The organism is Microbacterium sp. NPDC058342 (genome assembly GCF_042723935.1).
Classification (GTDB): domain Bacteria; phylum Actinomycetota; class Actinomycetes; order Actinomycetales; family Microbacteriaceae; genus Microbacterium.
The window spans coordinates 56286-113268 of record NZ_JBHXID010000003.1; the positions used below are offsets into that span (position 1 = coordinate 56286).

A 56983-nucleotide genomic window follows, 5' to 3' on the forward strand; every position below is an offset into this window, starting at 1 on the left:
CTCTCGGGATCGATCGTCGCCGAAGTGATGATCACCTTCAGGTCGGGCCGCTCCGGCAGGATGCGGCGCAGGTAGCCGAGCAGGAAGTCCACATTCAGTGAGCGCTCGTGCGCCTCGTCGATGATGATCGTGTCGTAGCGGCGCAGCAGTCGGTCACGGTGGATCTCGTTGAGGAGGATCCCGTCGGTCATCAGCGCGATGCGGGTGGCATCCGACACCTGATCGGTGAAGCGCACCTTGTAGCCGACCAGATCGCCCAGCTCGACGTGCAGCTCCTCGGCGACGCGCTCGGCGATCGTGCGGGCGGCCAGCCGGCGCGGCTGGGTGTGCGCGATGCGCTCACGGCCCAGTTCCAAGCAGATCTTCGGCAGCTGAGTGGTCTTGCCCGACCCGGTCGCTCCGGCCACGATCACGACCTGATGATCGCGGATCGCGTCGGCGATCTCCTCGCGGGCGGCGCTGACCGGCAGCAGCGGAGGATAGGTGATGACGGGCGAGGACATGACCCTCCATCGTACGACGTGCGAGATGGCGGGACGTCCGCCGCCTCTCGCTGCTCGCCGGGCACCGCCGCATAGAATCTGGGAGTGACGCTCCCGGAACACCACGCCGCGCCCGTCGTCCGACGCATCGACGTCAGGGCATGGTGGACCGGGTTCGGTCGTCCGCCGCGGATCATGGGTCTCGACGTCGCGCGCAGTCTGGCCGTGCTCGGGATGATGGCCGCGCACATGCTCTCCACCCCCGAGCTGTCGCTGCTCGAGCCGCACACATGGGGAGCGCTGGTGCACGGACGCTCATCGATCCTCTTCGCCGTGCTCGCCGGCGTTTCGATCTCGCTCATGACGGGTCGCGGCGAGACTCCCGGTCCCGAGCGCGCTGCCGTGTTGCGCGTGGGCCTGATCGCCCGGGGCGGCGTCGTCTTCCTCATCGGCCTGATGCTCGAACTGCTCGGCACGCCCATCGCCGTGATCCTCACCGTGTACGGCGCCCTGTACATCGCGGCGACCGCGTTCATCCGCTGGCGGACGGCATCCCTGCTGATCGGATCAGCGGTGCTGGCGCTGGCGGGCCCGCCGGTGCTGGCTCTCATGCAGGTGATCACCCTCGGCACCGGCGGGGCCGGAGTCGACCTCGTGCTCTTCGGCACCTACCCGGTGACGGTCTGGCTCGCGCTGATACTGGGCGGGATGGCGATCGGGCGGATGCGCCTCGACGGCGTCCGCGAGAAGGCGAGTCTGCTCACCGTGGGACTCGTGCTCGCGGCGGTCGGGTACGGGGTCGGCGCGCTCGCGGGCACGGCCGCGTCGGAGCAGGGATCGCCCTCGTCTTCGGTCACGGACTCGAGCGTCGATTCGAGCAGCGACCCGGGATCCGTCGCACTGCCGACCGGCGTCGACCCGGAGGAGATCGACTTCGCCGGCGCCCTCTGCGACGACTACGGCGACGGTTACATCAGCTGCTACCCCGAGGACGACCCGAGCCTGGAAGACGACGTCGGGTTCGAAGAGACGTCGGACACGACAGCGTGGGCGGACCACTTCACGCAGGTCGCCGAGCAGGATCCGTGGCGAAGCGCTGTCGGAGCGCTCACGGCGGTGGATCCGCACTCGGGTGGCGCTGACGAGATCGTCGGCTCGGGCGGCTTCGCCGTCATGGTGATCGCGCTGTGCCTGCTGGCCTGCGGCCACTGCGCATGCTGCTGATCCCACTGGCGGCACTGGGCTCCATGCCCCTCACGGCATACAGTGCGCATGTCGTGTCCTACCCGCTGATCGCCGGCCCGGGCAGCAGCATCGACTCGATCGCGGTCTGGGCGTGGACCGCCGGCGCGATGATGGTCACGGCGACACTGTGGTCGATCGGTCATCGCCGCGGGCCGCTGGAGGCGCTCACGGCGCGGGTCTCCGACGCGGCGACGTCTCCCTTGCGACTGCCGATCGCCGGTATGGCATCGCGGCCATGATGACGACTGATGTTCGCGGATCGCGTCGGCGAACTCCTCGCGTGCTGCGCTGACCGCAAGAGTGCTCTGCGATGGCCCGACGCCGTCGCAGAGCACTCCGAGCTGTCAGGCTCGCGCTCCGAGCTCGCGCAACGGCGCGAGCAGATCGTCACGGAACTGGTGCAGGAAGCGGGTCTGGTCGTGCCCAGGGCCGTGGAAGACGAGGTGGTTGAACCCAGCCTCCACGTAGGGGGCGACCTGTTCGACGACCTGCTCAGGGGTGGAGGCGACGATCCAGCGCTTCGTCACCTGTTCCAGCGGCAGCTCATCGGCGGCGCGCTCCATCTCGATCGGGTCGTCGATGCTGTGCTTCTGCTCCGGGGTGAGCGAGAGCGGCGCCCAGAAGCGGGTGTTCTCTCGGGCGGTCTCGGGGTCGCGATCATACGACAGCTTGATCTCGATGAGACGGTCGACCTCACGCTCCGGGTTCCCGGACTGCGCGCGACCCTCCTCGACCGCAGGCATCAGCTTGTCGTTGTAGAGATCCATGCCCTTGCCCGAAGTGCAGATGAAGCCGTCGCCGTGGCGTCCCGCGTACCGCGCGACGAAGGGACCCCCGGCGGCGATGTAGATCGGGATCTGCGTCGCCGGGACGTCATAGATCGAGGCGCCCACCGTTCGGTAGTACGTGCCTTCGTGGTCGATGCGTTCACCGCTCCAGAGCTTGCGCATGAGGTCGATGGACTCGCGCAGGCGCCCGAAGCGCTCCTTGAACTCCGGCCATTCGCCGATGTAGCCGGTGGCGATCTCGTTGAGGGCCTCGCCGGTGCCGACGCCGAGGATGACGCGTCCGGGGAAGAGGCAGCCGAACGTCGCGAAGGCCTGCGCCACGACGGCCGGGTTGTATCGGAATGTGGGGGTGAGCACGCTGGTGCCGAGGACGATGCGCTCGGTCCGCTCACCCGCCGCAGCGAGCCAAGCGAGGGAGAACGGTGCGTGACCGCCGTTGTAGCGCCAGGGCTGGAAGTGATCGCTGACCATGGCCGAGTCGAGTCCGATCTCCTCGGCGAGAACGGTGTAGTCGACCAGCTCGCGCGGGCCGAACTGCTCGGCTGAGGCCTTGTAGCCGAGGCGGAATGAGGTGCTGCCCATTTGCATTGAGTCCTTTCTCACGTAACATGCTACATGTTACACATAAACAGCCGTCGGATCGAGAGGGAATCCGCGGCAACGGCGAAGAGGAGCGATGATGACCACCTTCTACACACTCACCGATGTCGTCCAGGAGCAGCTGACCCCGTCGGCCGCCCCGCCGATCATTCTCGAGGGCGACCCCCAGGCGACCAAGCGCGTTCTGCACCGCGACGGCGATACCGAGATCGGGATCTGGGAGTGCACTCCCGGCGTTTTCCGCTCCGAGAAGAAGGGCATTTCGGAGTTCATGCACTTCGTGACCGGCGCCGGTCGTATCGAGCACGCCGACGGCACCACGACGATCATCGAGCCCGGTGCCGTGCTGCACGTGCACAGCGGATACGTGGGCACCTGGTACGTCGAGGAGCCGGTCCGCAAGGTGTACACGGCGATCGAGAAGCCGGACGAGGCGTGAGCGGGGCGCCGTCGATGTCCCGAACAGCCAGGCATCCGAGGCGGGAGGCATCACGTGTCCGGTTCCGCCGTGGCTGAGTTCGGCAGTTTCATCGCTGGCGAGTGGACGACAGCTGCCGAGTATCGGGAGAACATCAACCCCTCCGATCGCTCGGATGTCATCGGCCGGTTTGCGCTGGCCGGCCCGGCCGACCTCGACCGTGCAGTAGAAGCTGCCCGAGGCGCCTTCGCGACCTGGTCTGGGACGTCGCCCGCGCACCGCGCGGACCTGCTGGAGCGCGTCGCCTCGCGCATCCTCGCCGATGTCGAGGCGCTCGCGGAGCTCCTCGCCCGTGAAGAGGGCAAGACCCGCGCGGAGGCACGCGGGGAGGTCATTCGGGCGGCGCACATCTTCCGCTTCTTCGCAGGCGAGGCGCTGCGCCTGACCGGCGAGCAACAGGCCTCCGTACGTCCAGGAGTGACCGTCACGGTTCATCGCGAGCCGCTCGGTGTGATCGGCGTCATCACACCGTGGAACTTCCCGATCGCCATTCCTGCCTGGAAATGCGCCCCCGCTCTCGCCTACGGAAACACGGTCGTGCTCAAACCGGCCGCTCTCGTGCCGGCGAGCGCGCACGCTCTCGCCCGCATCATCGAGGATTCGGGCTTCCCACCCGGCGTCTTCAATCTGGTGACCGGCTCGGGGTCCGTGATCGGCGGTGCTCTCGCGGCGCACGAGGGCATCGACGCGATCACCTTCACCGGGTCGGAGGAGGTCGGCATCGGCATCGCCCGCGAGGGCGCCGCCGCGCTGCGCCCGGTCCAGCTCGAGCTCGGCGGCAAGAACGCCCTGATCGTGGCGGACGACGCTGATCTCGACATCGCCGTGTCGTGCGCGATCGACGGCGCGTTCTTCGCCACGGGCCAGCGCTGCACCGCATCGAGCAGGATCATCGTGATGGAAGCGATCCACGATCGCTTCACCGCAGCATTCCGGGAACGCGCCCTCGCACTGCGGGTCGGGCACGCACTGCAAGAGGGCACCGAGATCGGCCCCGTCGTCGACGAGGCGCAGCTGCGCTCCGATGTCGCGTACATCGAGGGCGCCAAAGACACCCCCGGTGCGGTTGTACACGGCGGTGAGCTGCTCGAGCTCTCCACGAGAGGCAACTTCCTCCGTCCGGCCGTCGTGGAAGGGCTCGACGCGACCGCACCGCTGAACCGCGAGGAGGTCTTCGGCCCGGTCGCCGGCGTGCTCCGCGCGGACGATTACGATCACGCCGTGCACCTCGCCAACGACACCCCGTACGGACTGGTCGCCGGCATATGCACGACCTCGCTCGCTCGTGCAGCCGACTTCCAGCGGCGCTCCGACACCGGGATGGTCATGGTGAACCTCCCGACCGCCGGCGTCGACCCGCACGTGCCGTTCGGAGGCAGGAAGCGATCGAGCCACGGTCCGAAGGAGCAGGGCACCCACGCCAGGGAGTTCTTCACCCAGCTCAAGACCGCGTACGTGAGGCCATGACGGCCGACCTCGACGCGGCCGACCTCGCGCATGCGCTGCAGCGTCAGGTCGCGGGCGAAGTCTGGGCCTCGTCGGCGAGGCGCGCGCAATACTCGTCGGATGCTTCCAACTATCGAGTTCCGCCCCAGGTGGTGGTCGCACCGCGCGACGTCGACGACGTTCTCGCGATCGTCGACGTCGCGCGAAGGCGAGGCGCGCCGCTGACGATGCGCGGCGCCGGCACGTCGGTGGCGGGAAACGCGATCGGGACCGGGATAGTCGTCGACACGTCAGTACATCTCAATCGGGTGCGCGAGATCGACCCCGAAGGTGCGACGGCGCTCGTCGAGCCGGGGGCGGTGCTCGCCCGGATCAACGACGCCGCGCGTGCGCACGGTCTGCGCTTCGGGCCCGATCCGTCCACGCACGCGCGAGCGACGATCGGCGGCGTCCTCGGCAACAACGCCTGCGGCGCACACGCCCTCGCGTACGGACGCGCCGCGGACAACGTGATCGAGCTCGACGTCGTCGATGGGCGCGGCAGTCGATACGTCGCAGCCGACAAGCTGGATCCCGTACCGGGACTCGAGCGACTGGTGCGCGACAATCTGAGCATCCTGCGGACGGAGCTCGGCCGTTTCGGGCGTCAGGTCAGTGGGTACTCGCTGGAGCACCTCCTTCCGGAGAACGGCTCTTCGCTGGCCAGGGCGCTCGTGGGAACGGAGGGGACGGCCGCCATCACTCTCGGCGCGCGCGTCCGGCTCGTCCCGCTTGCACCCGCGCCGGCGCTCGTCGTGCTCGGCTACCCCGACATGGCGGCCGCCGCGGATGCCGTGCCGGCAGTGCTTGCGCATCGTCCCCTGGCGATCGAGGGACTCGACGCCCGGCTCGTGGACGTGATCCGACGCCATCAGGGCGTCGATTCCGTGCCTGAGCTTCCCCGCGGTGGCGGCTGGCTTCTCATCGAGGTCGGCGGCCAGAACCAGGAGATCTCGTTGGCGGCCGCGAGAGCTCTCGTGCGTGACGCCGGCGCGCTCGACTCTCGCCTGCTACCGGCCGGCCCCGACGCCGCGCGACTCTGGCGAATCCGCGAAGACGGCGCCGGGCTCGCGGGACGCACGCCGTCTGGAGCGCAGGCGTGGCCGGGCTGGGAGGATGCGGCGGTCCCGCCAGAGCGGCTGGGAGCATACTTGCGCGACTTCGAGTCGCTCATGGCCGAGCACGGCGTCGAGGGTCTGCCCTACGGGCATTTCGGCGACGGATGTGTCCATGTACGGCTGGACCTGCCATTGGACCCCGACCAGGGTGGACTGCGACGGTTCATGACCGACGCGGCGCAGCTGGTCATCTCACATGGCGGCTCGCTCTCCGGCGAGCACGGTGATGGACGCGCCCGGGGCGAGTTGCTCTCGCTCATGTACTCGCCGGAAGCTGTAGAGCTGTTCGGCCGCTTCAAAGCCTTGTTCGATCCCGACGACGTGATGAACCCGGGGATCATCGTCAGACCGGCGCCGGTCGACGCGGACCTGCGTCGACCCGCCGCGCTACCGATGCTGCGCGCAGGCGGATTCGCCTTCGCCGACGACGGGGGAGACTTCACCAAGGCCGTGCACCGCTGCGTGGGCGTGGGCAAGTGCCGCGCGACGGAGGGCGGATTCATGTGTCCGTCGTTCCGCGCCACCTCGGACGAGAACGATGTCACCCGCGGGCGGGCGCGCACGCTTCAGGAGATGGTGAACGGCACGCTGGTGACGGACGGGTGGAGGTCGTCCGAAGTGCACGAGGCGCTTGACCTCTGTCTCAGCTGCAAGGCATGCGCAAGCGAGTGCCCTGCCGGCGTCGACATGGCGCAGTACAAGTCCGAGGTTCTGTACCGCAGCTATCGCGGCCGGCTGCGGCCGCGCGCGCACTATGTCCTCGGCTGGCTACCCCGCTGGGCCCGGCTGGCGTCGATAGCGCCGGGACTGGCCAACGCCGCCATGCGGATCGCGCCCGTGCGCCGTCTCCTTCTGCGCGCCGGTGGGATGGATCCCCGACGGAGCGTTCCCGCGTTCGCTTCCCGCGCGTCGCGCCGCATCCTGCCTCGCCCGGCCAGCGGCGCGGGTGGCGAGCGCCGCGTCGTTCTGTGGGGGGACTCGTTCAGTGCCGCCTTCCGCCCCCCAGCCGTGGCGGCGATGCGTCGCGTGCTGGAGAGCGCGGGATACACGGTGATCATCCCCGAGGCTCAACTGTGCTGCGGACTCACGTGGATCAGCACGGGTCAGCTGGACGGCGCGCGCCGCCGGCTGCGCCAGCTCGTCGAAGGTCTCACGACCTATGCCAGGGAGGGTGTCCCGATCGTGGGCGTCGAGCCATCCTGCACCGCGGTGCTGCGCAGCGATCTGAAGGAGCTTCTCCCGGACGATCCGCGTGCACACCAGGTGGCCGCGGCAACGGTGACACTGGCGGAACTGCTGGATCGCACCCCGCAGTGGTCGCCGCCGGACTTGAGCGATGTCACCCTGATCGTGCAGCCGCACTGTCACCAGCACGCCGTCATGGGCTTCGACGCGGATCGCCGACTGCTCGCCCGCAGCGGCGCGAGCGTGCAGGAGCTGCAAGGGTGCTGCGGGCTCGCTGGGAACTTCGGGATGGAGGCGGGACACTACGAGACCTCGGTGGCCGTGGCCGAGCTCGCATTGCTGCCGGCGTTGCGATCGCGTGGCGAACGAACCGTCTTGCTCGCCGACGGGTTCTCGTGCCGGACGCAGGCGGAGCAGCTTGGCGATGTGCAGGGGATGACCCTTCCGGAGCTGTTGGCTTCATCGCTCCCGGAGTGAGCGGATTGTTCTCCGAGGACTTCCGCTCGCCGCAGCTTACATGTAACATGTTAGATGTCACCGAGGCAGGTGAGGCGGTCGGATCGAACAGGATTCCCGACTGCGAGCTCAAGGAAGAGAGGCACGATCAGTGGCATTCGTACGCGTCGACATCGCAAGTCGGAGTCAGGAACAGCGGGAGGCGATCATCGCCGGCATCACGGATGTGATGGTGGACAACGGCGCCCGACTGGAGAACGTTCAGGTTCTCCTGGTGGAGCACAGCCCGAAGATGTGGGGCACCCATGGGACCACCTTCCACAAGCATCTGGGCCTGCCGGACGACTGAGCCGCATCCGACCCGCTTCCCGGGCCGGTGACCAAGACGACTCCGCGGCGCACAAGGCGCGGCGGAATGACCAGAAAGGACGAGAAATGGCTGGAGAGAGTGTCGAGGAGATCCTCAAGAAGCTGAGGGTGTACCTCTTCCCGTGGGGCGCAGACGGCCCCAGCATCGATTCCATGGTGGAGTTCGCACAGAAGGCCGAGGAGCTCGGTTTCGAGGCGATCCACGTGCCATGGCACTTCACGATGCCCAAGACGGCCAGCTTCGCGGCGTTCGGCACCCGGTACCTGTTCGACCCGCTGGTGCTGATGCCGATCATCGCGCGTGAGACCAAGCGCATCAAGGTCGCGTTCGAGTTCGTCGCGCCGACGCTGCACCCCTTCGTGTGGGCGCAGTACTTCTCCACGCTCGACAACGCGTCCAACGGCCGCGCCGTCGCCGTCCCCGTGCTCGGCTGGTGGGACGAGGACTTCTCGGTCGGTATGGTCAAGACCACTGAGCGCGGCCGCCGGATGGACGAGGCGATGTCGACCTTCCGTCACCTGTGGAACGGCGAGGAGATCACCGAGGCGGGTCGCATCTGGGACTCCACCGGTCTCGAAATCACGCCGCGCCCCGTGCAGGAGCGCCTTCCGATGTGGGTCGGGGGCGGGGAGAAGTCCCTCAACCGCACCGCGAAGTGGGCGGACGCGTTCTACCCGCTGTTCCCGACTCCGGACGAGATCCGCAACGAGCTGCTCCCCACGCTCCGTGGGAAGGACGAGGAGTTCGGCCGTACTACTCCGCTTGAGCTGGCCGCCGTCAACTACGGCATGATCAGCGACGACGAGAACTGGATCAAGGAGTGGGCTCTGCCGCGCCTCCTGGCCCGCATCAACGGCATCACCTTCGAGGAGGCGCTCACCCGTATCGACGACAAGACGCTCAACCGTCCGGAAGAGCGCCTGATGATCGGCTCGGCAGAGCAGGCTGCTCAGCGACTGCGCGAGAACCTCGATGCAGGCGTAGACCACCTCGTCCTCGATTTCTACCTCCACGGCTGGGAGGATTCGAAGTTCGGCATCGAGCACATGACGCGCTTCGCGAAGGAAGTCGTCCCGCTCGCTGCAGCGAAGTGAGCACTGACTCACCCCCGAAGGTTCTGGTCGCGCTCCGCCCCACCGGGGCGGAGCCGCCGGGCCTGCGGGAGAAGGTGGACGGACTGGCCGATCTACGCTTCGTCGTGGACGCGGGCCAGATCGCCGCGGAGTCCGAGGACGTCGAAGCGGTGTTCGTCTGGAACTTCCGCTCCACCGTCGTGCCGGATGCCGTTCACCGGCTTCCCAAACTGAACTGGGTCCACGTCGCCGCGGTCGGCGTGGATGCATCCCTCTCCGATGAGGTGCGAAGTCGTGGCATCCGCTTCACGAACTCTCGCGGAGTGACAGCGGAGTCGATGGCCGAGTTCGCGCTGTCGTTCCTCCTCGCCTTCGCGAAGGATCTGCCGCGGTTCACGGCAGACAAGCAGGCGCGGGTGTGGAACCCGGTGGAGACCCGGATGCTGTCGGGCTCCGATCTGGTGGTCGTGGGCATGGGCGCCGTCAGCCGCGAGCTGGCGCGCCGCGCGCAGGCGCTGGGTATGACCGTCACCGGCGTAGGCCGACGCCCGCGCACGGAGCCGGTCGAGCACTTCGACAGCGTGGTCACACAGGACGAGCTGCGCGAGGTCCTCGGCAACGCCGACTACGTCGTGCTCGCCACGCCCCTCACTGCGAAGACCGAGGGGATGTTCGGTCCCGAGGAGTTCGCCGCGATGTCGTCCGAAGCGGTGCTGGTGAACATCGGCAGGGGACCGGTCGTGCAGGAGGAAGCACTCCTTCAGGCGCTGCGCTCCGGCGGCATCCGAGGAGCGGCACTCGATGTCGTCCCGCGCGAGCCGCTCGCACCCGACCACGAGCTGTGGAGTATGCAGAACGTCATTCTGACTCCGCACATCTCCGCCGACTTCCGCGGCTGGGAGGCGGCGATGGTCGACCTCTTCATCGACAACCTTCGCCGCTGGATCGACAGCCGACCGCTTCGCAACGTCGTCGACCTCGAGATGGGCTACGCGCCCCTGGACACCTGACGGTCCTTCGGACCTCGCGAACACAGCGCTGCGATGACGCAGACAGACAGAGAGGAACCTCAGTTCCGATGACTATGACCGTAGGCCAGATCATCGTCGAGGCGATCTGCGCGGAGGGCGTGGACCACGTCTTCTGCGTGCCGGGCGAGAGCTACCTGCCTGTGCTCGACGCTTTCAACGACGTGCCCGGGATCACACTGGTGACCACCCATCACGAGGAGGGCGCCGGCTTCATGGCTGACGCGTGGTCCCGCACACGCGGGCTTCCCGGCGTGTTCATGGTGACCCGCGGGCCCGGTGTCACGCACGCGGCGATCGCGCTGCATGCCGCACGGCAGGATTCGACGCCGCTGGTCCTGCTGGTCGGTCAGGTGCCGAAGGACGACGAGGGTCGCGAGAGCTTCCAGGAGATGGATCTGCTCGCCCTCGGCGACCTCATCGGCAAGGGGTCCGTGAAGATCACCGAGGGTGATCGGGCTGCGGAGCAGATCCAGCGCGCGTTCTACCTGGCCCGTGCGGGCCGCCCGGGACCGGTCGTGGTCAGCCTGCCCGAGGACGTCGGGTACGAGACGACCGAGATCGTCAAGGTCGCAAAGCAGCGGGTGCCGCTTCCGGCGGCGTCGGAGAGCGACATCGGGTCGGTGACCCGGCTGCTCCGCGATGCGGCTTCGGTGGCCTTCGTGATCGGGGGCGGCTGCGCCGATGAGACGATCCGCGACGATCTCGTCGCGCTCGCCGAGGCGAGCGGAGCGGTCGTCTACTGCGGATGGCGCCGCTTCGATACATTCCCGAACGGGCACGACCATTTCGCCGGGAACCTCCCGTGGCTGCCCGAGCACCTGCTGGTGCCGCTGCGGGAGGCGGACCTCATCGTGGGCATCGGGACGAGGATGGGTGACTTCTCCAGCATCAGCTACTCCGTCCCCGGGACGGCTCAGAAGTTCGTGCAGATCGACTTGAGCGCGGAGGCGATGTCGCCGGTGCGCAACCCCGATGTGCCCATCGTGGGTGACGCGGGTGACACGGTGACTCGGCTGCTCGAAGCTCTGAGCACGGATCCGATCTCGCCCGCACGTCGCGCCGAGCGCGCCGCCGGCGCCCGGCGCGCCCACGACGCGTACATCGCATCGTCCGTGCCCGAGGAGTCCACCGACGACTTCTTCGACATCCCCCGTGCGATGGTGGAGCTGCGCGAGGAGCTGCCGGACGACGCCGTGGTCACCTCCGATGCCGGCTCCTTCGCCAGCTATCTCAACCGCTACTACCGGTGGGAACGCGCCAGGACGTTCTTCGGCACGACCTCCGGATCGATGGGATACGCCGTCCCGTCGGCGGTGGGTGCGAAATTCGCTGCTCCGGAGCGCACGGTGATCGCCGTCGCCGGTGACGGAGGGTTCGCGATGACCATGAGCGAGGTGCACACCGCGGTACGGCTCGGCCTGAAAGGCCTGGTCTTCCTCGTCTTCGACAACGGGACGTACGGCACGATCCGGGCCCACCAGACCCGCGTCTTCCCCGGCCGGGAGATCGGCGTCGACCAGGCGAGCATGGATCTCGTCGCCGTTGCCGAGGGGATGGGCGCATCCGCCCATCGCGTGCGCACCAACGACGAGTTCCTGCCTGCGTTGCGAGCTGCCGTCGACGCAGGGCGGCCTGCCATCATCCAGGTGCACACGTCACCCGTCCAGATCGGGGCCTGGTGATGAGCACACCTCCGCAGGTCGGGCCGCGCACGGTCCTCGTCACCTGGGTCGACTTCCCGGGTGACGATTCGCCGCAGGTGCACCGGCTCCGTGAGGTGGGCCTGGAGCTGCGTCGTGCTCCACGACTGGGCGAGCGCAGTGTCGAGGAGATGATCCGGCTTGCGCGCGGTTGTGAGGCAGCGATCGTCAGCACGGACCCCTTCCCCCGGGAGTTCTTCGAGGCGGTGCCGGAGATGCGCGTCATCAGCCGCGTCGGGGTCGGCAGCGATGCGATCGATCTGCTGGCCGCTGAGCAGCACGGCGTCGCCGTGACCATCGCGCGGGGCACCAACGAGGAGGCGGTCGCCGATCATACGATCGGACTCATGCTGTCGGTGCTGCGCAAGATCCCCGCGATGGATGCCTCCGTCCGTCACGAGGAGTGGCACCGGGTCGACCCGTGGCTCGGCAACGACCTGCACGGCAAGACCGTCGGCCTTCTCGGACTCGGCCGCATCGCACGACTCGTCATCGATCGTCTCCGCGGTTTCGGCGTGGAGACGATCGGCTACGACCCGTACTCCTCGCCGCCCCCGGGAGTGCGCGCCGCCGACCTGCATGAGGTCATCAGCGGCGCTGACATCCTGTCGCTGCACCTTCCCCTCACGCCGGAGACCCGCGGGTGCATCGGGCGCGACGAGATCGCCCTGATGCGTCCCGGCGCCGTCCTCATCAACACTGCACGCGGGGGCGTCGTCGACGAGGATGCTCTCGCTGAGGCTCTGCGCGAAGGACGCATCGCCGGCGCCGGTCTCGATGTGTTCGGCGTGGAGCCGCCGGTGCGCAGCCCGCTGCTCGGTCTGACGCGGTCCACGGTCCTCACCCCGCACATCGGCGGTCTGTCCCGTGAGGCGATCGTCGACATGGTGGCCCACGCCACCGACGCCGTCGTCGACGTGATGAGCGGTCGCAAGCCGCGCGACGTCGTCAACAATCCCCACCCCGCTCCCTGGGAGGCAGGCGTTCTGTCGCCCGCCGAATCGGGCGCGTACTCAGAAAGGAACGAACGATGAGCAAGACACTCAGCGGCGTCCGCGTCGCCATCCTCGCGGAGGACCTGTACGAGGATTCGGAGCTGTGGTACCCGTACTACCGGCTTCTCGAGGAAGGTGCTGATGTCACCATCGTCGGCAGCGGTCGCCAGGAGACTTTCAAGGGCAAGCTGGGGATGCCGGTCAAGGCCGACGTCTCGATCGACGACGTGAGCTCCGACCAGTTCGACGGCGTCATCGTCCCCGGCGGCTTCTCGCCGGACTACATGCGTCGCAAGCCGCCGATGATCGACTTCATCCGCGAGATCGGCGAGGCGGGCAAGCCCGTCGGCGCCATCTGCCACGGCGCCTGGGCGCTGACCTCGGCTCAGCTCGTGCGCGGGCGCAACATCGCGTGCTACTTCTCCATCCGCGACGACGTCGAGGGCGCCGGCGGTACGTTCGTCGACGAGGCGGTCGTGGTGGACGGCAACGTGATCACCTCGCGGATCCCCGACGACCTCCCGGCCTTCATGCCTCCGATCATCGAGGCGCTCGCCCGGGCGAAGTCCTCTTGAGGCCGCGGCTTCGTCAGACTCCGGAAAGGGGAAGTGCATGAACGGCTCGTCGTCCGGCGCCGACGTCATCATCGTCGGTGCCGGGATCGTCGGCGTCACGGCGGCATACGATCTCGCCGGGGAGGGGCACTCCGTGCTTCTGCTCGACAAAGGTCCGATCTCGGATCTGCAGTCCAGCAGGAACTGGGGCTTCATCCGCAGGCAGGGCTGCGATGCGTCGGAGATCCCGCTGGCCGGAATGTCGTCGCGCATCTGGGACGAACTGCGTGACGATATCGGTGAGGCCTCTACCGTCGTGAAGTCCGGCCTGGTGTACCTCAGCCCCGACGCCGAGAACCTCGCGAAGTACCGCGCATGGATGGAGCAGACGCGCGCAGACGAGGTGTTCGGCACGCAACTGCTGTCGCCGGAGGACGTGCGCGGCCTTCTCCCCACCATCACGGGTGACTGGGCCGGTGGTCTCATGACGCCGACAGACGGCCACGCCGACCCTGGCGTCGCCACCCGCGAGATCGCCGCTGCCGCTGCACGGCGGGGCGCGAAGATCGAGACTGGAGTAACGGTCACGGGCATCCGAGTCTCCGGCGGCCGCGTGACCGGGGTCGACACGACCGCGGGGATCCGGCACGCCTCTCGCGTCATCGTGGCGGCTGGTGCGTGGTCGGGCCGGCTGACCCGTCCGCTCGGCGTGAGGATCCCTGTCCGATGGATCCGTGCCACGGCGGCACGGACCAACCGGGTGTCCCGGGTGACCGACCTGGCCGTGCACGTGCCGTCCGTCGGATTCAGTCAGACGCCGGACGGTTCGGTGATCTTCGGCAGTGCGGCGTGGAGCGACTACGACATCGCCATCGACACACTGGGCGATCTGCGGCTGTTCCTGCCGAACTTCGTCCGCAACCGGAAGATGATCCAGCTCCACCTGAATGAGGTGGCCTTCCAGGATCTCGGGCGCCGCGTCACCGGCGCGACCAAGGGAGCGGCGCTGTTCGACTGGCGTCGCGTGGACGACCCGCCGGCGAACCGCAAGAAGATCGAGATGGCTCATCGCAATCTCATGTCGCTGGTGCCGGAGTGGAAGGGCTCGCACATCGCTCGCATGTGGGGTGGCACGGTCGATGTCACTCCGGACGCACTGCCGGTCATCTCGTCGGCGCCGGACATCGAGGGACTTGTGCTGGCCACGGGTCTGAGCAGTCACGGCTTCGGTATCGGCCCCGCCGTCGCCCGTGCCGCAGTGGAGCTCGCCACGGACAAGGCTCCGTCGATCGATCTGGGAGACTTCCGCGTGTCGAGATTCACCGAGGGGCCTGTGCAGGCGCACGCGCACCTGTGAACTCCCGAACCGGATGAGTGAAGGGCTGGAGGGATGCTCCGCCTTCCGGCCCTTCGCTCATCCTCTGTGTCCAGCGCTCAGTCTTGGTCTGCGCGGCCCTCCGCGAGACCCCGTGCGTGGCCCTCAGCCTCGGCTTCGGCCGTACCCAGGCGGAACAGATCATCGTCCGATGCGCGCACGATACTGCGTGCGCCCGGCAGGTCGAGCGGACCGACGATGTCGGGGAGGCCGCGTACGACGGCGACCGGGCACCCGCTCGTCTTGCCCTTCACCAGGTCCGCGGCTCCGCACAACTCGTCTGCGAGGCACGGCAGCGTCACGAGGAGGTGCTTGCCCGCGGTATCCGTCGTCCCCCTGATGTCGTGGAAGACATGTACGCCGGCCGCGCCGATCGCGATATCCGTCTGTCCCTCGCGCCACGGCCGGCCCAGCGTGTCACTCAGCAGCACCCCGACAGCAGGGCCCCGCCGGCGGATGCCCTCGGCCAGCGCCTTCGCCGAGGCGTCGGGATCAAGCGGCAGCAGCAGCACCGTGCCCTCGTCGACGTTGCTCGCGTCGACGCCGGCGGCGGCGCCGACGATGCCGAGGCGGTTCTCCACGATGCGCGTGACGGTGCCATCCGCGCGGGGCCTGGTCGCCACTATGCGCACGGTCTCGGCCGTGATCGCATCCTCCCGGTCATCGGCGGCGACGATGCGTCCCTCCGCCTTCGAGACGATCTTGGAGGTGACGACGAGAATGTCCCCATCCCGCAGGGAATCGCCGGCCGCGGCGAGGACGAGCTCGACGAGATCGTCGCCGGGCCGGACTTCGGGGATGCCGTGCAGCGGCCATACGCTCATCATGAGCGCGAGCCGATCTGGGGGAGGATGTGTGTGGCGTACATCTGGATGAACTCCGATTGGTTGCGGCCGACGTTGTGGACGTAGACGTGATCGAATCCGAGGTCGACGTACCGCTGAATGTGCGCGCGGTGCTCATCCGGTTCCGCGGAGATGAGCATGCGGTCGGTGAGATCGTCGTCACTCACATGCCTCGTCATCAGGGCGATGTCGTAGGGGGAGCGGATGTCGGCGGTGGGGAAGCGCAGCCCGCCGTGCGCCCACTCGTCCCGGGCGTTGCGGAGTGCCTGCTCACGCGTGGGCGCCCAGGAGACGTGCAGCTGGATCATGCGTCGCCGGGGGCCGGATGACTGCGACTCCGTCACGCCGGCCTCGAAGCGCTCGAGCATCAGCTGCAGCCGGTCGGGTGTGCTCTGAACGGTGATGATGCCATCGGCGACCCGTCCCGCTCGGCGCGCGGCGACCGGGCCGGAGGTTGCGACGACGACCGGCGGCGGCTCGTCGGGCAGCGTCCACAGACGCGCCGCTTCGAACCGGAAGTGGTCGCCGTCGTGCCGCACGTCGCGTCGACTGGATCCGAGCAGTTTGCGGACGAGATCGACGGCCTCGAACAGCCGCTCAACCCGCTCGCTCGCTGGTGGCCAGTACTCCGCGACGATGTGCTCGTTCACGGACTGCCCGGCTCCGAGGCCGAGCTGGAACCGGCCGGGGTACAGCGCGGCGATCGTCGCAGCCGCCTGAGCGGTCACCGCAGGGTGGCTGCGGTACCCGGGCGTCGTGACGCCCAGCAGCGGCACCGAGACGCGCTGGCCAAGCGCGCCCATCACGCTCCACATGAATGAGGCGTTGCCCTGCTGGGGTAGCCAAGGCTGGAAGTGGTCGCTCAGGACCACGCCGCCGAAGCCGACCTCTGCTGCTTCGACGCAGTGCCGGATCGCGTCATCGGGATGGAACTGCTGGAGCATCGGCGCATAGCCGATGGTGACCTCAGCGCGGCTGGGCACGAGCAGCGTCGTCATACAGCCACGTGACGTGGGCGCCGGCGGCCTCGGCGCGTGCGGACGCCACCGCGATGGGCAGATCGCCGTGGGCGCGGGCCCGATCGAGCGCGTCGCGCTTACCGGCGCCGGTGGCGAAGACGAGCACCTCTCCGGCGTGGTCGAGGGCTGTGAGCGTGAGCGTGATGCGCTCCGCGGGGGGCTTGGGCGACCGATCCACCGAGGTGACCAGCGCGGGGGCATTCCAGATGTGCTCCTGGTCGGGGAACAGCGAGAGCGTGTGACCGTCCTCGCCCACCCCGAGCCAGATGACGTCGAAGTGCACCGGCTCGCCGTCCTGAACGATCCGCTCCGTGTAGGCTGCGGCCGCGGCGGCGGGAGCGAGCGATGTGTCGGGCGCGAGCTCGCGGATGGCGCGGACGCGGTCGTCCGCCGTGAGGAGAGGGATCAGCTGACCCCAGTTGGAATCGGCATGGTCGTGCGGGACCATGCGCTCGTCGCCCATGACGACGCTCACGCGGGACCAGTCCACTGCGCCGGCGTGTTCCGCCGCGATGATCCGGTACGCCGCAGCGGGGGAGGAGCCCCCGGCCAGCACCCATGTTGCTCTGCCGTGCGCGGCGATGGCCCGTCGCAGTGCATCCACGGTCCTCGTCGCGGCGGCCGCGGCGACCGCCGCGGAATCGGTCAATTCGACGTACTGGGGCATGGGTCCTCCTGGTCGGGCCGGGCGTCAGCGCTCGGCGTCGGCTTCCTGCGAGATGAGGTTCTCGGCGGTGTTCTGCAGGTGTGCGCGCATGGCCTCGGCGGCGCGCTCCGGATCGCGGGAGCCGATCCCGTCGAGGATCACTCGGTGCTCATCGGTGATCTGGGTGAGCGACCGGGTGCGCCCGGCGCTCGTCGCGCCGGGCACGAGGATCGACTCGCGTAGCATCCCGATGATGTTCGTCAGGCGCTCGTTGCCCGCGGCCTGGAGGATCATCTGGTGAAATGCGCGATCGGCCGCCCAATAGCTGCGGTCGTCCTGGGCGGCGCCGGCTTTCTCGAGCTTGTCGAACTCCGTCTGCAGGCGCGCCCGGGCGGCGTCGTTCATCCTGGTCGCGGCGATGCGGGTTGCGTGAACCTCCAACAGGCTGCGCAACTCGAAGATCTCACGAAGGTCGTCAGCAGTGGAGCGGAGGATGCGCACTCCTCGGTTGCGCTCGAAGCGGATGATCCCGCGTGATGCGAGGTCGATGAGCGCCTCACGGACGGGCGTGCGTGAAACGCCGAATGTCTCGGCGAGCTCCGCGGCCGAATGCAGGCTCCCGGGTGCGAGGTCGCGCCGCGCGATGGCGAGCTGCAGTGCCTCGAACACCTCCTGCGTCCGCGACGGACGCTGCCCGATCGCATGCAGCCCGGCATCGGGCTGGGCCGCATCGCTGAACTGATCCGTCTGTTCCATCGTTCGTCCCCCACGTAGTCTCGTGCGCTCTCAGGGCCTCGGGGATTTCCCGTGCGGCCAGGTCGTGCTCGTCAGTATCCCCTGTTGCGCGGCAGATGCCGAGCATCACCTCGTCTCCTTGCGCAAACAGCCGGTTTCTTCACTGGGGCCTTGACTCGACCTACTACATGCTACATGCTACATGTCACAGACGATTATTCACCCGATTGAGTCCGATGCGATCCGAGCTGTCCGCACGATGGGTGCCGCTGAAGGGAGCCTGAGCTGTCCGAGGTAACAACTGCGTCCAAACCTCAAGTGAAGGGGTGACGAAACATGCTCTTGGCGATTCTGCGCCGCGTCCTGTACGTCGTCCCTCTCCTCTGGGGTGTCGTCACGCTCACCTTCATCCTTGTCTCACTCGCGCCGGGCGACATCGTCAGCGCGACCATCGGCGACTACCCTGCTTCCGAGGAGTATCTGGCGGCCCGACGTGCTGAACTCGGCATCGACCAGCCGTTCATCGTCCAGTACCTGAACTACCTGTGGAGCGTCGCCCGCGGCGACCTCGGATTCTCCTTCGCCAACCGCGAGGCGGTCCTCCCTCTCGTCATCGATCATCTCGGAGCCACCGTGATCCTCGTGGTCGCGGCGAGCATCCTCTCGCTCACCATCGGCCTGCCGCTCGGCCTGTGGGCGGCCACCTCCCGGAAGCGCTTCGTCGACACGGCGATCAATGTCCTCGCCCTCGTCGCGTTCAGCATCCCGACGTTCTGGCTGGCACTTCTCGGTGTGATGGTGTTCGCAATCAGCCTCGGGTGGCTCCCCACGCAGGGCATGACGACGATCGGGTATGAGGGGACGCCCTTCGAGCAGGCATTGGACGTGCTGTGGCACCTCTTGCTCCCCGCCGCGGCGATGGCGGTTCCTGAAACGGCGCTGATGATCCGCATGACCCGCGCCAGCGCGGGCGGGGTTCTCAACTCGGGCTATGTGCTCACGGCGGTCTCCAAGGGCATGGTGCGCTCGCGCATCGTGCAGCGGCACGTCGTCCGCAACTCGCTGTTGCCCGTCGTGACCGTGTTCGGCTACACATTCGGCACCATGATCGGCGGCTCCGTGCTCGTCGAGAAAGTCTTCGGCTGGCCCGGGATGGGAACGCTGCTCTACGACTCCGTCAGCAGGCGCGACACAGCCGTCGTGCTCGGCGTCGTCGTGGTCGTCGCCGTGGTCACCCTCGTCGTCAACGTCCTCACCGACATCGTGTACGGCGTCATCGATCCGAAAGTCAGGGAGGCGACGTCGCTATGACCGAGGCCATCGTCGTTCAGCGGGCTGCCCGCAAGGTGCGCAGGAACAGGCTCAACGCCCTCACCATCGGTGCCATCGTCATCGTCGCCGTCTTCGCGCTCGCCGCGCTGTTCGCTCCGCTCATCGCCCCCTTCGACCCGTTCGCCATCTCTAACGACATCCTGGAAGAGCCGTCCTCCGTCCACTGGCTGGGCACCGACGACGTGGGCAAGGACCTGTTCTCGCAGATCGTGCACGGCGCGCGCGTGTCGCTCTTCATCGGCGTCGCGGCCGGACTCGGGTCTCTACTCGTGGGCCTTCTCGTCGGCGGGATAGCGGGATACGTGGGCGGCGCGGTGGACAACATCCTCATGCGCATCGCCGAGGTGTTCCAGATCATGCCCGCGATGCTCATCGCCCTGGTGATCGTCGCCGTCATCGGCAGGGACTCGACCCTCACAGCCGTCGCCGTCATCCTCGCGATCTGGCCGCAGTCCGCGCGCATCGTGCGAGGACAGTTCCTCGCGCTGCGCTCGTCCGAGTTCGTCGACGCGGCGCGGCTCGCCGCCACGCCGGCCTGGAGGATCATCCTGTTCGAGATCTTCCCGCTCGTCATTCCTGCCGCTGCCGTCCAGGCGGCGCTCGATGTCGGACGCGGGATGCTGCTCGAAGCCGGTCTGAGCTTCCTCGGTCTCGGTGACCCGACCACCGCAAGCTGGGGTGCCGTGCTGCGCCGGGCGCAGCCGTATCTGGCCGACGCATGGTGGTTCAGCATCCCCGCCGGTATCTGCATCGCGCTCATGGTGCTGTGCTTCAACGTGATCGGCGACGCCGCGGGCAGCCGTGGCAGCGCAGGAAGGAGGGCGCTGTGAACACGGACGAGAACACCGGGCACGACGAGATCGTGCTCGCTGTCGATTCGCTCGACGTCAGCATCAACCCCTTCGGGGTCGGACGTGTGGAGACCGTGCGCGACGCGTCTCTCAGGCTCCGTCGCGGAGAGGTCGTCGGCCTCGTCGGCGAATCCGGCTCGGGGAAGACGATGCTCACCCGCGCGGTGGCCGGCCTACTCGCTCCCGGGCTGCGGCCCGAGGTAGCCGGAAGCGTCAAGGTCATGGGCCGTGAGCTGGTGGGCGCGGATGCCGCGACTCGCCGCCGAGCCCTTCGCTCGGACGTCTCCTACGTGTTTCAGGACCCCACCGCGCACCTCAACCCGACGATGCGCATCGGTGAGCAGATCGAGGAGGCCATCATCGATGGCGCCCGCAACGTCTTCGAGCTGCTCGAATCGGTGGGCCTTCCGGGCACGAAGGATTTCAGTCGGCTGTATCCGCATCAGCTCAGCGGCGGGATGAAGCAGCGCGTCATCATCGCCTGCGCGTTGGCCAAGAATCCCGGGCTGATCATCGCCGATGAGCCGACGACGGCGCTCGATGTGACGATCCAGGACCAGGTGCTGAGGCTGCTCAAGCGGCTCGCGCACGAGGAGAACGTCGCCGTGCTGCTCGTCTCGCACGACCTCGCCGCGATCGGACAATTCTGCAGCCGGATGTACGTGATGTACCGCGGCGATCTGGTCGAAGACGGGGAGACCGAGGACATTCTGTGGCGTCCGCAGCACGAGTACACCCGCTCGCTCATGCGCGCAATGCGGGCGATCTACGACGCGCCGATCGCCTCGGAGGGACAGCGATGACGACGACCGAGAAACAGCATGACGCCTCCGGTTCCGACCGGCTCGACCTGAAAGAGGTTCGTGTCGAGTTCAAGACCGGCCGAGGCGGACGCAACCGTGTCATCGCCGCGAACGACGTCTCCCTGAGCATCGCACGGGGGGAGATCGTCGGTCTTGTCGGCGAGAGCGGCAGCGGCAAGAGCACACTCGGACGCGTGATGGCCGGCCTGCAGAAGCTCGATTCCGGGGAGGTCCACGTCGGCGGAGTGATCCGGTCCGGTCACAGGCGGCTCCGGCCCGGGTTCGGACGGACCGTGCAGATGGTCTTCCAGAGCCCGGCCGCTTCCCTCAACCCGAAGATGACCGTCGGCTCGATACTCGGCTACGCCGCACGGCAGGCGGGCGCGAGCAGACCCGTGTCGCGACAGAGAGCTGCCGAGGCGCTCGACGAGGTCGGCATCTCGCCGGCGGCGGACTACCTTCGCAGGTATCCGCACGAGCTCAGCGGTGGGCAGCAGCAGCGCGTCGCGATCGCTCGCGCGCTGCTTTACGAACCGAAGTTCCTCGTCGCCGACGAGCCCACGTCGGCGCTCGATGTTTCGGTGCGGGTGCAGATCATCGAACTGATCCGGAACCTGCAACGGACGCGCCAGATGGGCATCCTGTTCATCACACACGACCTCTCGGTCGTCCGGGCCCTCGCCGACCGTGCCGTCGTCATGTTCCGCGGCGACATCGTCGAGTCGGGCAGCGTGAGCGACATCTTCCTGAACCCCCGGAACGAGTACACGCAGACGCTGCTGACGTCCACGCCGAAACTCGAGCCGCCGGCTTGGTTCGTCGATGACGCACAGCCTGTCGACGGCGCTGAGAGCGGCGACACGGGACTCTGACTCACGGTCCCGCGGCACGGTGACCCGTGCATCAAGACCGAACACCACGCACCAAGAAGAACAAACCAGAAAGGCGACCACAATGAAAAGGACAGGACGGCTGCGGCAGCGACTGCTGCTCGCCGGAGCCAGCGCGGTCATCGCCGCGCTGGCGATCACCGGCTGCTCGCCGAACGGCGCAGCGAACCGAGGAGATGCCAAGGACAGCACCTTCGTGGTGGGGATGAGTGCAGAGCCGCCTCACCTCATGCGACTGTTCCTCGGCGACGTACAGGTCGGACTCGTCGGCCTTGCGATGGAGGAGTCCCTCGTCACGGTGAATCGTGACCGCGAACTCGAACCCCAGCTCGCCGAATCGTGGGAGCTGCTCGACGACGTCACCCACCGGTTTCATCTCCGTGAAGGGGTGAAGTGGCACGACGGCGAACCCTTCGCCGCGGACGACGTCGTCTTCAGCCTCACCGAGGGTCTCGGCGTGAACGCGCAGACGGCGGCGCTCAAAGACATGATCAAGGAGGTCCGTGAGGTCGACGAGCTCACCGTCGACGTGGAGTTGAACTCGCCGGCCGGCGCCTTCCTGGCGATGCTGAACTCGATGTCCTTCACCGTGCTGCCCAAGCACATCTACGAAGGAACCGACCTTCTCGAGAACCCGGCGAACCGCGCACCGATCGGCACGGGTCCGTTCAAGTTCAAGTCCTGGGACAGCAACCGCATCACGCTGGAGCGCAACGACGAGTACTGGGGCGACAAGCCCGGCTACAAGAACGTCGTGTTCACGGTCATGGGTGAGCCCTCGGCGCGCGCTCTCGCGCTGAAGAAGGGCGACATCCAGTACATCAACTCCTACGACGTGACCTACGAGTCGATCCTCCAACTCGAGGACGACGACAAGATCCTTCTGGATGTGGGCCGAGCGTCGACATCGATGAAGATGTTCCCGTTCAACACGAGAAACGAGGTGCTCTCGAAGCCGGAGGTCCGCCGGGCGCTCTTCCAGGCGATCGACCGCGACTTCATCTCGAAGAGCGTCTACGGCGGCTATTTCCCTCCCGGACGCGCTCCGCTGCCCGACGGCCATTGGGCGAACTCGGGCGAGGTCGACTACGAGAAGGAGCTGCCGTTCGACCCTGAGGCGGCCGAGAAGGCGCTCGACGCCGCGGGCTATCCCCGCAACGCCGACGGCATCCGCTTCTCGCTGACGCATCGCTACGAGACCGCGGAGCCGGGCGGCGACAAGGTGGCCGAGGTCATCGCCGACAACTGGAAGGCGATTGGCATCGACGTGAAGGTCCTTGCTGACGACCCGGAGGTCTTCCGCAAAGAGGTCTTCGCTGAGCACAACTTCGATACCTACACGATCAACATCTCCTCGGGTGCCGACCCGGCGATCGGGCTCTACCGTCGCTACACCTGCGACAACGACCAGAACGCGGTGTTCGGAAACGCGACGGGGTACTGCAACGAGAAGCTCGACACGGTGTTCCGCGACGCAGCGGCGGCCAACGAGCAGTCCGAGCGCACACCGTTCTACACCGAGGCGCAGCGGATCATCGCCGATGACCTGCCCACGGCCACGCTCGTCCAGGTGAAGTACACCGATGCGCTCCGGGCCGACCTCAGCGGTCTCGACGGGTTCCTGCACCCCGGCGAGGTCGTCATCCTCGATTGGAGCAAGATCGGGCCGCCCGCGTCCTGATCCTGGTCGAAAGAAGAAAGAAGAGCGTCATGCTTCATCCTCCCGGAGTGGTGGGCCGCAAGGCCGTCGCATTCGGTGACTCCGCAATGGTGTCGACCCAGCATCCGCTGGTCACCGATGCCGCAGTGGACGTCCTCCGGGAGGGTGGCAACGCCATCGACGCACTCATCGTCGCCTGCATGGTGCAGGCGACAGTGTCTCAGGAGCTCACCAACCACGCCGGAACGGTGACGGTGCTCCACTACGAACGTCGTTCCGGAACGGTTCGCCAGCTCAACAGCCCCGGCCGGATCGTTCCTGGGCTGGCTCCGTTCCGGCCCGTTCCCATCGTTCCCGCCACCTACTCCGCGCATCCACCGGGAGCCAACGCCGTCGTCCCCGGATTCATGCCGGCGATGAAGACCTGCTGGGAACAGGGCGCGACACTGCCGTGGGCCCGGCTGGTCGAACCTGCGATCGCCCTCGCCGAGGACGGTCATCGCGTCACCTCGTTCGAGCACTACGTGATGGCCACCACTCTGTCGTACTTCCAACACTCGCCATCGGGGAGAGCTCACTTCACCCCCGATGGTCGCCTTCCCCAGGTGGGGGAGTTGTGGCGGCAACTCGAGCTCGCCCGCACACTGTCGGCGCTCGCCGTGGAGGGCCCCGAGCATTTCCTCACCGGCGGGTGGGCGCGTGACTTCGTCGCCAGAGGCAATTCCATGGGCTGGCCGGTCCGCCTGGACGATCTCAGCGCGCACGCCCCGCAGTGGTCGCGGGCGCGACTGTTCCAGCACCGAGCGCACACGATCGCATCCCTCGCCGCGCCGCAGATCCAGGCCGTCTCGCTATCGTTCGTCCTCGGGGTGCTCGACCGTCTCGGCATCCGCGACCTCGGTCATTACAGCGAGGATCCTCTCGCCTGCTACTACCTCGGACACGTTCTGCGTCGGGCGCGGATCGAGCTGGGGCACCTCAACGACCCGCGTTGCTTCGAGGACCCGAGCGACACCATCATGGACGGTGACTTCCACGCCCACGTGGCACGCATCATTGCGGCATCCCGTCCGCGGGTAGATCTTTCCGAGCACGTCGAACTGACCGGCCGTCATCGCCGGCATCCGGAGACCCCCATCCCTCCGGGTACGGACAGCTGCGAGATCAGCATCGTCGACGCGAACGGCGACTGGGTGCAGGCCATGACGACCCTCTCCGGCAGCGGTATACCCGGCGAGGTCGTGGGCGGAGTGCCCATGACGGGGTCTCTCACGGACACCAGTCTCAACCCGATCCAGAACATCAGCGGCTGGTACGCCGGTGGTGGGGATGTGCGCACGGTGATGGGCAACACGATGGTGTTGCGCGACGGTGAGCCGTGGCTGGCGATCGGCACGCCGGGCAAGGTGGAGGCCACCGTGCCTCAAGTCCTGTCGAGCATCCTCGACTTCGGCCTCGAGCCCGACGAAGCCGAGGCGCGTCCGCTCATGATGCCGATGGACGACCAGTACACGATGGCCATGGAGAGCCGCGTCTCGGACGAGTTCGTCTCCGGCCTCTCGGCGCTCGGCGTGCGGATGCGGCCGCTCGGAGCATCCGACTGGCACATGGGGTCGTTCGAGATGTGCTGGCGCGGAACCGACGGGCGCCTGCGCGGCGCCTCCGGCTCCCGCAGGGAAGGCAAGTCGGCCGGTCTGTGAGCGGCCTGATCAGCGGCACACCGCGTGCCGAACAGAGGAGAGAAGATGACCACACGGCAAGAGCGCTATCGAAGCCTGCTTGATCTCGCCAGCACCCTCCGCGGCGGAAGGATCTCGCCTATCTGGAGCTCGGGGCGGGTCGCCTTCGAGGCGGACGGAGTCGTGCACATCGTGGACGGGGCGACCGGCGAGCGCACACGGGCCTCCCGGCTGCCGCAGAGCGACGTGCCCCAGGGGCGACACCTGCGCTCGGCGTTCAAGATCGGGCGCCCTCCCGTGTCAGAGGTTCCTGAGCCCCGTGGCCGCTACTTCGCAACCGAGGTCGGCGACGACCTCGCGCTGCGCTGGTCGATCGACGATCGGATCAGTCCGCTCACCGACGACGGCACCCCGGACCACCGCTGGGAGGTCAAGGGCTCGAAGTGGTCGCCCGACGGCCTGCAGCTGCTGACCAGGCGTGTCGACACGCGGGAGATGGAGAGGTTTCCCGTCGTGCACTGGCTCAAGCCCAATGAGGAGGTCGAGTTCTTCCCCGCGGGGCGCGTCGGCGGGGCCGTGGAGTCCACGAGCCTGCACATCGTGCGCCGCATCAGCCGGCGCGTCGTCGCCATCGACAGCGGTCCTGAACCCGAGCAGGACCTCCGGCCCCTCGGGTGGAGCCCTGACGGTCGCGAGGCGTACTTCATCAAGACGAACCGTTTCAAGAAGCCGTTCACGCTCATGGCCGCCGATCCCGAGAGCGGGGCGACCCGCGTGGTGTACGAGCAGCACGTGAACACGTGGGTCTCCTACTGGGAGAAGGGCATGGGGTGCACGCTCCTGCCGAGCGGCAGCGGGCACATCTGGCTGGCCGAACGCGATGGCTGGGCACATCTGCACCTCCACGACATGGACGGAGCCGCACGCGCGCAGATCACCTCGGGGGACTACGCCGTGACCAGGCTGGTCGCGATCGATGAGCCGGCGGGCTGGGTGTACTTCGAAGCGCACTCGGACCGCTCTCGTCCCTACGACACCCACGTGTGCCGTGCACGGCTGGACGGGTCCGGTGGTTTCGAGCAGCTCACGACCGAACCCGGCACGCACCGTGCCCAGTTCTCGCCCGACGCGTCGCTGTTCGTGGACACTCACGCGAGCATGGACCGCGTTCCGGCCTCCGACCTTCGCCGCGCCGATGGCACCACGGTCGCACGTCTCGACGAGGCTGACCCGGCCGTGCTCGACGTCTGGACTGCGCCCGAAGAGTTCACCGTCCTCGCGGATGACGGCGAGACCGTGCTCCACGGTCAGCTGTACCTTCCCGCCGACTTCGACCGGACCAGCACCTACCCGGTGATCGAGTCGATCTACGCGGGCCCCAACAGCGCCTTCGTACCGACCATGATCGACGACGACAACGCCATCGTCTCGCACGCGCTCGCCCAGCTGGGCTTCGCGGTCGTCATGGTCGACGGGCGCGGCACGCCGGAGCGCTCGAAGGAATTCCACGACTGGGCGTACGGCAACTTCGCAGACACCGTTATTCCCGACCACGTGGCGGCCCTGCGCGGGCTTGCGGCGGAGCGGCCGTACCTGGATCTGAGCAGAGTGGGCGTGTACGGTCGCTCGTACGGCGGGTATTACACCGCCCGCGCGCTGCTCGAGGCACCGGAGACCTATCACGTCGGCGTGGCAGTGAACGGCGTCTACGAGATGCGGGAGGGAAACGGTCCCGGTCCCATCGAATGCGTGATGGGACCGCTCGAGGACAACATCGAGGGCTACGACCGACTCGACCTGCACGCGATGGTCGATCGCCTTCAGGGCAAGCTGCTGATCGTTCACGGCACCTCCGACGTCAACGTCCCGTTCTCCGCGTCGCTGCAGTTCACAGAGGCACTGGTGCGCGCCGGAAAGCCGTTCGACTTCCTCCCGGTGAACGAGCAGCCGCACCACTTCACCGGGGAGCACGGCGTGTACCTCGGCATGGCGAAGGGACGGTACTTCACCGAGCACCTTGGCGTCGATGCGCTGTGAACCTCGCCGAATCGCTCAAGCTGCTGATCGAGGAGCCGCCGTACCGAGACTCGGACGAGACCAGGCTGCCCAAGGAGTGGAGCCAGGCACGGGCCGCCGCGCTGCTGGACGAACTCGCCCCGAGCGGGGTGCGCTCTGTGCTGCTGACCGACCCGTGGAACATCGTGTACTACACCGGGCTGTGGGCGGCGACGACGGAGCGTCCGCTCTACGCACTGCTCAGCGCCGGTGAAGATGCGCCGTTCTGGTTCTATCCGACGCTGGACCGTGACCTCGTCCATGAGTGGTGGTTCGGCGACGGCTTAGAGTACTTCGACTTCCCGCACGTGGCGGACCAGTTCCCCTACCGTGGGCTGGCGTCCAATGGGGCCGCAGTCGACTTGTGGGAGATGGCCGTCGAGGGCATCCGTCGCTCCGGACGCGTGGGCGAGCATCCGATGGGGATCGACAGGCTTCCCTCGGATGCCCGCCGATCCGCCGCCGAGAACCTGCTCGGCACCTCCGTCGTGGACATCTCTCACGTGTGCATGGGAATGCGCATGCGCAAGACACCGGAGGAGCTCGCACTGATCCGGCGCGCGTACACGTACTTCGACGAGGTGCACGCGTTCGCGCGACAGACACTGCTCGAGCGCGGGCGGGCGCTCACGGACTTCGACCTGCGGATGTCGATGATCGACTTCGCGACCAAGCGAATCGTGCCCGATCTCGACCTCGACGGCCGGCCGCATCGCGGCGTAGGAGTCGTGGTCGATCTGGGCTGGGTTCGCGCGGGCGCTGTGACAGGGTATCCGCACCCCAACCAGTTCCGGTACGCGCCGATCACCGCGGACACGGCGCTGCAGGTCTCTGGCGTCATCCAGATCGGCGGCTACGGAGGCGAGTGCTACCGGCCGTATCTCTTCCAGCAGCGCACGGCGCGCATGGAGCGCGTCTGGCGGGTCGTGAGGGATTCCTGCCTCCTTCAGCAGGATGCGCTCCGCGCCGGTGCCGTGTGCGGGGATGTCGCCGCGCGCATTCATCGCTTCCAGATCGACGAGGGCATGGCGGACCTGATCTACCACCGCCCCGCCCACGGACAGGGGCCGGAGCGTCACCAGCCCCCGTGGCTCGCCCTCGGGGATCAGACCGTGCTCGAACCGGGAATGTGCTTCTCCGTCGAGCCGGGTCTGTACGACCCGACGGCCGGGTTCAGCGTCAACTTCTCGGACACCTTCGTCGTGCAGGAGTCCGGGCCGGCCGTAGCGATGTCCCGGGTGCCGTGGACGGAGGAGTGGTCCTGGATCGACATCTGACAGCGGTGCGGCGTCTGCGGCGCCCCCGGCGTCATCGCCCGACGGAGGCGCCCTCGAGCGACAGGGCGAGCACGGTGCGGCCTGTCGTCGGGTTGGTGAGCACATCCGCATGAACCCCCCATATCTCGCGCAGCAGTGCGGGGGTGAGCACGTCGGCTGGCGCGCCCTGGGCGAACACGCCTCCATCCGCCATGACGACCACGTGGTCGGCGTGGGCGGCGGCGAGTCCGAGGTCGTGCAGCGCGGCCACGACCGTCGTGCCGTCATGAGCCAGCCGGCGCAGCAGCGCGAGCGTGCGGAGCTGGGCACGGATGTCCAGATGGTTCGTCGGCTCGTCGAGCAGCAAGAGCCGCGGCTCCTGCGCGATGGCCCTCGCGAGCTGCACACGCTGCTTCTCGCCGCCGGACAGCGAAGCGTAGGTGCGCTCGGCAAGCTCGTTCGCCTCGGTGAGGCGGATGCCACGCTGCACAGCGGGGTGATCGTCGCCGCTGGCGGCCCACATCCCGTCGTGGGGGAGCCTGCCGAGCGTGACCAGTTCCCGCACCCGGATGCTGTCCGGGGTCGCAGGCTCCTGCTCGACGAAAGCGACGACCTGTGCACGCGATCGTCGCGGCATGCGGAGCAGGTCGCCGTCGCCGTGCGTGAGCGTGGTGAACGACGCGGGGGATGTCCCCGCGATCGCGTGCAGCAGTGTGCTCTTGCCCGCGCCATTGGGGCCGAGGAGCGCTGTGATGCGCGCGCGGGGCGCGGAGAGGTCGGCGCCATCGATGATGAGGGAGCCGCCTCTGCTTGCGCGCACGCCGCGCACGGTCAGACCGTTCTTGCGCGTCGATCCACTCGCTTCGTCAGGCGCGGTATCGCGGGAGGTGTGCATCATGCCCTCCTCCTGGCGAGCAGGTAGGCGAAGACCGGTCCGCCGATGAGCGCCGTCACGATGCCGACGGGGAGCTCTCGCGGGTCGAGCACGGTGCGCGCGAGGGTGTCGGCCCACATGAGGAAGAGCGCTCCGGCGAGCGCGGCGAGCGGAAGCAGCCGGCGATGCATCCCTCCCACGACCAGCCGGACCGCGTGCGGAAGGATCAACCCGACGAAGCCGATCGATCCACTGACGGACACGAGCGCTCCGGTAAGCACGGCGGTGGTGAGCAGGAGCAGCGTACGCATCCGCGCCACGGGCACTCCGAGTGCGGACGCGCCGGCATCGCCCAGCGTGAAGGCGTCGAGCACTCGGCCGCTCGCGAGCAGCGGTCCTCCGGCCACGACCAGTGCGACCATCGCGATCGTCACCGAGCTCCACGACGACCCGGCGAGCGAGCCCAACAGCCAGTTCAGGATCTCGCGGTAGCTGTCGCCGGTCGCGTGCAGGAGGATGAAGAGGCTGGTGAGTGCGCTGCCGATCGCCGACACGGCGAGGCCGGCCAGCACGGTCGTCGAAGGAGAGAGCGCGCCGCCCAATCGAGCGAGTGCGAGGGTCGCGCCGAGCGCGGCAAGCGCTCCGAGAAACGCAGCAACCGGCAGATGGATGCCGATGCCGAGCACGAGCACGAGCACAGCTCCCACGGAGGCTCCCGAGGAGAGTCCCAGCAGATATGGATCCGCGAGCGGGTTCCGCGTGAGCGCTTGCATCACCACACCGCACAGGGCGAGTCCGGCCCCCACTGCGGCGGCCGTAACGATGCGCGGGAAGCGCAACTGCCAGATGATGCCCTCCTGAAGAGGCGTCAGGCCGCTCTGTCCGATGCCCACGCGAGCCAACACGCTGCGGAGCACGTCGTGTGGCGCGATGTCCGCCGTTCCGATCGTGCTCGCGGCGACAACGGAGAGCACGATGGCAGCGACGAGCACGGCGGCCACCGCCGGTACTCTGCCTCGAGTCCTCGGCTGCTCCCAGGCGACGCGTCGCGGGAGTGCAACCGTCATGACGACGCCAGCTGGTCGAGCAGTGAGGCGACCGCAGACACGTTGCGCACTCCGGCCTCGGTGGCGGGGAAGTCGACGACGAGGAAGCGATTCTCGCGCACCGCTCGGAGCTGCGACGTCACGGGACCGCTGCGAAGCAGCTCGATCTTGGAGTCCGCGGTGTTCCAGGCGGAGTCGACGAGCACGAGGACATCGGGATCTTGGTCGGCGACGGCCTCCCAGGACGCAGAGGTCCAGCTCTCGGTCACGTCTCCGAAGATGTTCTCGAGTCCGGCTGCGGACATGATCATCTGAGGTGCACCGGTGCCCGCGCCGACGAACGGCGTGTCCCGGCCCGAGGAGTACCAGACCGCGGTGAGGCCGCGTTCGTCCGGGGCCAGCTCGGCGAGCTCGCTGCGCTGCTCGTCCACGAGCGCGCTCGCGGCATCCGCGACATCGAAGATCCGTCCGGCCTCGGCGATTCCGTCGAAGACGTCGTCGAAGGTGAGGGGATTTGGTGCGTAGCCCTTCTCGGTGCATGCCGCTGGGGCGACGTATGTGCCGACTCCCAGCGAGTCCAACATGCTTCGCTCACCGGCCCCCTCCGCGGTGAGGTTCGATTCCCATCCGGCGAAGACGAGGTCGGGCTCGAGCGAGAGCACGGCTTCCTGAGAAGGCACCTTCTCGGACAGCATCTCGATGCTCTCCGCTTCGGTGCGGAGCTCATCCGGAACCGGGCCGTCCGAGAAGGCCTGCGCGACGATCCGATCGCCGAGGCCGAGCGAGAGGAGCAGTTCGGTAGTCGAGGACTTGATCGTGACGACGCGCTCCGGCGCCTTATCGAAGGTCGTCTCGAAGCCGCAGTTGTCGAGGGTCAGCGGGTAAGCGTCGGCGGATGGCTCCGCGGTGGCGGGGGCCGACGTGCAACCTGTGACGAATGCTGCGGCGACCGCGGTCAAGATGAGAGGAAGGGAAACGCGACGAAGGCGCATGAGAAGACTCCGGAGGGACGACTGACAACGGATACGGCAGAGCTGCCGCGTGGCGTCGAACCCAGATCCAGGCTCTCGTGCCGGCTAGACGAACCGGCGATACCCCATCGTAAACAGGTGCAGAGGTTCATGACAAGCGCGGGATCACCGCCGCGAGAACGCTCGCGGCGGATGACCCCACCCGACGACCTCAACTGATCGCGGCGGAGCCGGCCGGCTCGTGACCCATCCGGAGCCGGCCCGCCCCCGCTACGACGTCACGAGGTCTTGAGCTCGAACCACTCCATGCGCAGGCGCTTGCCCGTCGTGCCGACGGTGAACCCGCCGATGCCCTTGCCGACGCCGATGGTCTTGTCGCCGACGTTCTGGATGTGCACGGTGGCCGTCATCCCATAGGTGTTGCCGGGCCGTGTGAGGGTGACGGCTTCGATCGCGAGGTCTCGTCCCGTCGTCCCGACGGTGATCGTGGTGCCCTTGCCGCTCGTGCACCGCTTTCCCTGCCAGCCGATGTTCGCCACGTGGGCGTTGAGGCAGATCACCTTGTGCTGCAGCTGGGTGACGCGGATCGCCTCGAGTCGCAGGCCTGCGCCACGGGTTCCCGGCGTCGACGTCCAGCCCTTGTTCTGAACGTGCGTGAGCACGCGGAAGTCGTGGGCGGAGTTCGTGTAGTAGGCCTGCGCCGGCGCTGCCACGACGCCGACGCCGACGGCGGTCAGCACCGCGACGGCGAGGGCCGCGGCACGTGCCCGCCAGCCGGCACGGCTCCGGATGCGACGTCCTGTTGAACGCTCGTTCATTTCTGTCTCCCTTCGCGCGCCGGCCGTGGCGCGCCTGGTCAGTCTGTCGACATCGGCGAATGCGTGTCAAAAGGGAGAGGCCCGCACGCGCTCGGCGTCGCGTCGCATGACGCCCCGTGTCGTCTCCTATGACGCGGGGCGCCCCGCTCAGTACCGTCGAAGGCATGACTGCCCCCTATCGTGTGGTGGCCGTGTCGGGATCCCTGCACGAGCCGAGCAAGACCACGGCGCTGTTGCGTGCCATCTCCGCGGCGGTTGCGGAGCGGGTCGATGTCGATGTGCACCTGATCGAGCTCACCCGCATCGGTCCCGGACTCGCCGGTGCCCTGCGCCGCGAGGACCTGCTCTCCGGTGTGGAGGAAGAGCTGCGCGCGATCGAGGACGCCGATCTGCTCGTCGTCGGCAGTCCGGTGTACCGCGCGTCGTTCACGGGTCTGTTCAAGCACCTGTTCGACTTCATCGGCCAGTACTCGCTCGCAGGCAAGCCGGTGCTGCTGGCGGCGACGGGCGGTGGCGAGCGGCACGCCCTGATCATCGAGCACCAGCTGCGCCCGCTCTTCGGGTTCTTCCAGGCCCTCACCCTGCCGATCGGCGTCTACGCCAGCGACACGGATTTCGACGGCTACGAGATCTCGTCGGAAGCGCTGCGGGAGCGCATCGCGCTTGCCGCGGAGCGAGCCCTCCCTCTCATCGGCTATGCGGCGGTGGCCGACCCGCGTGCGGTCGCCGCGTTCTGAGGTCCGCCGGCGACGGGCGGCGTAGCGTGGGGCCATGACCAACCGGCTCGTCGACACCCTCAGCCCCTACCTGCGCGCGCACGCCGCCAATCCGGTCGACTGGCATCCGTGGAGCGCCGAGGCGTTCGACGAGGCACGTGAGCGCGACGTTCCCCTGCTGATCTCGATCGGGTACTCGACGTGCCACTGGTGCCATGTGATGGCACGGGAATCGTTCTCCGATCCGGCGACCGCGGCGCAGATGAACGAGGGCTTCGTCTCGGTGAAGATCGACCGCGAGGAGCATCCGGACGTCGACGCCGCCTTCATGGCCGCGGCATCCGCCTTCACGCAGAACCTCGGCTGGCCGCTGACCGTCTTCGCGACGCCTGGAGGGCGCACCTTCTACGCCGGAACGTACTGGCCGCCGACGGCGCGGGGCGGCATGCCCGCGTTCCGCGAGGTGCTCACGGCGGTGCGCGAGGCATGGACCGAGCGGCGGGAGGAGGTCGTGGAGTCGGCGGATGCCGTCGCCGACGCTCTGCGCCGAACCGCCGCGTCCACTCCGTCGACACTGCCCACCGAGCACGAGCTGCTCTCGGCCGCCGCCCGAGTCGCCGAGCGCGAGGATCGGCTGTTCGGCGGCTTCGGCGGCGCGCCGAAGTTCCCGATGGCCACCACGCTGCGGTTCCTGCAGCATCCGCTGGCCGGCCAGTCCGACGCCGCGGAGCGCGCCCTCGATGCGATGGCCGCCTCCGAGCTGCGGGATCGCGTCGACGGGGGCTTCTTCCGCTACGCCACCCAGCGCGACTGGACCGTGCCGCACTACGAGCGGATGCTGATCGACAACGCCCAGCTGCTGGACGTGGCGGTCGCGGCCGGGCGGGCAGACGTGGTGCACGGCATCGCAGGGTTCCTGCTGGGCGTCCTGCGCACGGACGGCGGGGGATTCGCCGCGGCCCAGGACTCGGAATCCTGGATCGGGGGCGAACGCAGCGAGGGCGGCTGGTATCGGAGGGATGCGGCGGAGCGGGAGGCACTCGAGCCACCCGCCGTCGACGGCAAGGTGCTCACCGGCTGGAACGGACTCGCCATCGGGGCGCTCGCCCGCGCGGGCTCGGCACTCGGTGTGCAGGCATGGGTGGACGCTGCGGCCGCCGCGGCCGAGCATGTGCTCCGCGTGAACCGCGCCGCCTCCGGTGAGCTCGTGCGCTCGTCGCTGGACGGCGTCGCCGCGGTGGCCGTCGCGACGTCGGCGGATGTCGGGCTGCTCGCCGACGGAATGTTCTCCCTGTCCGTCGCCACGGGGAACGCCGCCTGGGCTGAGCGGGCGCGGAGCGTCCTCGACGCCGTCGTGGCGTCGGACCCGGTGCTGGCCGCGTACGACATCGCGACCGCGGGAGACGAGAGCGACGGCGATCTGCCCTCCGGTCCTGCCGCGCTGGCCTCCGCGCATCTCACCGCCTGGTGGCTGGGCGCGGGAGATGTGCACCGGGAGCGCGCGCAGGAACTGGTCGCCGGCGTGGTCGGCCGAGCGCTGCAGCATCCGATCGCCTACGGAGCGCTGCTGCGGGTCGCGGGCGGTCTCGTGCGCCCGCCGCGCCAGGTGGTCGCCGTCGTCGGATCACGCGACGGTGCGCTGGCCGATGCCGCGACTCGGACGGACGCCGAGGTCGCCGCCGTGGTGACGCCGGCGCAGGCGAAGGCGTTCGCGGATGCCGGATTCGCACTGTTCGAAGGCAAGGATGCGACCGACGGCGTGGTCTACGACTGCCGAGACTTCGTGTGCCGCCTGCCGACCACCGATGCTCGTGCGCTGGCGCGCACTCGCTGACGCGGGAACAGGAGCTTCGGCGGCGACAGGACGGATGCCGCGAAACTTCTCCTGTGCCCGTGCGATCTCCTGCGTCCGAGCGCTTCGATGCGCGGCGCGGGCGACTCTCCGCTTTGCATTCTGATCACTCAGGCCGGATAGTGCTTTACCGCGGCGCGCAAGGTGCATCCTCTTCGTCGCGCACTTTGCACCGGAGCGGGACGGCGTTCTAGGGTTGCGCTTCGGAGCGGCCGCGCACTCCGGCGCGGCGGCCCGAACGGACGAGGAGGTCCGCCCCATGTCGGAGGCGCCCGCGATCACGACCACGACGCCTGGCCTGCACCCCGGCCTGACCCGCAGGCAGATCTCGATGATGGGCCTGGGCGGAGCGATCGGCGCAGGGCTGTTCGTCGGCTCGGGCCAGGCGATCAGCATCGCCGGGCCCGCGGTGCTGGTCTCGTATCTGGTCGCGGGCACCATCGTGATCCTCGTGATGTCGATGCTGGCCGAGATGGTCGCGGCGCGACCGAGCTCCGGGGCGTTCAGCTCGTTCGCGCAGCGGGCGATGGGCCGCAGCGCGGGTAGCGCCGTGGGGTGGCTCTACTGGATCCAGCTCGTGGTGGTGATCGCAGCCGAGGCGACGGGCGCGGCGGGCATCGTGTCGGGATGGATCCCCGGGATACCGGCCTGGGCCTGGGTGCTGGTGTTCGTCGCGGCACTCACCGCGGTGAACCTCTTCGGCGTGCGCAACTACGGCCGGTTCGAGTTCTGGTTCGCCGCGGTCAAGGTCTTCGCGATCGTGGCGTTTCTGGTGGTCGGCGCGCTGGCGATCGTCGGGCTCATACCCGGTGTGCCCGCCACCGGCATCGGCAACCTCGTCGACCAGGGCGGGTTCGCCCCGCACGGGGTGACGGGGATCGCCGCGGCGCTGCTGATCGTCGTCTTCGCGTTCGGTGGCACGGAGGTCGTGGCGATCGCCGCGGCCGAGTCGGACGACCCGGCGAACAACATCCGCCGCATCGTGCGCGAGGTGATGGTGCGCATCCTGATCTTCTACATGGGCTCGATCTTCGTGATCGTCACGGTGCTCCCCTGGAATGCCGAGGAGGTCGTCGAAGGCCCGTTCTCCGCCGTCCTCGCGACGCTGCGCCTGCCGGGCGTCGACCTGCTGATGTCCGCGATCGTCGTGCTCGCGCTGCTTTCGGCGATGAACGCGAACATCTACGGCGCCTCGCGCATGGCGTACTCGCTGGGTGAGCGCGGTCTGGCTCCGCTGGCCGCCGTCCGCACCAGCGACAAGGGCGTGCCGTTCGTGGCGGTGCTGGCCTCGGTGGCCTTCGGGTTCGTCACGGTCGGACTCAACTGGGCCTTCCCCGAGGTGGTGCTCGGCCTGCTGCTGAACATCGTCGGCTCCACGGTGATCGTCATCTGGACGGCGACGGCGATCGCGCAGATCATCCTGCGTCGCCGCGCCGACCGCGACGGGGAGCGGATGCCGATGCGCATGTGGGGCTTCCCCTGGCTGTCTTGGGCCTGCCTCGTCCTGCTCGCCGGGATCGTCGCCCTGGCGATGATCGATGCGACCGCGCGCACGCAGCTTCTGCTCACCCTCGGACTCACCGCCGTGCTCCTCGCGGTGGCGCGCCTGACCCGCGGACGGTCGCGCCCGGGAGTGCCGAAGACGCCGGCTCCGTAGCATCCGGCCGTCGATCCAGTAGCGTTACGTGTCGAACCGGCGAGACACGCCGGCCGCACACGATCCCTGGGGGACCGCATGTCCGTTGGCCTGCTCGCCGTCGTCGATGACATCCTGACCGCTGCGCTGAAGGCGTCCGCGAAGGCGGCGGGCGTCGTCATCGACGACGCGGCGGTCACGCCGCAGTACGTGCAGGGGCTGACGCCGGCGCGGGAGCTGCCCGTCGTCGGCAAGATCGCGCTCGGTTCCATCGCGAACAAATTCCTCATCATCATCCCGATCGCGCTGGTGCTCACCGCCTTCGCGCCGTGGGTGCTTCCCTACCTGCTCATCATCGGTGGCACCTATCTGTGCTTCGAGGGCGCCGAGAAGGTGCTGGAGTGGTTCGGATTCGGTCATGGGCACGGCGAGGAGGGAGCGCGTGACGAGAAGCGCCTGGTGTGGGGTGCGATCCGCACCGATCTGATCCTCTCCACCGAGATCATGCTCATCTCCCTCGCCAACCTCGACCCGCAGCTGGGCATCTGGCAGACCCTCGGCGTCCTCGCCGTGATCGCGGTGCTCATGACAGGCGTGGTCTACGGCGCCGTGGCGCTGCTGGTCAAGATCGACGACGTCGGACTGAAGATGGCCAAGAACCCGGTGCGGCGGGTGCGGCACACCGGAACGCGCATCGTGCGCTCGATGCCGGCGGTCTTCCGTGTGATCAGCGTCATCGGCACCGTCGCGATGCTCTGGGTGGGCGGCCACCTCGTGATCGTGAACCTGGGCGAGGTGGGCCTGTCGTGGCTGGCGGATCTGCTGCACAGCATCGAGGAGCTGCTGGCGCCGCTCGGCGGGTTCGTGGTCTGGCTCGGTGACACCGCCGTGTCGGCCGTGGTCGGGATGCTCGTCGGCCTCGTGGTGGTCGGTGTGGTCCTGGGCATCGGGCGGATGCTGGGCAAGCGGCCGAGCTTCGAGGAGGGCCACGCGCCCACTGGGACTGTGCCCGTCCAGCATTGAGCGCTCAGCGCCCGTCCCGCGAGCGAGTCAGATCCAGCCCGGTAGCCAGTTGTGGACGAGCCAGAACGGGTAGGGAACGCTCACCCCAGTCCACACGGGGTAGTAGAACGCCGAGATGACGACCACGGCGCACAGGTACACGGCCACCGTGCGCTGTCCGGCCTGGCGCCGGTGCAGCGGGGCGTCGACGGAACCGGCCAGCTCGCGCAGCGCGACGGCCAGTGCCAGCACGAGGAAGGGCATCATCACGATCGTGTAGAACTGGAAGATCGTGCGGTTGCCGACGAGCAGCCACGGCACATAGGTGGCGACCAGGCCCACGAGTGGGAAGGTGAGCACCGGCCCGACGGGGGTCCGCTCGATCAGCCCGCGCACGAAGCGGTACATCAGGTACACCGCCGCAGCGACGCCGGCGTACCAGATCAGCGGGTTCGGCACCGAGGAGATCACGGCGATGCAGTGGTCCGTGCCGCAGGGAGCGGGCTCGTCGGCCACCCAGATCGCCGTCGGACGCAGCAGCAGCGGCCACTGCCATGCCGGACTCGCGTACGGGTGCGGGGTCGCCAGGCCCACGTGGAAGTTCAGGATCGACTCGTGGTACTTCCACAGGGCGATCAGCGGGTTGGCATCCGCCTGCCTGTCGTAGCCGCCGGCTGTGATCAGCCAGCCGGTCCAGGAGACGAGATAGGTCACCAGGGCAGGGCCGACCGACAGGATGAACGACACCGGACCCTGACGGAACACGGCATCCGTCGGCCACAGCGCCACGCCGGCGCGCCGCCGCGCGAGCGCATCCGTGACGACGACGTACAGACCGAATGCGGCGAGCGCGTACAGTCCCGACCATTTCACCGCGGCGGATGCGCCGAAGGTGATCCCCGCGGCGATGAGCCAGGGGCGTGCCCAGAGCACGGGGCCGGTCATCCGAGCCGGCGCGTCGTCCGCGTCGGTGCCGGGACCGCCGCGGGGGCGGACCGCGGCCAGGCGCGCCATCGTGCGCCCGCGGTCCAGGAGCACGAACAGCGCTCCGAGCAGGAGGAAGAAGGTCAGGATGCCATCGAGCAGGGCGATCCGGCTCATCACGATCCCCAGGCCGTCGATCGCCAGCAGTCCGCTCGCGATCGCGGCGACGGCCTGCGACCGGGTCAGCTGCAGGGCGACCAGATGCACGAGCAGCACCGTCAGGGCCCCCAGCAGCGCGGTTGTCACCCGCCACCCGAAGCTGGAGCCCGGCCCGCTCGCGGCCATGCCCAGGGCGATGATCCATTTGCCCAGTGGAGGATGGACCACGAACGAGCCCTCGGCCTGCAGCGCCGCGGCGTCGCCGTTCTGCAGCCGCGCATCGGCCCCCTCATCCCACTTCGCCTCGTAGCCGAGGTTCCACAGCGACCAGGCGTCCTTGACGTAGTACGTCTCGTCGAACATGATCTCGTGCGGATGGGCGAGGTTCACGAGGCGCAGGACGGCGGCGAGCAGAGTGCTCAGAGCGGGGCTCAGCCAGCTCAGCATCCGGGAGGCCCGCGGAGTGCTCGTCGCCCGGGCCCGAAGCCGCTCCCACAGGGTCGCACGGGCGTGCAGCGGCGGCAGCAGGGGTGCGGGCGATGTCACCTGCTCAGCCTAGGCAATGCGTCGGAGCCTGCCGCATAAGCTGGAGCGGTGATCATCCTCGCGGCGACCCCGATCGGAAACCTCGGCGATGCGTCCCGGCGGCTGATCGAGGTGCTCGAGAACGCGGAGGTCGTCGCCGCAGAGGACACCCGCACCACGCAGCGGCTGCTGCAGGCGCTGAAGATCACCAACCGCCCGCGCCTGATCGCGCTGCACGATCACAACGAGAAGCACAAGTCGGCGGAGCTGGCAGCGCTCGCCGCCGAGCAGGACATCGTGGTCGTCAGCGACGCGGGCATGCCCGCCGTCAGCGATCCCGGGTACGGACTCGTCGCCGCTGCCGTCGATGCCGGGGTCACCGTCACCGCGATCCCGGGGCCCAGCGCCGTGCTGATGGCCCTGGCCATCTCGGGCCTGCCCACCGACCGCTTCACCTTCGAGGGGTTCCTGCCGCGCAAGCCGGGGGAGCGGCGTCAGGCGCTCGGCAGGCTCGCATCCGAACCCCGCACCATGGTGTTCTTCGAGTCGCCGTCGCGCCTGGCCTCCTCGCTCGCGGACATGGGCGCCGCCTTCGGCGCCGACCGGCGCATCGCGGTGTGCCGTGAGCTGACCAAGCTCTACGAGGAGGTGCGGCGCGGCACCGCATCCGAGCTCGCGGAGTGGGCCGAGCAGGGCGTGAAGGGCGAGATCGTCGTTGTCGTGTCGGGCGCGTCACCCATCGCCATCTCCGCCGAGGACGCCCTCGCTCAGGTGCAGGCGCTGGTGGCATCCGGCACCCGCCTCAAGGACGCCTGCACCGAGGTTGCGGCAGCGACGGGCCTGAGCTCCCGCGACCTCTATCAGGCCGCCCTCGCCGCCCGATGAGCGACGTCATCGGGGGCGCGTACGATGCGCGGGCAGCCGAGTACATCGCGCTCGTCGGCGAGGTCGATCAGCTCGCGGCGCAGGATCGAGAAGAGATCGGCGCCTGGGCGGATGCCACGACCGGGCGCATCCTGGATGCCGGCTGCGGACCAGGCCTGTGGACCGCGTTCCTGCACGAAGCCGGGCGCGACGTTGTCGGCATCGACCTGTCCGCGCAGTTCATCGCGCATGCGCGCAGCACGTACCCCGAGCTCGCGTTCCTGCACGGCAGCTTCGCGGCGCTCCCGCTCCCCGACGCGTCGCTCGGCGGCATCCTCGCCTGGTACTCGCTGATCCATACGCCGCCCACCGACATCCCCGCCGTCCTCGCCGAGTTCGCCCGCGTGCTCGCGCCGGGCGGCAGCATCCTGATCGGCTTCTTCGACGGCACCCCGCGCGAGCCCTTCGCCCACGCCGTCACGACGGCGTACTTCTGGAGCCCGGATGCTCTCGCCGAGCTGCTCGAACCGGCGGGTTTTATGGTGACCGCATGCGAGTCCCGTCCGCGGGTCGCCGGCGAGGTCAGCTCCCGCCCGCACGCCTCGGTGATCGCGGTGCGAGTCTGACGACGTCCGCCGCGGGGTCACGGAGCAGATCCGCGCCCGCTTCCCGCCTAGAATCGATCCCATGCCCGCAGGCGAATCCTTCTACATCACCACGCCGATCTACTATCCCAGCGACGTGCCGCACATCGGCCACGGCTACACGTCCGTCGCCGTGGACACGCTGGCGCGCTGGCACCGCCAGGCGGGCGATGACGCCTGGATGCTGACCGGCACCGACGAGCACGGGCAGAAGATGCTCCGTGCGGCAGCCGCCAACGACGTCACCCCGCAGGAATGGGTGGACAAGCTCGTCGGTGAGAGCTGGTTCCCGCTGCTGAGGACCTTGGACGTCGCGAACGACGACTTCATCCGCACCACGCAGGAGCGGCACGAGAAGAACGTGCAGGTGTTCTTCCAGAAGCTCTACGACGCGGGGTACATCTACGCCGGTGAGTACGAGGCGCTGTACTGCGTGGGCTGCGAGGAGTTCAAGCCCGAGTCCGAGATCGTCGACGGCACCGGTCCTTTCGAGGGGCTGAAGGTCTGCGCGATCCACTCGAAGCCTCTCGAGCTGCTGCAGGAGAAGAACTACTTCTTCAAGCTCAGTGAGTTCCAGGACCGCCTGCTCGAGCTGTACAAGACCGAGCCCGATTTCGTGCGCCCGGACTCGGCGCGCAACGAGGTGGTGTCGTTCGTCAGCCAGGGGCTGAAGGATCTGTCGATCTCCCGCTCGACGTTCGACTGGGGCATCCCGTTGCCGTGGGACGAGTCGCACGTCATCTACGTGTGGGTCGACGCGCTGCTGAACTACGCCACGGCGATCGGCTACGGCGCCGACCAGCAGATGTTCGAGCGCCGCTGGCCGGGCTATCACGTGGTCGGCAAGGACATCCTGCGCTTCCACGCCGTCATCTGGCCGGCGATGCTGATGGCCGCCGGACTCGACGTGCCCAAGGGCGTCTTCGCCCACGGCTGGCTGCTCGTCGGCGGCGAGAAGATGTCCAAGTCGAAGCTCACCGGCATCGCGCCGACCGAGATCACCGACGTGTTCGGCTCCGACGCGTACCGCTTCTACTTCCTGTCGGCGATCGCGTTCGGCCAGGACGGCTCGTTCTCGTGGGAGGATCTTTCGGCCCGCTACCAGGCCGAGCTCGCGAACGGCTTCGGCAACCTCGCCTCGCGCACGATCGCGATGATCGAGAAGTACTTCGGCGGCGTCGTCCCGGCACCGGGCGAGTACACCGAGCGCGACCTCGTGGTGCAGAAGAAGACCGCGGATGCCGTGATCGCGGCGGACGCCGCGATCGAACAGTTCCGCATCGACGAGGCGATCCACGCCGTCTGGACCATCGTCGACGACCTGAACCTGTACATCACCGAGAACGAGCCGTGGGCGCTGGCGCGCGACGAGGGGCAGCGCGAACGCCTGGGCACCGTCCTGTACACGTGCGCCGAGGGCCTTCGGGCGCTCGCCGTGCTGCTCTCGCCGGTCATGCCGCAGTCCACCGGCACGCTGTGGGACGCCCTGGGGGCGGAGAGCTCTCTGGGTGCGCTGACCGCGCAGCCGATCCGCGAGGCCGGTGCGTGGGGTGCGCTCAAGCCCGGCACCGTCGTCTCGGCGCTCGCCCCGCTGTTCCCCCGCGTGGAGCAGACCGCCTGACGCGGGCCGCCGAGGACATGGGTGACACCTACGTGCGCGAGCGCTCCGCCGGCGGGCGCAGGGATCTGAGCTATCCGGAGGCGCCGGAGCGCCTCGCGACACCGGTGTACGACAACCACTGCCACCTGGAGATCACCGACGGCGTCGAGCCGCTCTCGCTGCGCGAGCAGCTGGACCGAGCCGCCGCCGTGGGGATCGCCGGGGTGGTGCAGGCGTCCGGAGACATCGAGTCCTCGCGCTGGGCGGTGGATGCCGCGGCATCCGACCCGCGCGTGCTCGCCGCCGTGGCGATCCACCCGAACGACGCGCCGACGTACGCGGCGGAGGGGCGCCTGGACGAGGCGATCGCGGTGATCGACGAACTCGCCGCCCACCCGCGCACGCGGGCGATCGGTGAGACCGGGCTGGACTACTTCCGCACCGAGGAGTCGGGCCGTCCCGCGCAGCACGAGTCGTTCGAGGCGCACATCGCGCTGGCGAAGAAGCACGGCATCGCGATGCAGATCCATGACCGCGATGCGCATGACGACGTCCTCGAGACCCTTGCGCGCGTCGGCGCGCCCGACCGCATCGTGTTCCACTGCTTCTCCGGCGACGAGGCGATGGCGCGGGTCGCGGCGGATGCCGGGTACTGGCTCTCGTTCGCCGGCAACGTCACCTTCAAGAACGCTCAGAACCTGCGCGACGCCCTGCACGTGACGCCGCTCGAGCGCCTCCTGGTCGAGACCGACGCCCCGTTCCTCACCCCGGTGCCGCTGCGCGGCAGGCCCAACGCGCCCTACCTCGTGCCCCTCACGGTGCGCTTCATGGCCGCGGAGCTGGACGTCGACGTCGACGAGCTCTGCACGCAGCTCGCGGCGAACACCCTCGCCGTCTACGGCTCGTTCGACTGAACGGGGCCGCTCGGCGACCCGCCCTCGTCTTCGAGCACCGGCTTCGCCGCGGCGATGTGCGAGATCTGCCGCCACATGAGCAGCAGGGTCAGGGCGGCGCCGCCGAATGCGAACCACCACGGGGCGGTCAGCCCCCACGCCTGCGCGATCAGGCCGCCCAGCGCCTGTCCGATCACCATCCCGCCGAACACGCCGAACATGTTGACCGAGCCCACGCGGCCCTGCAGCTCGTGCGGCACCAGACGCTGCCGGACCGTGGTGGAGATCGTGCCCCAGACGAACGCGTACGCGCCGAAACCGAACATGATCGCCAGCGCCACCGCTCCGTTCGTCGTCAGCGCGAACGCCAGGTGCATGAGCACCTCGAGCGACAGGCAGATCTTCATCAGCGTGGCGAAGGACACGTGCCGTTCCAGCCAGCCGAAGACGAGGGTGGCGGCGAGGCCGCCCAGAGCGGATGCCGTCGTGAGTGCGCCGAAGCCGACCGGTCCCATCCTCAGGTGTTCGGTCGCGTACAGCACGAGGATGCCCCACGGGGCCGCCCAGGTGACGTTGAACGCCAGGATGATGATGATCAGCGTGCGCACCGGCTTGTTCCGCCAGGCCCACCGCACACCCTCGGCGATGTCCTGCCGGACGTGCGTCTTCTCGTGAGCGTTCGCGCGGGGCGGCACCGGCTGCCGGGCGATCCGCGACACCAGCACCAGTGCGATCGATACGGCCAGCACCTGCACCAGGAACGGCCAGAACGCTCCGAGCGCGAACAGGAAGGCGCCCAGCGGTGGCCCCGCCAGCTGGTTCGCGACGAGGAAGCCGGCCTGAAGGCGGGCGTTGCCGATCCCGAGATCCGCGGGCTTCACCATCATCGGCAGCAGGGTGCCGCTGGTCGTGTCGGCGAACACCTCGGCCGTACCGTACAGGAACGAGACCGCAAGGACGATCGCGATGTTCGCGGTACCGGTCACGAGGAACACCACGAGCGCCAGCACGACCACGGCGCGGATGCCGTGCGCGAGCATCACGAGCATCCGCCGCTCGACCCGGTCGGCGATGGCGCCGGCGTGCAGGCCGAACAGCAGCCAGGGAAGGAACTGCAGCATGGCGCCGGACGCCACGAGCACGGGCGAGGAGGTCATCGACGCGATGAGCAGGGGCGAAGCCGCGAGCGCGATGCCGTCGCCGATGTTGCTGGTCCACGCCGCGGACATCAGCCAGCGGAAGTCGCGGCCCAGGCGCTGCGGCGCGATGAGCTCTCCCAGTCCGGTCACCCGGTCGATCCTAGAGCGACTGCCGACATACGGGAGAATGGACGCATGACCGTCTCCCTGCTCGGCGCCACCGAGATCCGCCGCCTCGCCGCCGAACTCGATGTGACGCCCACGAAGAAGCTGGGGCAGAACTTCGTCGTCGACGCCAACACGGTGCGCAAGATCGTGCAGGCGGCGGACGTGCAGCCGGGGGAGCGGGTCGTGGAGATCGGGCCGGGGCTCGGCTCGCTGACCCTGGCGATCCTGGAGACCGGGGCATCCGTCACGGCCGTCGAGATCGATCACCGGCTCGCGGAGCGCCTGCCGCGCACGGCCGCCGAGCGCGGAGTGCCCGCCGGCGCCCTGACGGTGGTGGATGCCGACGCCATGCGCGTCACCGAGCTACCGGGCGACCCCACCGTGCTGGTCGCGAACCTGCCCTACAACGTGTCGGTCCCGGTGCTGCTGCACTTCCTGGAGACCTTCCTGACCCTGCAGCGCGGCGTGGTGATGGTGCAGGCGGAGGTGGCCGAGCGGCTCGCCGCGAAGCCCGGCTCGAAGATCTACGGCGCGCCGAGCGTGAAGGCCGCCTGGTACGGCCCCTGGCGGCTGTGCGGGAACGTGTCCCGTCAGGTCTTCTGGCCCGTGCCGAACGTCGACAGCCTGCTGGTGGGCTTCCACCGCGACCCCGAACCGCGCGGAGACGAGCACGAGCGCCGGCGAACCTTCGAGATCGTGGACGCGGCGTTCAACCAGCGCCGCAAGATGCTGCGCCAGGCGCTGTCGGGTCTGCTCGGCGGCTCGGCATCCGCATCCGAGATCCTCGAGGCCGCCGGAGTGGCTCCCACCGGTCGCGGCGAGGACCTGACGGTCGACGACTACCACCGCATCGCGCTCGCCGCGCGCTGAGCTAGCCTGGCTGAGTGACCGATCCGCGCTTCCGCCCCGACGTCCCCGAGATCCACCGCCCGTACGTCGCGGCGCCCGATCGCTATCAGCGCTTCGAGTATCGGCAGGTCGGCTCCTCCGGCCTCTACCTGCCGCCGATCTCGCTCGGCCTGTGGTGGAACTTCGGCGACAACATCCCGCTCGACGACCAGCGTGCCCTGCTGCGGCACGCGTTCGACAGCGGTATCACCCACTTCGATCTGGCGAACAACTACGGCCCGCCGTACGGCTCGGCCGAGAAGAACTTCGGCCGCATCCTCGCGGAAGACCTGGGGTCGTACCGCGATGAGCTGATCATCTCGTCCAAGGCGGGCTGGGACATGTGGCCGGGACCGTACGGCGACCTGGGCAGCCGCAAGTACATCCTCGCCAGTGCAGAGCAGTCGCTCACCCGTATGGGGCTCGACTACGTCGACATCTTCTACTCGCACCGCGTCGACCCGGTTACACCGGTGGAGGAGACGATCGGTGCGCTGGACACCCTGGTCCGCCAGGGCAAGGCGCTGTACGTCGGGATCTCGTCCTACAGCGCCGAGCGCACCGAGGCGGCCCTCGCCGTCGCGCGCGACCTGGGCACACCGCTCGTGATCCACCAGCCGTCGTACTCGATCCTGAACCGCTGGGTCGAGGACGGGCTGACCGACACGCTCCGCGCCCAGGGCATCGGGGCGATCGCTTTCACCCCGCTCGCCCAGGGACTGCTGACCGGCAAGTACCTCGCCGACGGCACGGCCGAGCGGGCGCAGAAGCGCGGATCGCTTCCGCAGAAGCCTCTCTCGGAAGAGGCCCTCGCCGTCCTGCGCGGGCTGAACGACATCGCCGCGGAGCGCGGGCAGAGCCTGGCCCAGATGGCGCTGCAGTGGACGCTGCGGGACCCGGTCGTCGTCTCCGCGCTGATCGGCGCCTCGCGCCCCGCGCAGCTCGACGAGAACATCGCCGCGCTAAACGGTCCCGCGTTCTCCGATGAGGAGCTCACGGCGATCGACGCGCTCGCGCACGGGGTCGACGTGAACCTGTGGTCGGTCTCGTCCGACCTGTGAAGCGGATCGGGAGCGGGCAAGCGGTGCTGAGCGAGCGGGGTGAGTCGAGGTGAGCATGGCGCGTCATCCGGATCCCGTGCACGTGCGCGCGCCGGGGAAGATCAACGTGTACCTGGGCGTCGGTCCCCGCCACGACGACGGCTACCACGCACTGGCGACCGTCTTCCAGGCGGTCTCGCTGTACGAGGACGTGCGTGCGCACCCCTCGGCCGGGTTCTCCCTGGAGGTGTCGGGTGACGTCGACGTCACCGATGTCCCGACGGACGACCGCAATCTGGCGATGCGGGCCGCGAGGATGCTGGCGCACGCAGCCGGCGTGAACGACGGGGTGCACCTGGAGATCCGCAAGGGCGTGCCGGTGGCGGGCGGCATGGGCGGGGGGTCGGCGGACGCCGCCGCTGCCCTCGTCGCGTGCGACGCCCTCTGGGGGACCGAGCTCGGCCCGCGGGGGCTGCACGAGCTGGCGGTACGGCTGGGCGCGGACGTGCCCTTCGCGCTGCACGGCGGAACCGCCGTCGGCACAGGGCGGGGCGACGTGCTGACGCCCGCACTGGCCCGAGGTCGCTTCGACTGGGTGCTGGTGCTCAGTGCGCAAGGCCTGTCGACCCCGGCCGTGTACGGCCGACTCGACCGCATGCGCGCGCACGGCGACGCGCTCGCCGACGATCCGCTGGACATGCTCGACGTGCCCGTCGCGCTTCTCCAGGCACTTCGCGCCGGGGATGCCCAGGAGCTCGCCCCGGTGATGATGAACGACCTCGAGGCGGCGGCGGTGATCGACCGTCCCGACCTCGAGCTCGCGCTCGCGGACGGTGTGCGCATGGGGGCGCTCACCAGTATCGTGTCGGGATCCGGACCGACCATCGCGCTGCTGTGCGCAGGTCCGGATGCCGCGCGTGCCGTGCAGGAGGAGCTGCGTGCCACGGGCCGCGACGCGCTGCACGTGCACGGTCCGGTGGCGGGGGCGCAGATCCTCAGCACCTGACCGGCGTCAGGGCGCCGTCAGCAGCTCGCTCACGCGGTAGGGGATCACTTCGCGCAGGAAGAGACTCGTCGACGTGCGCAGGATGCCGGGACACAGTCGAACGACCTCCGCGACACGGTAGAGGTCGTCGGGGTCGCGAGCCACGACGCGCAGGAGCAGGTCGGTCTCGCCGGCGGGCGCGAAGCACTCCAGCACCTCGGGTACGCGGCTGAGCGCCGAGATGGCGGCGCTGATCTGATGCTGATCGAGCTCGACCTGGATCGATGCGGAGACGCCCCTGCCGAGGGCCGACGGCAGCACTCGAGAGCTGTGCGCGCGCAGGATGCCGCTGGACTCCAGCCGTGCCAGCCGCGCGTGCACGGTTCCCCGGGCAAGGCCCAGATCCTGCGCGATCAGCGCCACGGGGCGACGCGGGTCGGAATCGAGCACGGCGAGGATGCGCCGATCGGTCTCATCGAGGCTGGCCAATTCGATCACCATCACTTTCAGCCCGGGATGCTGATTGATCGGATCGATCAATCGGCATCCACTCTATGGTGCGAGGAGCGCCGTGCGTGTTGAGATCAATGTGTCAAATGCATGGTGCTCATCACGAGTGAGGATCAGCGGACACTCGCAGTGGCGGTCACGAGCCGCGCAACGGGAGTCGACGGCCGGGCGATATCCCGGGGAGCGCTGCCGCTCACTCCGCGGCGGCAGCGCTCGGCGCCCCTCGTGCACCCTGTCGTCACCTGCTGCCGGCGCGGCGGTCGGCGCGACCGTTGTGCATGTAGGCCGCCCGGTCGCCGCCATCGCGCCCCAGGAACGCGAACGCCAGGTGCATGCCGCTCTGCCGTTCGCGCGTGAGCAGCGTGTCGCCCCGCCATCCGACCACCTCAACCGGCTCCGGCGCCGGACCGAGCTCTGCGAAGGCCCCCTTCATCGTGCGATCCAGCCAGATCCGGCCTGCCTCGTCGACGCGCACCGTGGTGTCTGTGACGGACGACGAGTAGGTGCCGAGAATTCGCTCGAGGTCGACGGCGACGGGCTCTTCCGGCGGAACGGGGAGCGGTGGCACGCTCACCCCGGCCAACGCCGCGAGCGCCTTCGTCATGATCCTCTCGTAGAGGGCGATCACATCCCCGCCGTTGGTGAGGATCGCGACGGCGACCCCTGCCGCCGGGACGATGCGCAGGAAGGCGCTCTGACCGATGGTGCCGCCGTCGTGGCCGATGACGGGTCCGCCATCCCAGTCGAAGATCCCCCAGCCGAGCCCCCAGGAGCCGCCGAGCAGACCGAGGTCCGGCACGTCCACCTGCGGCTGCTGCATAGCGCGCACCGCGGATTCTGACAGGACGCGAGTGCCGTCCGGCGCGATGCCGCCGTTCAGGTGCATGCGGGCGTAACCGACGAAGTCACGCGCGGTCATGGCGAGCATCGCGCCGGCCGGGGCATTGGATCTGACGAGACTCCACACCGGGGCGGGCACCGGATCGCCGCCCACCTCGCCGGAGATGTGGCCGAGCGCGGCCCGGAACATGATCGCCTCCGACGCCGTCGTTGCGACATGCGTGAGACCGAGCGGAGACGCCAGGCGCTCGCGCAGCGCCGTATCGAAAGGCACGCCGCGGAGGAGCTCGATGATGCGTCCAAGGACGACGAACCCGGCGTTGTTGTAGGAGAAGCGCTCACCGGGGGAGAAGAGCTGCGGGACGTCGGTGATCGTCGCCAGGTACTTCTCGACGGCATCATCGCCCGCACCGGTGTCGTTGAAGAGGTCGCCCTCGAAACCGCTGACGTGGCTCAGCAGGTGCCGGGTGGTGATGCTCTTGGCGGCAGAGGCGTCGCCGAGCTTGAACTCCGGGATGATCTGCTGCACGGGTGCGTCCAGATCGAGCAGTCCGTCGTCGACGAGCTGCATGATCAGGGTGGCGGTCCAGGTCTTCGTGATCGAGCCGATCTGGAACACCGAGTCCTCGTCGGCCTCCACGCCCGTGCTCCGGTTCAGAATCCCGGCCGCCGTCGTGAACACCTGCCCGCCCGCCAGGATGGCGATCGACGCCGCGGGCACGCGCGTGTCGGTCAGCATGCCGGGAAGGGCGTCTCGCAACCAGGCGCCGAGGTCGTTCAGATCGTTCATGTCGTGCGCTCCTGGTCGTCGAGGGCGTCATCGCAGGACGTGGCGACGTCGTCGGGCTGAGAATACGCGCTGGCCGGTGTGTGCGGTTCGTGCAGAACGACGACAGCGGCTCGCCGACTCGTGCACATGGACAAAGCATCGTGCGCCGGATTCAGAGACCGTCGTTCGAGCTCTCGTCACCCGGGCCCTGCACGCCGATGATCCCGACTGATGCACCGACTCGCGCCGCGTGACATGATGGTCACATCCATGTGACCGTGAACATGCGAGGAGGCATGCCGTGACCGCGTCCTCCGAGCGTGCCAGGACGCCGAGCATCCGGGATGTCGCGCGACTGGCGGGCGTCTCGCACCAGACGGTCTCGCGCGTGCTAAACGACCATCCCAGCATCCGCCCGGAGACAAAGGCGAAGGTGCTCGACGCGATCTCGGTGCTCGATTACCGCCCCAATCTCGCCGCCAGGGCTCTGGTCACCAGCCGATCGCACACGCTGGGCATCCTCTCGGCCACCATCGGCGAGTTCGGGCCGACGTCCTCCATCGCCGCCATCGAAGAGGCGGCGCGCGCCGAGGGCTACTCCGTCACCACGCTGAACCTCACCGAGACGACGCCCGAGGCCATCGGGGCCGCTGTGCGTCAGCTCGGGAGGGAGAGCGTCGATGGCGTCGTGGTGCTCGCACCGCAGGTGCGCGTGTTCAACGTGATGCGCGGCATGGCCACCGCCGTGCCGTTCGTCAGCCTGCAGACGGCATCCGGCTCCGACGGCATGACGCTGTCGGCCGATCAGGTCGCCGGCGCTCGCATCATCACCCAGCATCTGATCGGACTGGGCCACGCGGACATCCTCCACCTCGCCGGTCCCCAGGACTGGATCGAGGCGGAGTCGCGGATGCGCGGCTACCTCGACGCCCTGCGGGATGCCGACCTGCCCACGATCCCGCCCATCCGCGGGGACTGGACGGCGGACTTCGGGCATTTCGCGGGGAAGGAGCTCGCCCGGCGCCGGGACTTCACCGCCGTGTTCGCGGCGAACGACCTCATGGCGATCGGGCTCATGCACGGGTTCCGCGACGCCGGGCTGCGGGTGCCGGAAGACGTCAGCGTCGTCGGATTCGACGACATCCCGGTCGCCGCACACATGAACCCGACTCTGACCACCGTGCATCAGGACTTCACCGAGCTGGGCGGGCGGGCCGTGCGGATCCTGCTCGCGCAGATCCGCGGCGAGCAGCCCCCGGTGTTCGGCGCGCTGGAGCCCGTGCTGCGCCTGCGGGAGTCGTCGGCATCACGCTGACATCCCGATCCTGCGCCTGCACTTGACACGCCGGATCGAGCGGTGCACGATGGGGTAGCCCATGTGAACGGTCACATCGGTCGTGCCAAGGCATGCCACCTGCATCGAGGAAGATTCGTGAGCATCACAACCACGCTGTCGAACGTCGCGGGGCCCATCCTCGAGATGCGCAGCATCACCAAGGAGTTCCCCGGGGTCAAGGCGCTCGCCGACGTCTCGATCACCGTCCGGGCCGGCGAGATCCACGCGATCTGCGGCGAGAACGGTGCCGGGAAGTCCACCCTCATGAAGGTGCTCTCCGGCGTGTACCCCTACGGCAGCTACGACGGCGACATCCTGCTGTACGGCGAGGAGCAGCGCTTCAAGGACATCGCGGCCAGCGAGCAGGCGGGCATCGCGATCATCCACCAGGAGCTCGCGCTCATCCCCGAGCTGTCGATCACCGAGAACATCTTCCTCGGCAACGAGCTGGCACGCGGTGGCATCATCGACTGGCGCGAAGCGCGGCGGCGCACCACCGAGCTGCTCGCACGAGTCGGCCTCAACGAGGACCCCGACATCGCCATCAAACACCTCGGCGTCGGCAAGCAGCAGCTCATCGAGATCGCGAAGGCGCTGAACAAGGACGTCAAGCTGCTCATCCTCGACGAGCCGACCGCCGCACTCAACGAGAACGACTCGCAGCACCTGCTCGATCTGATCCTGGGGCTCAAGGCCAAGGGCATCGCCTCGATCATGATCAGTCACAAGCTCAACGAGATCGAGCAGATCGCCGACGAGATCACGATCATCCGCGACGGCCGCACGGTCGAGACGCTCGACGTCGGTCGTGGTGAGATCAACGAGGACCGCATCATCCGCGGGATGGTGGGCCGCTCGCTGGAGAGCCGCTATCCCGACCGCACCCCCGAGATCGGCGAGGTCTTCTTCGAGGTGAAGGACTGGTGGGTGCAGCATCCGACCGTCGCGGAGCGCATGGTCGTCAAGGGCTCGAATCTCACCGTCCGCCGCGGTGAGGTCGTCGGCCTCGCCGGCCTCATGGGCGCAGGGCGCACCGAGTTCGCTCGCAGCATCTTCGGGCGCTCCTACGGAACGTTCCTCGGTGGGCGGATGTTCAAGGACGGCCAGGAGATCGAGCTGCGCGACGTGGCATCCGCCATCCGGCACGGCCTCGCCTACGTCAGCGAGGACCGCAAGAGCCTGGGTCTGAACCTGCTCGACACCATCAAGCGCTCGACCGTCGCGGCGAAACTGTCGAAGATCGCTCGCCGCGGCGTAGTGGACGACCGCGAGGAGTACGCGGTCGCCGAGCGCTACCGCAAGGCCCTGCGCATCAAGACGCCCAGCGTCGAGGAGGGCGTCTCCAAGCTCTCCGGCGGCAACCAGCAGAAGGTCGTGCTGGCGAAATGGATGTTCACCGACCCCGATCTCCTGATCCTCGACGAGCCCACGCGCGGCATCGACGTCGGGGCCAAGTACGAGATCTACTCGATCATCAACGAGCTGGCAGCCTCCGGCAAGGGCGTCATCGTCATCTCCAGCGAACTGCCCGAACTGATGGGTATCTCCGACCGCATCTACACGATCTTCGAGGGGCGCGTCACCGACTGCATCCCCGCTGACCAGGCCACCCCGGAGGCGCTCATGCGCAGCATGACCTCCACGAACCAGAAGGCGAACGCATGAGCACCACGAACACCACGGTCACCGAGAAGCACGGTTTCCGCTTCGGCGACATCCGCAAGATGCTCGGCGGCAACGGCACGTCGTCGCTTCGTCAGTTCGGCATCCTCGGCAGCCTGATCGTCATCATCGTGCTGTTCGAGATCCTCACCCTGCTGCGCAATGGCCCCAACGGGGCGACGCTGACCAGTGGCAACCTCATCAACGTCATCAACCAGTACTCGTTCATCCTGATCCTGGCGATCGGCATGGTGATGGTCATCATCATGGGCCATATCGACCTGTCGGTGGGATCGGTGGCGGCGTTCACCGGAATCGTCGTGGCCAAGTCCATGACCGAGTGGAATCTGCCCTGGCCGCTGGCGATCCTCTTCGGTCTGCTGGTCGGCGCGCTGGTGGGTGCGTGGCAGGGGTTCTGGGTGGCGTACGTCGGCGTGCCCGCCTTCATCGTGACGCTGGCCGGGATGCTCTTCTTCCGCGGCGCTCAGCAGTGGATCGGCGACGCTCAGACGATCCCCGTTCCCAAGGGATTCCAGTACATCGGCACCGGATATCTGCCGGAGCTCGGCGGTCCGTTCCAGTTCAACGTCCTCACGATGCTGCTCGCGCTCGCGGGCGTTGCGTGGCTCGTGTTCTGGGAGATCCGCACTCGTCGCATCCAGCAGAAGATGGGCGCTGATCGCGCACCGCTCTGGGTGAGCGTCACCAAGGTCGTGCTGCTGTCGATCGTGGTGCTGGCCGCTGCGTGGATGTTCGCGACCGGCCGACCGGGCACGAGCTTCCCTGTACCGGGAATCATCCTGCTTGTGCTGGTGATCATCTACTCGTTCATCACCAACAACACCGTCTTCGGTCGCCACCTATACGCAGTCGGCGGCAACCGCCAGGCTGCACGCCTGTCGGGTGTGAAGGACCGCTGGGTCGACTTCTTCGTCATGATGAACATGTCGGTGCTGGCGGCGCTCGCCGGGATGATCTTCGTCGCACGTTCGCAGGCCTCCGGACCTGGCGACGGCAACGGCTGGGAGCTCGACGCGATCGCGTCGGTGTTCATCGGCGGCGCAGCCGTCGCCGGCGGCATCGGCACCGTGATCGGATCGATCATCGGCGGTCTCGTGATGGGCTTCCTCAACAACGGTCTGCAGCTGCTCGGGCAGGGGTCGGACGTCGTCTCGATGATCAAGGGCCTCGTGCTGCTGATCGCCGTCGGGGTCGACGTCTGGAACAAGCAGCAGGGGCGCCCCTCGCTCATCGGTTTCATGACACGCCGCCGCGGCCATCAGGACGCCCCGAACCTCACCGACTATCCGACCTCCGCCGCGGACTCCGCGAGCGGCAAGAAGGAGACCACGTCGCGCTCCTGAGCGGCGTCGTCTCCACCAAGAAACAGAGAAAGAGATCGCATGAAGAGAATGGCATTTGCGGCCACAGCGCTTGTCGCCGCGACAGCTCTCGCCCTCACCGGCTGCTCCGGCGAACGTGGCAACACCGGAGGCGGGACCGGGACCGAAGAGGAAACCTCCGGATTCGACGCAGGCTCGACGATCGGCGTCGCTCTGCCGGACAAGACCAGCGAGAATTGGGTGCTGGCCGGCGACCTGTTCACCAAGGGCCTCGAGTCGGCCGGCTACAAGGCCGACGTGCAGTACGCGCCTTCCAGCAACACCGTCGCGGAGCAGCAGAACCAGATCCAGGCGATGGTGCAGAACGGCGCCAAGGTCATCATCATCGGAGCGAACGACGGCAAGCAGCTGTCGACGCAGGTGCAGGCGGCCAAGGACGCCGGCGCCTATGTCATCGCCTACGACCGACTGATCGAGAACACCGACGCGGTCGACTACTACGTCGCGTTCGACAACTTCAAGGTCGGCCAGCTGCAGGGCCAGGCGCTGCTCGACGGGCTCGCCGAGCGCGCCGGACACGACGCTCCGTACAACATCGAGCTGTTCTCGGGAGCTGCGACCGACGCCAACGCACCGGTCTTCTTCGACGGTGCGATGGAGATCCTGCAGCCGAAGATCGACGATGGCACGCTCAAGGTCGTCTCCGGCCAGACCGCGATCGCCCAGACCGCGACCGAGGGCTGGCTGGCGGAGAACGCCCAGAACCGCATGGACACGATCCTGACCGGATCGTACGGTGGCGACACCGTCCTCGACGGCGTCCTCTCCCCGAACGACACGCTCGCCCGCGCCATCATCACCTCGGTGCAGCAGGCCGGAAAGCCCGTCCCGGTCGTCACCGGTCAGGACTCCGAGGTGGAGTCGGTGAAGTCGATCATGGAGGGCGTGCAGTACTCCACGATCAACAAGGACACCACGCTGCTCGTGCAGCAGGCGATCAAGATGGTCGGCCAGCTGCAGAAGGGCGAGAAGGCGGAGGTCAACGACGAGGAGTCGTACGACAACGGCAACAAGATCGTGCCGGCGTACCTGCTTCCCCCGGTGATCGTCACCAAGGACAACGCCGAGGAGGCGTACGCGAACGTCCCGAGCCTGCTCGAGATCGTCAAGTCCTACAAGTAATCGCTTTCAGCGCTGCGGCGGGCCGCTCCGGATGCTCCGGGGCGGCCCGTTCGCGTGCGCGCGACTACCCTTGAAAGGACATGGCACATCTTCTCGGGGCCGAGGGCCTCCACCTGGAATACCCGACCAAGGTCGTCTTCGACTCCGTCACTCTCGGAATCGAGGAGGGCGACCGCATCGGAATCGTCGGCCGCAACGGCGACGGCAAGTCGAGCCTGCTGGCCATGCTCGCGGGCCGCAAGGAGCCGGATGCCGGACGCGTGACGGTCCGGTCGGGAACCCGCATCGGCGTCCTCGACCAGGCTGACACGCTCGACGACGCGCACACGATAGCCGAGGCCGTCGTGGGCGACATGCCGGAGCACGAGTGGGCCGGCGATGCGAAGGTGCGCGACGTCATCCAGGGGCTGCTCGCCGACCTCCCGTGGAACGCCCCGGTCGCCGATCTCTCCGGCGGCCAGCGCCGCCGAGTCGCGCTGGCCGCACTCCTCGCCCAGGACTGGGACGTCGTCGCGCTCGACGAGCCGACCAACCATCTCGATGTCGAGGCGATCACCTGGCTCGCCGCTCATCTGAACAAGCGCTGGGCTGCGAACGCCGGAGCCTTCCTCGTCGTCACGCACGACCGCTGGTTCCTCGACGAGGTCTGCACCGAGACCTGGGAGGTGCACGACCGCGTCGTCGAGCCCTTCGACGGCGGGTATGCCGCATACATCCTGCAGCGCGTCGAGCGCGACCGGATGGCCGCGGCGACCGAGGCGAAGCGCCAGAACCTCGCGCGCAAGGAGCTCGCCTGGCTGCGCCGCGGAGCCCCGGCCCGCACGAGCAAGCCCAAGTTCCGCATCGACGCGGCCAACGAGCTGATCTCCGATGTCCCCGAGATCCGCGACACCGTCTCGCTGCGATCGCTGGGCGTATCGCGTCTGGGCAGGGACGTCGTGGACCTGCTCGACGCCGGGGTGTCGTATGGCGACCGGGAGGTGCTCAAGGACGTCGAGTGGCGCATCGCGCCGGGGGAGCGCACGGGCATCCTCGGCGTCAACGGCGCCGGCAAGTCGACGCTGCTCGGGCTCGTCGCAGGCTCCATCGAACCGACCAGCGGACGCGTCAAGCGGGGCAAGACCGTGCAGGTGCGCACGCTCACGCAGCGCATCGACGAGCTCGAGCAGCACTGGAACGACCCGGTGCGCACCGTCATCGGCGGTCTGCGCACGTCGTACACGTTCGGCGCGGGATCGAAAGCGCAGGAGCTCACCCCCGGTCAGCTCCTCGAGCGTCTCGGCTTCAGCTCCGCGCAGTTGTCGACGCAGGTCAAGGACCTCTCCGGGGGCCAGCAGCGACGACTGCAGCTGCTGCTCGTGCTCCTGGACCAGCCGAATGTCCTCATCCTCGACGAGCCGACCAACGACATGGATACCGACATGCTCGCCGCGATCGAGGACCTGCTCGATTCCTGGCCGGGCACCCTGCTGGTGGTCTCGCACGACCGGTACTTCCTGGAGCGGGTGACCGACCAGCAGTACGCGGTGATGGGCGGGCGGCTGCGGCATCTGCCCGGCGGAGTCGAAGAGTACCTGCGTCTGCGGGCGCTGGAGCAGAGGTCGGATCCCGGGACGGCGACCATCTCCTCCGCCGCGGCTGCTGCGACGCCGACGCTCGAGGGGTCGGCCCGGCGCAGTGCCGAGAAGGAGCTCGCGTCGCTGGAACGGCGGATGCAGAAGCTCAACGATCAGGTGGACCGCGCCAAGCATGCGCTGGCCGAGCACGACCAGTCCGACTACGCGGGCTTGGGCGAGAAGATGAAGGCCATTCAGGCGCAGCAGGACGAGATCGACGAACTGGAACTGCGCTGGTTCGAGCTCACCGAGGAACTGGGCTGAACGTCAGGACT

At 68.4% G+C, this 56983-nt stretch carries 50 protein-coding genes (1 of these 50 running past the window's edge); 36 read left to right on the top strand and 14 right to left on the bottom strand.

What is annotated here, in order from left to right; all coding sequences use genetic code 11:
• A protein-coding gene (hrpA, locus tag ACFWHT_RS14065; protein ID WP_378829624.1) for an ATP-dependent RNA helicase HrpA crosses the window boundary here: on the bottom strand, window positions 1–503 show its start. It extends 3445 nt beyond the left edge of the window; 503 of the gene's 3948 nt are visible here — the first part of the coding sequence; its start codon is at window positions 501–503; the stop codon falls past the left edge of the window.
• Between the two features lie 84 nt (window positions 504–587).
• Here hrpA and ACFWHT_RS14070 point away from each other — a divergent pair, with 84 nt between their 5' ends.
• Window positions 588–1706, top strand: a complete 1119-nt coding sequence (locus tag ACFWHT_RS14070; RefSeq protein WP_378829626.1) for a heparan-alpha-glucosaminide N-acetyltransferase domain-containing protein — start codon at window positions 588–590, stop codon at window positions 1704–1706.
• 53 nt (window positions 1707–1759) lie between these two features.
• Window positions 1760–1966: a hypothetical protein gene (locus ACFWHT_RS14075; RefSeq protein ID WP_378829629.1), complete on the top strand. Its 207-nt coding sequence runs from the start codon at window positions 1760–1762 to the stop codon at window positions 1964–1966.
• A 105-nt stretch (window positions 1967–2071) separates the two neighbouring features.
• Here the strand turns inward: ACFWHT_RS14075 and fgd are convergent, their stop codons facing one another.
• Window positions 2072–3103: a glucose-6-phosphate dehydrogenase (coenzyme-F420) gene (gene fgd, locus ACFWHT_RS14080; RefSeq protein ID WP_378830014.1), complete on the bottom strand. Its 1032-nt coding sequence runs from the start codon at window positions 3101–3103 to the stop codon at window positions 2072–2074.
• A gap of 91 nt (window positions 3104–3194) precedes the next feature.
• Between fgd and ACFWHT_RS14085 the strand changes: the two genes are divergently transcribed.
• The 10 genes from ACFWHT_RS14085 (at window position 3195) to ACFWHT_RS14130 (ending at window position 14917) form a co-directional block, all read left to right on the top strand.
• Window positions 3195–3554 carry a cupin domain-containing protein gene (locus ACFWHT_RS14085; RefSeq protein WP_378829631.1) on the top strand — a complete coding sequence of 120 codons (360 nt, stop codon included), beginning with the start codon at window positions 3195–3197 and terminating at the stop codon, window positions 3552–3554.
• Window positions 3555–3623: 69 nt separating this feature from the next.
• Window positions 3624–5060, top strand: coding sequence for an aldehyde dehydrogenase family protein (locus ACFWHT_RS14090; protein WP_378829633.1), 1437 nt, complete (start codon window positions 3624–3626; stop codon window positions 5058–5060).
• Entirely contained in the window at window positions 5057–7858 is a 2802-nt protein-coding gene (locus ACFWHT_RS14095) for an FAD-binding and (Fe-S)-binding domain-containing protein (protein ID WP_378829635.1), read from the top strand. The genes ACFWHT_RS14090 and ACFWHT_RS14095 overlap by 4 nt, the downstream gene beginning before the upstream one ends.
• A gap of 130 nt (window positions 7859–7988) precedes the next feature.
• The gene (locus ACFWHT_RS14100) at window positions 7989–8186 is read left to right on the top strand and encodes a 4-oxalocrotonate tautomerase family protein (protein WP_378829637.1); all 198 of its coding nucleotides are present in this window, start codon (window positions 7989–7991) and stop codon (window positions 8184–8186) included.
• Between the two features lie 86 nt (window positions 8187–8272).
• On the top strand, window positions 8273–9301 hold the full coding sequence (locus ACFWHT_RS14105; protein ID WP_378829640.1) for an LLM class flavin-dependent oxidoreductase: 1029 nt from the start codon (window positions 8273–8275) through the stop codon (window positions 9299–9301).
• Window positions 9298–10290: a D-2-hydroxyacid dehydrogenase gene (locus tag ACFWHT_RS14110; protein ID WP_378829641.1), complete on the top strand. Its 993-nt coding sequence runs from the start codon at window positions 9298–9300 to the stop codon at window positions 10288–10290. Before ACFWHT_RS14105 ends, ACFWHT_RS14110 begins: the two co-directional genes overlap by 4 nt.
• 68 nt (window positions 10291–10358) lie before the next feature.
• Entirely contained in the window at window positions 10359–11993 is a 1635-nt protein-coding gene (locus ACFWHT_RS14115; protein WP_378829642.1) for a thiamine pyrophosphate-dependent enzyme, read from the top strand.
• The gene (locus ACFWHT_RS14120) at window positions 11993–13045 is read left to right on the top strand and encodes a phosphoglycerate dehydrogenase (protein WP_378829645.1); all 1053 of its coding nucleotides are present in this window, start codon (window positions 11993–11995) and stop codon (window positions 13043–13045) included. Before ACFWHT_RS14115 ends, ACFWHT_RS14120 begins: the two co-directional genes overlap by 1 nt.
• Window positions 13042–13581, top strand: coding sequence for a type 1 glutamine amidotransferase domain-containing protein (locus ACFWHT_RS14125; protein ID WP_378829647.1), 540 nt, complete (start codon window positions 13042–13044; stop codon window positions 13579–13581). Before ACFWHT_RS14120 ends, ACFWHT_RS14125 begins: the two co-directional genes overlap by 4 nt.
• A 37-nt stretch (window positions 13582–13618) precedes the next feature.
• Window positions 13619–14917, top strand: coding sequence for an NAD(P)/FAD-dependent oxidoreductase (locus ACFWHT_RS14130; RefSeq protein WP_378829649.1), 1299 nt, complete (start codon window positions 13619–13621; stop codon window positions 14915–14917).
• A gap of 77 nt (window positions 14918–14994) precedes the next feature.
• On the opposite strand, the gene cofE is transcribed toward ACFWHT_RS14130, so the two are convergent.
• Genes cofE through ACFWHT_RS14150 form a run of 4 tightly spaced genes read right to left on the bottom strand, consistent with a single transcriptional unit; the run spans window position 14995 to window position 18201 of the window.
• Window positions 14995–15762 (bottom strand): coenzyme F420-0:L-glutamate ligase, encoded by a 768-nt coding sequence (gene cofE, locus ACFWHT_RS14135; RefSeq protein ID WP_378829651.1) that lies wholly within the window; start codon window positions 15760–15762, stop codon window positions 14995–14997.
• Window positions 15759–16778 carry a TIGR03557 family F420-dependent LLM class oxidoreductase gene (locus ACFWHT_RS14140; RefSeq protein ID WP_378829653.1) on the bottom strand — a complete coding sequence of 340 codons (1020 nt, stop codon included), beginning with the start codon at window positions 16776–16778 and terminating at the stop codon, window positions 15759–15761. Before ACFWHT_RS14140 ends, cofE begins: the two co-directional genes overlap by 4 nt.
• On the bottom strand, window positions 16747–17466 hold the full coding sequence (pgl, locus tag ACFWHT_RS14145) for a 6-phosphogluconolactonase (RefSeq protein ID WP_378829655.1): 720 nt from the start codon (window positions 17464–17466) through the stop codon (window positions 16747–16749). Before pgl ends, ACFWHT_RS14140 begins: the two co-directional genes overlap by 32 nt.
• A 24-nt stretch (window positions 17467–17490) precedes the next feature.
• Window positions 17491–18201 carry a GntR family transcriptional regulator gene (locus ACFWHT_RS14150; RefSeq protein WP_378829657.1) on the bottom strand — a complete coding sequence of 237 codons (711 nt, stop codon included), beginning with the start codon at window positions 18199–18201 and terminating at the stop codon, window positions 17491–17493.
• A 315-nt stretch (window positions 18202–18516) separates the two neighbouring features.
• Here ACFWHT_RS14150 and ACFWHT_RS14155 point away from each other — a divergent pair, with 315 nt between their 5' ends.
• The 8 genes from ACFWHT_RS14155 (at window position 18517) to ACFWHT_RS14190 (ending at window position 28727) form a co-directional block, all read left to right on the top strand.
• A complete protein-coding gene (locus tag ACFWHT_RS14155) occupies window positions 18517–19491 on the top strand; it encodes an ABC transporter permease (protein ID WP_378829659.1) in 975 nt (324 codons plus the stop codon).
• The gene (locus ACFWHT_RS14160; RefSeq protein ID WP_378829661.1) at window positions 19488–20342 is read left to right on the top strand and encodes an ABC transporter permease; all 855 of its coding nucleotides are present in this window, start codon (window positions 19488–19490) and stop codon (window positions 20340–20342) included. Before ACFWHT_RS14155 ends, ACFWHT_RS14160 begins: the two co-directional genes overlap by 4 nt.
• Entirely contained in the window at window positions 20339–21166 is an 828-nt protein-coding gene (locus tag ACFWHT_RS14165) for an ABC transporter ATP-binding protein (protein ID WP_378829663.1), read from the top strand. Before ACFWHT_RS14160 ends, ACFWHT_RS14165 begins: the two co-directional genes overlap by 4 nt.
• A complete protein-coding gene (locus ACFWHT_RS14170; RefSeq protein WP_378829665.1) occupies window positions 21163–22038 on the top strand; it encodes an ABC transporter ATP-binding protein in 876 nt (291 codons plus the stop codon). Before ACFWHT_RS14165 ends, ACFWHT_RS14170 begins: the two co-directional genes overlap by 4 nt.
• Window positions 22039–22120: 82 nt before the next feature.
• Window positions 22121–23737, top strand: a complete 1617-nt coding sequence (locus ACFWHT_RS14175; RefSeq protein ID WP_378829668.1) for an ABC transporter substrate-binding protein — start codon at window positions 22121–22123, stop codon at window positions 23735–23737.
• A gap of 29 nt (window positions 23738–23766) precedes the next feature.
• The gene (locus ACFWHT_RS14180) at window positions 23767–25416 is read left to right on the top strand and encodes a gamma-glutamyltransferase (RefSeq protein ID WP_378829670.1); all 1650 of its coding nucleotides are present in this window, start codon (window positions 23767–23769) and stop codon (window positions 25414–25416) included.
• 45 nt (window positions 25417–25461) lie between these two features.
• Complete coding sequence (locus ACFWHT_RS14185) at window positions 25462–27432, top strand: prolyl oligopeptidase family serine peptidase (RefSeq protein ID WP_378829672.1); 1971 nt, start codon at window positions 25462–25464, stop codon at window positions 27430–27432.
• Window positions 27429–28727: a M24 family metallopeptidase gene (locus tag ACFWHT_RS14190; RefSeq protein WP_378829675.1), complete on the top strand. Its 1299-nt coding sequence runs from the start codon at window positions 27429–27431 to the stop codon at window positions 28725–28727. The genes ACFWHT_RS14185 and ACFWHT_RS14190 overlap by 4 nt, the downstream gene beginning before the upstream one ends.
• Window positions 28728–28758: 31 nt before the next feature.
• On the opposite strand, the gene ACFWHT_RS14195 is transcribed toward ACFWHT_RS14190, so the two are convergent.
• From ACFWHT_RS14195 to ACFWHT_RS14210, 4 genes are all read right to left on the bottom strand, one after another.
• Window positions 28759–29604 carry an ABC transporter ATP-binding protein gene (locus ACFWHT_RS14195; RefSeq protein ID WP_378829677.1) on the bottom strand — a complete coding sequence of 282 codons (846 nt, stop codon included), beginning with the start codon at window positions 29602–29604 and terminating at the stop codon, window positions 28759–28761.
• Complete coding sequence (locus ACFWHT_RS14200; RefSeq protein ID WP_378829678.1) at window positions 29601–30647, bottom strand: putative F420-0 ABC transporter permease subunit; 1047 nt, start codon at window positions 30645–30647, stop codon at window positions 29601–29603. The genes ACFWHT_RS14195 and ACFWHT_RS14200 overlap by 4 nt, the downstream gene beginning before the upstream one ends.
• Window positions 30644–31585, bottom strand: coding sequence for a putative F420-0 ABC transporter substrate-binding protein (locus tag ACFWHT_RS14205; RefSeq protein WP_378829681.1), 942 nt, complete (start codon window positions 31583–31585; stop codon window positions 30644–30646). The genes ACFWHT_RS14200 and ACFWHT_RS14205 overlap by 4 nt, the downstream gene beginning before the upstream one ends.
• 290 nt (window positions 31586–31875) lie before the next feature.
• Complete coding sequence (locus tag ACFWHT_RS14210; protein ID WP_378829683.1) at window positions 31876–32415, bottom strand: hypothetical protein; 540 nt, start codon at window positions 32413–32415, stop codon at window positions 31876–31878.
• Between the two features lie 164 nt (window positions 32416–32579).
• Between ACFWHT_RS14210 and msuE the strand changes: the two genes are divergently transcribed.
• From msuE to ACFWHT_RS14230, 4 genes are all read left to right on the top strand, one after another.
• The gene (gene msuE, locus ACFWHT_RS14215; RefSeq protein WP_378829685.1) at window positions 32580–33152 is read left to right on the top strand and encodes an FMN reductase; all 573 of its coding nucleotides are present in this window, start codon (window positions 32580–32582) and stop codon (window positions 33150–33152) included.
• A gap of 34 nt (window positions 33153–33186) precedes the next feature.
• Window positions 33187–34965: a thioredoxin domain-containing protein gene (locus ACFWHT_RS14220; RefSeq protein ID WP_378829687.1), complete on the top strand. Its 1779-nt coding sequence runs from the start codon at window positions 33187–33189 to the stop codon at window positions 34963–34965.
• Window positions 34966–35242: 277 nt separating this feature from the next.
• Window positions 35243–36640 carry an amino acid permease gene (locus tag ACFWHT_RS14225; RefSeq protein WP_378829690.1) on the top strand — a complete coding sequence of 466 codons (1398 nt, stop codon included), beginning with the start codon at window positions 35243–35245 and terminating at the stop codon, window positions 36638–36640.
• 78 nt (window positions 36641–36718) lie between these two features.
• The gene (locus ACFWHT_RS14230; RefSeq protein ID WP_378829692.1) at window positions 36719–37642 is read left to right on the top strand and encodes a DUF808 family protein; all 924 of its coding nucleotides are present in this window, start codon (window positions 36719–36721) and stop codon (window positions 37640–37642) included.
• 27 nt (window positions 37643–37669) lie between these two features.
• Here ACFWHT_RS14230 and ACFWHT_RS14235 read toward each other — a convergent pair whose 3' ends face one another.
• Window positions 37670–39250, bottom strand: coding sequence for a dolichyl-phosphate-mannose--protein mannosyltransferase (locus tag ACFWHT_RS14235; RefSeq protein WP_378829694.1), 1581 nt, complete (start codon window positions 39248–39250; stop codon window positions 37670–37672).
• 48 nt (window positions 39251–39298) lie between these two features.
• On the opposite strand from ACFWHT_RS14235, the gene rsmI reads away from it, so the two are divergent.
• From rsmI to ACFWHT_RS14255, 4 genes are all read left to right on the top strand, one after another.
• Entirely contained in the window at window positions 39299–40114 is an 816-nt protein-coding gene (gene rsmI, locus ACFWHT_RS14240; RefSeq protein ID WP_378829696.1) for a 16S rRNA (cytidine(1402)-2'-O)-methyltransferase, read from the top strand.
• A complete protein-coding gene (locus ACFWHT_RS14245; RefSeq protein ID WP_378829698.1) occupies window positions 40111–40719 on the top strand; it encodes a class I SAM-dependent methyltransferase in 609 nt (202 codons plus the stop codon). The genes rsmI and ACFWHT_RS14245 overlap by 4 nt, the downstream gene beginning before the upstream one ends.
• A gap of 61 nt (window positions 40720–40780) precedes the next feature.
• Entirely contained in the window at window positions 40781–42358 is a 1578-nt protein-coding gene (metG, locus tag ACFWHT_RS14250) for a methionine--tRNA ligase (protein ID WP_378829700.1), read from the top strand.
• 17 nt (window positions 42359–42375) lie between these two features.
• Window positions 42376–43251: a TatD family hydrolase gene (locus ACFWHT_RS14255; protein ID WP_378829702.1), complete on the top strand. Its 876-nt coding sequence runs from the start codon at window positions 42376–42378 to the stop codon at window positions 43249–43251.
• Here the strand turns inward: ACFWHT_RS14255 and ACFWHT_RS14260 are convergent.
• Window positions 43233–44519, bottom strand: coding sequence for an MFS transporter (locus tag ACFWHT_RS14260; RefSeq protein ID WP_378829705.1), 1287 nt, complete (start codon window positions 44517–44519; stop codon window positions 43233–43235). The genes ACFWHT_RS14255 and ACFWHT_RS14260 overlap by 19 nt on opposite strands.
• A gap of 45 nt (window positions 44520–44564) precedes the next feature.
• Here ACFWHT_RS14260 and rsmA point away from each other — a divergent pair, with 45 nt between their 5' ends.
• From rsmA to ACFWHT_RS14275, 3 genes are read left to right on the top strand one after another with little or no spacing between them, the layout of a single operon-like run.
• The gene (gene rsmA / locus ACFWHT_RS14265; protein WP_378829707.1) at window positions 44565–45407 is read left to right on the top strand and encodes a 16S rRNA (adenine(1518)-N(6)/adenine(1519)-N(6))-dimethyltransferase RsmA; all 843 of its coding nucleotides are present in this window, start codon (window positions 44565–44567) and stop codon (window positions 45405–45407) included.
• Window positions 45408–45421: 14 nt separating this feature from the next.
• On the top strand, window positions 45422–46486 hold the full coding sequence (mgrA, locus tag ACFWHT_RS14270; RefSeq protein ID WP_378829709.1) for an L-glyceraldehyde 3-phosphate reductase: 1065 nt from the start codon (window positions 45422–45424) through the stop codon (window positions 46484–46486).
• Between the two features lie 55 nt (window positions 46487–46541).
• Window positions 46542–47471, top strand: coding sequence for a 4-(cytidine 5'-diphospho)-2-C-methyl-D-erythritol kinase (locus ACFWHT_RS14275; RefSeq protein ID WP_378829711.1), 930 nt, complete (start codon window positions 46542–46544; stop codon window positions 47469–47471).
• Between the two features lie 6 nt (window positions 47472–47477).
• Here ACFWHT_RS14275 and ACFWHT_RS14280 read toward each other — a convergent pair whose 3' ends face one another.
• Together ACFWHT_RS14280 and ACFWHT_RS14285 are read right to left on the bottom strand one after the other, a co-directional pair.
• Window positions 47478–47951 (bottom strand): Lrp/AsnC family transcriptional regulator, encoded by a 474-nt coding sequence (locus ACFWHT_RS14280; protein ID WP_378830017.1) that lies wholly within the window; start codon window positions 47949–47951, stop codon window positions 47478–47480.
• A 247-nt stretch (window positions 47952–48198) separates the two neighbouring features.
• Window positions 48199–49590 (bottom strand): serine hydrolase domain-containing protein, encoded by a 1392-nt coding sequence (locus ACFWHT_RS14285; RefSeq protein ID WP_378829713.1) that lies wholly within the window; start codon window positions 49588–49590, stop codon window positions 48199–48201.
• Window positions 49591–49870: 280 nt separating this feature from the next.
• Here ACFWHT_RS14285 and ACFWHT_RS14290 point away from each other — a divergent pair, with 280 nt between their 5' ends.
• The 5 genes from ACFWHT_RS14290 (at window position 49871) to ACFWHT_RS14310 (ending at window position 56972) form a co-directional block, all read left to right on the top strand.
• The gene (locus ACFWHT_RS14290) at window positions 49871–50884 is read left to right on the top strand and encodes a LacI family DNA-binding transcriptional regulator (protein ID WP_378829715.1); all 1014 of its coding nucleotides are present in this window, start codon (window positions 49871–49873) and stop codon (window positions 50882–50884) included.
• Window positions 50885–51049: 165 nt separating this feature from the next.
• Window positions 51050–52570, top strand: a complete 1521-nt coding sequence (gene mmsA / locus ACFWHT_RS14295; RefSeq protein WP_378830019.1) for a multiple monosaccharide ABC transporter ATP-binding protein — start codon at window positions 51050–51052, stop codon at window positions 52568–52570.
• On the top strand, window positions 52567–53931 hold the full coding sequence (mmsB, locus tag ACFWHT_RS14300) for a multiple monosaccharide ABC transporter permease (RefSeq protein ID WP_378829717.1): 1365 nt from the start codon (window positions 52567–52569) through the stop codon (window positions 53929–53931). Before mmsA ends, mmsB begins: the two co-directional genes overlap by 4 nt.
• Before the next feature lie 39 nt (window positions 53932–53970).
• Window positions 53971–55092, top strand: coding sequence for a substrate-binding domain-containing protein (locus tag ACFWHT_RS14305; protein WP_378829719.1), 1122 nt, complete (start codon window positions 53971–53973; stop codon window positions 55090–55092).
• Between the two features lie 80 nt (window positions 55093–55172).
• A complete protein-coding gene (locus ACFWHT_RS14310) occupies window positions 55173–56972 on the top strand; it encodes an ABC-F family ATP-binding cassette domain-containing protein (protein ID WP_378829722.1) in 1800 nt (599 codons plus the stop codon).
• The last annotated feature ends 11 nt before the right edge of the window (window positions 56973–56983 follow it).

What these genes read in the sequence shown, in the direction of transcription:
- fgd (WP_378830014.1), bottom strand. Translation starts at nt 3,103, where the DNA reads ATGCAAATGGGCAGCACCTCATTCCGCCTCGGCTACAAGGCCTCAGCC.
- ACFWHT_RS14085 (WP_378829631.1), top strand. Translation starts at nt 3,195, where the DNA reads ATGACCACCTTCTACACACTCACCGATGTCGTCCAGGAGCAGCTGACC.
- ACFWHT_RS14095 (WP_378829635.1), top strand. Translation starts at nt 5,057, where the DNA reads ATGACGGCCGACCTCGACGCGGCCGACCTCGCGCATGCGCTGCAGCGT.
- ACFWHT_RS14105 (WP_378829640.1), top strand. Translation starts at nt 8,273, where the DNA reads ATGGCTGGAGAGAGTGTCGAGGAGATCCTCAAGAAGCTGAGGGTGTAC.
- ACFWHT_RS14115 (WP_378829642.1), top strand. Translation starts at nt 10,359, where the DNA reads ATGACTATGACCGTAGGCCAGATCATCGTCGAGGCGATCTGCGCGGAG.
- ACFWHT_RS14120 (WP_378829645.1), top strand. Translation starts at nt 11,993, where the DNA reads ATGAGCACACCTCCGCAGGTCGGGCCGCGCACGGTCCTCGTCACCTGG.
- ACFWHT_RS14125 (WP_378829647.1), top strand. Translation starts at nt 13,042, where the DNA reads ATGAGCAAGACACTCAGCGGCGTCCGCGTCGCCATCCTCGCGGAGGAC.
- ACFWHT_RS14130 (WP_378829649.1), top strand. Translation starts at nt 13,619, where the DNA reads ATGAACGGCTCGTCGTCCGGCGCCGACGTCATCATCGTCGGTGCCGGG.
- cofE (WP_378829651.1), bottom strand. Translation starts at nt 15,762, where the DNA reads ATGATGAGCGTATGGCCGCTGCACGGCATCCCCGAAGTCCGGCCCGGC.
- ACFWHT_RS14140 (WP_378829653.1), bottom strand. Translation starts at nt 16,778, where the DNA reads ATGACGACGCTGCTCGTGCCCAGCCGCGCTGAGGTCACCATCGGCTAT.
- pgl (WP_378829655.1), bottom strand. Translation starts at nt 17,466, where the DNA reads ATGCCCCAGTACGTCGAATTGACCGATTCCGCGGCGGTCGCCGCGGCC.
- ACFWHT_RS14150 (WP_378829657.1), bottom strand. Translation starts at nt 18,201, where the DNA reads ATGGAACAGACGGATCAGTTCAGCGATGCGGCCCAGCCCGATGCCGGG.
- ACFWHT_RS14155 (WP_378829659.1), top strand. Translation starts at nt 18,517, where the DNA reads ATGCTCTTGGCGATTCTGCGCCGCGTCCTGTACGTCGTCCCTCTCCTC.
- ACFWHT_RS14160 (WP_378829661.1), top strand. Translation starts at nt 19,488, where the DNA reads ATGACCGAGGCCATCGTCGTTCAGCGGGCTGCCCGCAAGGTGCGCAGG.
- ACFWHT_RS14170 (WP_378829665.1), top strand. Translation starts at nt 21,163, where the DNA reads ATGACGACGACCGAGAAACAGCATGACGCCTCCGGTTCCGACCGGCTC.
- ACFWHT_RS14175 (WP_378829668.1), top strand. Translation starts at nt 22,121, where the DNA reads ATGAAAAGGACAGGACGGCTGCGGCAGCGACTGCTGCTCGCCGGAGCC.
- ACFWHT_RS14180 (WP_378829670.1), top strand. Translation starts at nt 23,767, where the DNA reads ATGCTTCATCCTCCCGGAGTGGTGGGCCGCAAGGCCGTCGCATTCGGT.
- ACFWHT_RS14185 (WP_378829672.1), top strand. Translation starts at nt 25,462, where the DNA reads ATGACCACACGGCAAGAGCGCTATCGAAGCCTGCTTGATCTCGCCAGC.
- ACFWHT_RS14195 (WP_378829677.1), bottom strand. Translation starts at nt 29,604, where the DNA reads ATGATGCACACCTCCCGCGATACCGCGCCTGACGAAGCGAGTGGATCG.
- ACFWHT_RS14200 (WP_378829678.1), bottom strand. Translation starts at nt 30,647, where the DNA reads ATGACGGTTGCACTCCCGCGACGCGTCGCCTGGGAGCAGCCGAGGACT.
- ACFWHT_RS14210 (WP_378829683.1), bottom strand. Translation starts at nt 32,415, where the DNA reads ATGAACGAGCGTTCAACAGGACGTCGCATCCGGAGCCGTGCCGGCTGG.
- msuE (WP_378829685.1), top strand. Translation starts at nt 32,580, where the DNA reads ATGACTGCCCCCTATCGTGTGGTGGCCGTGTCGGGATCCCTGCACGAG.
- ACFWHT_RS14220 (WP_378829687.1), top strand. Translation starts at nt 33,187, where the DNA reads ATGACCAACCGGCTCGTCGACACCCTCAGCCCCTACCTGCGCGCGCAC.
- ACFWHT_RS14225 (WP_378829690.1), top strand. Translation starts at nt 35,243, where the DNA reads ATGTCGGAGGCGCCCGCGATCACGACCACGACGCCTGGCCTGCACCCC.
- ACFWHT_RS14230 (WP_378829692.1), top strand. Translation starts at nt 36,719, where the DNA reads ATGTCCGTTGGCCTGCTCGCCGTCGTCGATGACATCCTGACCGCTGCG.
- ACFWHT_RS14245 (WP_378829698.1), top strand. Translation starts at nt 40,111, where the DNA reads ATGAGCGACGTCATCGGGGGCGCGTACGATGCGCGGGCAGCCGAGTAC.
- metG (WP_378829700.1), top strand. Translation starts at nt 40,781, where the DNA reads ATGCCCGCAGGCGAATCCTTCTACATCACCACGCCGATCTACTATCCC.
- ACFWHT_RS14255 (WP_378829702.1), top strand. Translation starts at nt 42,376, where the DNA reads ATGGGTGACACCTACGTGCGCGAGCGCTCCGCCGGCGGGCGCAGGGAT.
- rsmA (WP_378829707.1), top strand. Translation starts at nt 44,565, where the DNA reads ATGACCGTCTCCCTGCTCGGCGCCACCGAGATCCGCCGCCTCGCCGCC.
- ACFWHT_RS14275 (WP_378829711.1), top strand. Translation starts at nt 46,542, where the DNA reads ATGGCGCGTCATCCGGATCCCGTGCACGTGCGCGCGCCGGGGAAGATC.
- ACFWHT_RS14280 (WP_378830017.1), bottom strand. Translation starts at nt 47,951, where the DNA reads ATGGTGATCGAATTGGCCAGCCTCGATGAGACCGATCGGCGCATCCTC.
- ACFWHT_RS14285 (WP_378829713.1), bottom strand. Translation starts at nt 49,590, where the DNA reads ATGAACGATCTGAACGACCTCGGCGCCTGGTTGCGAGACGCCCTTCCC.
- mmsA (WP_378830019.1), top strand. Translation starts at nt 51,050, where the DNA reads ATGCGCAGCATCACCAAGGAGTTCCCCGGGGTCAAGGCGCTCGCCGAC.
- mmsB (WP_378829717.1), top strand. Translation starts at nt 52,567, where the DNA reads ATGAGCACCACGAACACCACGGTCACCGAGAAGCACGGTTTCCGCTTC.
- ACFWHT_RS14305 (WP_378829719.1), top strand. Translation starts at nt 53,971, where the DNA reads ATGAAGAGAATGGCATTTGCGGCCACAGCGCTTGTCGCCGCGACAGCT.
- ACFWHT_RS14310 (WP_378829722.1), top strand. Translation starts at nt 55,173, where the DNA reads ATGGCACATCTTCTCGGGGCCGAGGGCCTCCACCTGGAATACCCGACC.